Genomic DNA, 48,420 nt, shown 5'->3' on the forward strand with positions numbered 1-48,420 from the left:
AATGACGAGGGGGATCCCTGTGTATTTTGTTTTTTTTGTCAAGTACAATTTATACCAAATTAGATGAGCTTACCCTGGTTTCTACCTCAAAGCGCATCTAAGACAGGCTAAGTTAAGTTTGTACCCGCGCCAACCCTGATTAACCTTTCACTACACTCATATTTTTGAGTAATCTTGCTGAGGGAAGTTGCAGATTATTTGCTATGCTTTGATTAGACATCAATAATTTATGGCGCAAATTAGTGTCAATGAAAAGAGTTATGAGGTTGAAAACTTTCTTCGCTGCAGTGTTGGCGATCGTCCTGTTCACTCTCTACTTAACTCCTCCTGTGATGGCCGCGAATGCGGAGGATGTGAGTCACCTATTAAAGGATAATTGGTGCGTCAGTTTTTTGTGGAAACAGTGCGATTTGAGCGCAGTCGATTTGCGGGGAGCTAATCTCCAAGAAGCCAATTTGAGCGGCGCTAATTTGAGCGGCGCTAATTTGTCCGGTGCTAACTTAAAAAATGCGGATCTTTCTGACGCAGACCTCAGCGGCGCTAATTTAGCAAATGCTGATATTTTAGGCACGGATCTCAGTCGAGCCAATTTGACAGAAGCTAATTTCAACTCCACGAAGTTGTGGGATGCTAATCTGACTTTGGCAAATCTGAGCCGCGCCAATTTACAAGATGCTAATGTCTTAGATTCTCGACTTTGGGGAAGCAATCTCACCGAAGCTAATTTAACGGATGCGACACTGCATGGTGCTGACTTGCAATATGCTAATTTGGCAGACACTAATTTAACAGGTGCTGACTTGCACAGCTTCTTTTTCCGAGGTTCCAAACAAGTCACAAATTTGAGCAATGCTAATTTAGAAGGCGCTACTTTAACGGGAGCAAATTTCAGAGGTGCGGTGCTGGCAGGGGCAATAATGCCGGACGGGTCTATTAATGAAGAAAGTGGCTTTAATTTACCGTAGAGTAAAATTAAAGTCTGCTTGAATAATTTCAACAACAGGCTTTCGGGCTGATTTCGCAGTCAATGAATTATCTGGTGTAGCTGCGCCCGTTGCCAACAGCTTGTTGAGGATGCTGTCAAGATATCAATGTAAACCAGGGTGCGATCGACCTTTTAACTTCCAAGCTGCGCCCATTACCAACAGCTTGTTGAGGATGCTGTCAAGATATCAATTTAAACCAGGGTGCGATCGACTTTTTAACTCCCAACCCGTAAATATCGCTAAAATCTTAAATTTAAAACAGAACCGACGCGCATCTGTTACAATTTTCAACAAAGCCAGAACAGCCCCGAACCTGAAGTCACCTGTCTAGGGATACAAGCCCTCCACAGGAGTCGTGAATAGCAAAAATATTAGATATTTAGTTTAAACTCTCAGATTCATCTGTAGAGCCTCTCTAAAATCTAAAATCGATGGGCTGTGGAGTTAATCTAAAATCTAATAATCTAAAATCTAAAATCTAAAATCGATGGGCTGTGAAGTCAATCTAAAATCTAAAATCTAAAATCTAAAATCTAAAATCGACTGATGGAAACCCTGCAAACTCAACTTTACGAACTCGCGCAATTTGCTAATAATTTAGTAAATACCCAACTGACAAACCTCAGTTTAGTCAGCGTCGGAGTCATCTTTCTGGCAGGGTTGCTAACGAGCTTAACGCCCTGTATGCTTTCAATGTTGCCGATCACGATCGGCTACATCGGTGGATACGAAGCAAAAAGCCGCCTCCAAGCCGCCGCCCAGTCTGCGTGGTTTTCCCTGGGATTAGCCACCACCCTTGCGGGTTTAGGTATTGTAGCATCATTTGCCGGACAAGTTTACGGGAAAATTGGTCTGGGTTTGCCAATTCTTGTCAGCATTATTGCTATTCTAATGGGGCTGAATTTACTCGAAGCTTTACCCTTACAAATGCCGTCTTTCGACGCTGTGGGGTGGGTACCGAAAGATTTGCCGGCGGGCGTGCGATCGTACTTATTGGGCTTAACTTTTGGTTTAGTAGCGTCTCCCTGCAGCACTCCGGTTTTAGCTACACTCTTAGCTTGGGTTTCCAAAACGGGAGATACAGTTTTAGGTGGTGTGTTGCTGCTGTTTTACGCTGCTGGCTACGTCGCTCCGCTGATTATAGCAGGTACTTTCACTGCTAGCATTAAAAAATTGTTAGAATTACGTCGGTGGTCGAGTTGGATTACGCCTGTTAGCGGCGTTTTGCTAGTAGGATTTGGTGTTTTCTCTCTGCTTTCCCGGATACTTCCCGCGTAAGTTTCGTTATCAGGAGTTCAGTCCTTATTTAGAGATATAGCAATCACTATGGAATGCGTGAATTAAGTTTTTTTAAACGAACCGCGAAGACGCGAAGAACACGAAGGAAGAAAGAAATAAAAGAGAAAGACTTCTAAATAGATTTAGACTTGCTCGAAAAAAATAATATTTTCTTCATCTTTTGTTGTTCCCTCCTCTTTCTTCCTTCTCCCTTCTTCCATCCGTTACATCCGTTACAAAATCCGTTGCCGAACTTCCTTCATAATTACCAATGACATCAAAAGAAGTATTTCTATCAAAACTCTCAAGCTGGGCGAATGCCCCTCAAAGGTTTTTCAAGCGAGAAATTTTGCCGGTGCTAGCAGATTTACGGTTGGCAATTATCTTGCTGCTGACGATCGCATTTTTCAGCATTTCCGGCACTGTCATCGAACAAGGCCAATCAGTACCCTTTTACCAATCTAACTATCCAGAACATCCTGCTTTGTTCGGCTTCCTAACTTGGAAAGTTGTGCTAATTGCAGGACTTGACCACGTATACCGCACTTGGTGGTTTTTGTCAATCCTAATTTTGTTCGGCAGCAGCTTAACAGCTTGTACATTTACCCGACAATTTCCTGCATTAAAAGCCGCCCGCCGCTGGAAATTTTATGAAGAACCCAAGCAGTTTGAAAAATTAGCTCTCAGTGCGGAATTAGATACAGTTGCTTTAACTTCGTTAGAACCACTTTTGCAGCAAAAAAACTACCGCATATTTCGAGAAGGCGAAAAAGTTTATGCCCGCAAGGGAATAATTGGCAAAATCGGCCCGATTATTGTTCACGCCAGTATGCTAATTATTTTAGCTGGGTCGATATGGGGCGCAATGACGGGATTTCTCGGTCAAGAAATTGTTCCCAGCGGCGAAACATTTCAGGTGCAGAATATTCTGGATGCGGGGCCTTGGGCGGGGCCGCAAATACCGAAGGATTGGTCGATGCGAGTTAATCGGTTCTGGATTGATTATACTCCCGAAGGCGGCATCGACCAATTTTACTCTGATCTGTCAGTTTTGGACAAAACAGGCCAAGAGGTCGATCGCAAAACCATTCACGTTAACGAACCTCTCAGATACCGGGGAGTCACATTTTATCAAGCAGATTGGGCAATAGCTGCCGTGCGAGTTCGCCTCAACAAAAGCCCGGTTTTACAATTACCAATGGCTCAGCTAGACACTCAAGGTAAAGGTCGAATTTGGGGTGCTTGGATTCCGACAAAACCCGATTTGAGTGCTGGAGTTTCTCTGCTAGCAAAAGATTTGCAAGGAACGATGTTAGTGTACGGTACGGATGGCAAATTGTTAACTACAGTTCGCGCAGGAACGGCGGTAGAAGTTAACGGAGTCATGCTGACTATTGACGAAGTTGTAGGCAGTACGGGATTGCAAATTAAAGCCGATCCGGGTATTCCGATAGTTTATACTGGCTTCGGGTTGCTGATGCTCAGCGTGCTAATGAGCTATATGTCTCACTCGCAGATTTGGGCTTTGGAAAAAAACGGCAAACTCTACGTCGGCGGGCGCACTAATCGCGCTCAGGTGACTTTTGAAAGAGAAGTTGTGGAGATTTTGGACAAGTTGGCCGAATCGAAAACAGCAGAGGAAAAAAGTGCGATCGCCCCGACTTCTGTTGCAAGTCAAAGCTAAAAGTAGGGTGCGCCTAGCGCACCTTACACCAACGATAAATATCAAAAAGATTAGTTGAGTTTGTAGGGTGGGCGTTGCCAGATATGTCTAGGTGGTTAATGTGAACCTGAGAAAAAGCAGAAAACCACTATTTCACGTTCTGATTTTTCAAATTTCAAGTAATGAAAATTACTATACGGAGTTTTGGTTTCACAATCCCAACGTTGAAACGCCCGTGACCTGATACTCTCCCGTGGGCAACCAACTCGACCGATGCGGAGTGTACACCCTACAAACTACGAGATTTTAAGCGTCTGAACGACTTTTTGACTGTCTTGAGAGGGCTGTCCTGACGCACCCTACCATTAGTTACTAATTTTATTAACAATCCTATTTCTTAAAACTATTGTGGGGGGCGCTTCGATGCCACCCCACAATTAAATCTCACTCCCACAACAGCTTAATACTACCCTACTTCTGATGCGACACCTCAATCACGGTGTGGACGTTCCCCCGCGGCGAAAAATCGCCCTTAATCGTCGCTTCCAGTGGCGCGCAAGCTGCCACAAAATCGTCTAAAATTTGATTGATCGATTCTTCGTGAGAAATGTAGCGATCGCGATAACTGTTAACGTACAGTTTCAGCGCTTTTAACTCTACCACCCGCTCGTCTGGCACATAAGTAACGTGAATTGTCGCAAAATCGGGATAGCCAGAAAATGGGCACTTGCAAGTAAACTCCGGCAACGTAATGTTAATCGAGTAGCGCCGCCCGACTCGCGGATTCGGAAAAGTAATTAACTCGCCTTCCAAAATCTGGCGTTCGCCGTATTTCATTTCTTCGGTGCTTGACTTTTGCGACATAGTTTGTTCCGGTGCGTAGGTGTTCATAGCGATCGACTAAAAACTTGTAACACTAAATTAAATTAACGTTCAATATCTGTAACAAATATCTTGACGAATTGTGTTGCGATCGATCTAATTGCAAATACTCTCAGGCTAAACTAAAACAAGTTCACCCTCGCCATCTACAATTATGCAAAATACTACCTTATCTGACAATACTTCCCCTGAAAACTCAAATAGTTACTCTCCATCGGTACCAATTTCCCTCTATCGAGAAGTCACGGCCGAGCTGCAAGCAGCCCAAGCGATGGTAGACTCTCTCAAAACCCACAATCAGCAATTAGTCCAACAAAATCAACAACTGCGGCGAGAAGTAGAAACAGTAGTTCAAGTATCCCAACAGTTACAGCAAGTAGTCAACTCGGCTCAGAGCATCACCCAGACAGGGATGCCTCAAATGCCGTCAGTCAAATTTAATTTCAGCGTTGAACCTCCGCCCCCACCACCTGTAACCTCGCAGACTAATTCTGCCGTACCTCAACCACCTCAGACAGTGGCTTTCCCCTTCCCCCTACCGGAATCGGAGGCAACAGCCGCCTCTATGCCGCAGCCACTTCCCGACAAATTATTTACAGAAGTGCCGGAAACTCCTTACCGTGTCCGATCTCAACTCAAAAAAAACTCAGATTTAAGCGGATTGTGGTTGGCGATCGCGATTTTTCTGATTGTGATTGCAGCTTTCGGTGCAGGTTATTTAGTTGTCCGCCCTTTATTAATGAAAAAGTAAATTCCAACAAGAATCCCACGGTTCGATCCGTGGGATTTTAAACAAAACCTAGCATAAAATGTTCAAAGTTACGCTAATTGGCCATCATCCTCTGGCGGCAATCGTTTCTACTGAACGAGGGGCATACTGCTCTTCACAAGCAGAACCTACGATTCCCACCCCTGGCTCGAAACCGCGCGTGAACTCAGTGAGTTTTACCTGTTTAGCTTCCAAAGCTGTCTGTAGCACCTTCATGGCTCGGTGAGGGTCGCCGGCTCCGCAGAAAAATAAGTCTGCAGCAAAATAACCGTGTTCAGGCCAAGTATGGATTGCTATATGAGACTCTGCCAAAGTAGCAGTAGCTGTCACTCCGTGAGGACTAAACTGGTGTACGCACAAATCGATGAGAGTAGCTCCTCCGGCTTCGATCGCATCGAGAATAGCGCGGCGGATACGTTCAGGATCGTTGAGCAGGTCTCCTGGAGACTGCCAAGCATCAGCGACCAGATGGGTTCCCAATTGTTTCATTCTGCGGGGTTTTACCTCTATTGATTTTTTAAGTCTCAAACCTTTTAACCATAGCACGATGCCAAAAATTTTGCAAGTATCTTTCACAAAGAAAAATGAAGATTACGAGAAATACCCACCACCAAGCGCTGGCTGTATGGTGGGTTCAAACTGTCTCACAGGCAGATCCCACTAATGGAATTCGTATTATTTCAGTGCTGCCTTTTTCTTCTCAAACCACCGTTTTTGATTAAAGCGATCTCTGGTTTCCATGGGCTAAAAAAACCAAAGCTCGATCGTTCCGGCTGTGGCGGAATTGATATGAGATCGAAATGCCACAGATGGATCGCTATGCTTTCATGCGTAAAATTCGATAGATGGATGCTAGACGATCGCCCGGCGGGCAGATTCCAGCGCTCGCTCTGGCAGCCTATGCTGTAAAAGTTGAGCAGCAACAGGCGATCTCCGCTGGGTTTCTGGCGTCATCTAGCTAAACCAGCCCGGTCAGCCGAGATAGTATCGTTGCCCCCTTGGTGCGGGCCCAATAGAGAGACAAGCGCATGATCCAGCAGTATCAACTCGTCGAACAGATTTTTGCAGGCAATAGCGAGATGGCGATGCTGATGCGATCGCACGACTGGTCGCTTTCCGCCCTTGGTGCCGTTGAAACCTGGTCGCAAAGCTTGAAAACCGCGATTCGGATCATCTTAGGCTCTCGCTACCCCATGTTCGTCTGGTGGGGACAGCAGATGACCAAGTTTTATAACGATGCTTACATTCCTATGCTCGGCAAACGACATCCGCAAGCACTAGGTCAGCCTGCCTCACAGGTATGGGCTGAAATCTGGGACACGCTAGGGCCACAAGCAGAAGCGGTTTTGAACCAGGGACAATCGACGTGGAATCAAGAATTGCTTCTGGTGATGGAGCGCAACGGGTATACAGAGGAAACCTACTTTACCTTTTCCTACAGTCCGGTGGCGAATGATGATGGCCCTGTGGGGGGCATTTTCTGCGCCTGTAGCGAGGACACTCAGCGCGTTTTGAGCGATCGCCGCTTGGCAACGTTGCGCGAATTAGCAGCAGAAACAGTCACTGCCAAGACGGTAGAAACAGCTTGCGAGATGTCCGCCACCGTATTGACCAATAACGCCCATGACATCCCGTTTGCGCTGTTTTATCTACTCGATGGCGAAAACGAGATCGCACGACTCGCGGGTACAACAAGGTTAGCAGCCGGAACCCTTGCCTCTTGTGAGGCGATCGAGCTTACATCCGCCCAAAAGTGCCCGTGGCAATTGAACCAAGTCATGGAGACGGGCGAAAGCAGAATCATTGAAGATTTGGAAGCGCAATTTGGACTTTTACCGGGCGGCGCGTGGTCCCAATGTCCCCATCAAGCGGTAGTTCTACCACTAGCTCGATCGGGAGAAACCTTCGGGTTCCTGATTGCTGGAGTGAGTCCGCTGAGAACGTTTGATGATGATTACAAAGGTTTTTTTGACTTGATGGCAGGGCAGGTGACAACAGCGATCGCCAACGCCCAAGCTTACCAACAAGAGCGTAAACGTGCCGAAGCATTAGCTGAGTTAGACCTTGCTAAAACCACGTTTTTTAGCAATGTGTCTCACGAATTCCGCACGCCGCTGACCTTAATGCTGTCGCCGTTAGAAGAAACGATCGCCAACCTGGATGGAACAATTCCACCTCAAGAACGCGAACAATTACAGTTGGTGCAGCGTAACGGAATGCGACTGCTCAAACTCGTCAATAGCTTGCTCGATTTCTCACGCATCGAAGCAGGTCGAGTCCAAGCATCTTATGAACCTGTAGATTTGGCAACCTATACGGCGGAACTTGCCAGCACATTTCGATCGCTGATTGAACGGGTGGGAATGTCACTCATTGTTGACTGTCCACCCTTGCCCGAAGCGATTTATGTCGATCGCGAAATGTGGGAAAAAATTGTTCTCAATTTATTATCAAATGCCTTTAAGTTTACGCTAGCGGGAACAATTACGGTTCGATTACGGTGTGTAGAAAAATGTGTTGAATTAACGGTTTCAGATACAGGGGTCGGGATTCCGTCCGAAGAACTACCGCATTTATTTGAGCGATTTCATCGAATCAAAAACTCGGAAGGACGGAGTTTTGAAGGCTCTGGCATTGGGCTATCGCTAGTGCAAGAACTCGTCAAACTACATAGGGGAGCGATCAATGTCAGCAGCACTTTTGGGCAGGGCAGTTGCTTTACAGTGACGATTCCCACCGGAACAGCTCATCTGCCGCCGGAGCGCATTGGCGCAAGTCGCACGTTAGCATCAACGGCGTTAGGCGCGATGCCCTATGTCGAAGAAGCTCAACGCTGGTTGCCAGAAGGCGATTTTAGATTAGAAGAATGGAGCATGGCTCCATCCACTCATAAACTCGTCAATCAACCCGCTCAATCTAAAATCCAAAATCTAAAATCTAAAATTCTCCTGGCCGATGATAACGCTGATATGCGCGATTATATTCGACGACTCCTGAGCGGTTCTTATATTGTTCAAACCGTCGCCGATGGTGTTGCCGCTTTGACTGCCATTGAGAATAATCCACCCGATTTGGTATTGACAGATGTGATGATGCCGGGAATGGATGGATTTGAGTTGTTGCGATCGCTGCGTTCTAATCCCGCAACCCAAGACATTCCGATCGTTCTATTATCAGCCCGCGCGGGCGAAGAAGCGCGTATTGAAGGACTCGCAGCCGGAGCCGACGACTATCTGATTAAACCGTTCTCGGCGCGCGAACTGCTGGCAAGGGTAGAAGCAAGTTTGAAGCTGGCACGGCTGCGGCAGGAAGCAACAGTGCGAGAGCGAACCATTCTGGGGCGCGTAACCGATGCGTTTATGGCAATGGATCTCGACTTTCGCTTGACCTATGCTAATGAAGCCGCACAACGAGTGTCGCGAACTCCCCTAGAAGCAATGCTGGGCAAAACGATGTGGGAAGCCTTCCCAGGCACGATCGGCAATCAGTTTGAAGTCCAGTATCGCCGATCGCTCAGCGAGCAAATCGCGGTGGACTTTGAGGAATATTATGCTCCGTTTGATTTGTGGGTTGAGGTTCGCGTTTATCCTTCCCCGACTGGGCTGTCTCTTTTCTTCCGGGATATCAACGATCGCAAAAAAATTGAGCAGGAACGGGAACGGTTTCTGGCCGTCGGTTCGGATTTGCAAGTGATTACGGGCATAAACGGGTATTTCCACTGGGTCAGCCCAACCTTTGAACGAACCCTCGGCTGGACACCAGACGAAATGACATCCCGCCCCTGGACTGAGTTTGTCCACCCAGAAGACCTGGGCACCTCCATTGCAGAAGCCGACAGTCTGTTATCGGGTAACAAAACCTTTTCGTTTGAAAACCGTTACCGGCACAAAGATGGATCGTACCGCTGGTTGATCTGGAATGCCCAGGGGTACCCAGAAGAACAAGTGATTTACGGCGCTGCCGTTGACATCACCCCTCGCAAGCAGGCTCAGGCGACACTGCGCGAGAGTGAGGCGCGGCTGCGATTTATGTTAGATGCCTCCCAAATTGGCGATTGGGATCTCGATCTCACGACGCAGCCTTACACTGCTCATCGATCGCTCAGACACGATCAAATCTTTGGCTATGAGTCGCTGCTGCCGGAATGGAACTACGACATTTTCTTGATCCACGTTCATCCCGACGATCGCGCCTCTGTGAATGAGAAGTTTCAACAAACCCTCTTAGCCAATACCAACTGGAACTTTGAATGTCGAATCATCCACCCCGATCGAAGCGTGCATTGGATTTGGGTACGCAGCAGTGTTTATTCTGACTCCAGCGGTAGGCCGACTCGGTTGTTAGGAATAGTGGTGGATATCACCGATCGCAAACGGGCGGAAGCAGCCTTGCGTGAAACCGAGGAGCAAAGCCGGAATATTCTAGAGAGCATTGGTGAAGCATTCTTTGCCCTGGATGAGAACTGGCGGTTCACCTACGTCAATCAATTTGCCGAAACCTTGCTCGATCGCATTCCGGGTGATTTGATTGGCAAGAATTTATGGGAAGAATACCCAGGACTGATTGGCAACGAGTTGGAGCCGATCTATTGGAGCCCCATGCGCGATCGCGTGCCTGCGTCACTGACGGGGTTTTATCCCGACCACGATCGTTGGTACGAAGTCCGCACCTACCCTGCCACACATGGAATCACCGTTTATTTCAAAAATGTCACCGATCGAATTCAAGCCGAAGCAGTCCTGCGCCAAACGTCCGCCGAACTCGAACGGCAACTGCAAAAGTTCAACGCCTTTAAATCTTCGGTGCCGGACTTTATTTATACATTCGATTTGTCCGGGCGGTTCATTGATGTCAACAAGCCGTTGCTCGACCTTTGGCAAAAATCCTTGGCTGAAGCCATTGGCAAAACCTTTTTTGAATTAGATTACCCAGTGGATTTAGCTGTCAAACTGCACAATCAGATTCAGAAAGTGATTCAGACGCGCCAACCGCTTAAGGATGAAACGCCATAGCTGGCAAAAGTATAGTCATTTATTGCACATGACATGGGAGGCGTTAAGTCCCTCCCCCTTCACTTTCACTTTGAGCGGATTAACCCGCCTCGGCTGAACTACGCAGCTCTCTATCCCATTGCTGAACGCATTTGGGATTGCTTTTCTAAGGATGTTATACGCAGCATTAACATCAGAATTAATTAATTGACCGACTGATGTTTTGTACAAACCTCTCTTGATTCGCTTACCCTGGAACACAGGGTCTTTATCGGTTTTTCCGTAAACAGGGAGTGGGTCTAGATTCAGAAAATTTGCGCGCGAAGTGTAAGATTCTTCTTGCACGATCACCTTGATTCCAACCAGTCGAGCTTTGTATTCCAACATCTCAATTAATCGAGCGTGAGGAATACTGACAAAGTTTTGATTGGTTTGCTTTCCTAAATTAATCTCGGTTTTCCACTGTGCATTCTTACCAATTACTAGCGTCCCAATTTGTTTCGCTACCAAATGGTCAACAATTAGGCGACTTGTGTGATGTAAGTAATTATCAACTTTTTGGTGGCGACAGCGAGTTAAACGCTGAAGGCGGGGTGATATCTTGCGGCTTCCTTTCAACTGAGATTGTATAGTCATTTCAAATAAGTATGAGAATTTTAAAAAATGATGTAAAATGAAAAAAATCGTTAACCAGTTAGGAAAATGTCTTACAGCATAGATTTGAGAAAAAGAGTAGTGGACTATGTAGAAAATGGCGGTCGTATCGCCCAAGCTGCTGTCCTATTTAAGGTAGGAAGAGCAACGATATATCGGTGGCTGGGTCGGTCAGACCTTCAAGCTACAAAGGTAAAAAGACGTAAGAGAAAACTAGATTGGCAGGCATTGGAAAAGGATGTTAAAGAGAATCCAGATGCCAGATTAATCGACAGAACCCATAAGTTTGGAACCAGACCCAGTGCCATATCTTATGCTCTTAAAGAAATGAAAATTACCCGAAAAAAAAAACAACTTCGTTACCAGGAGAGAAACCGAGAAGAAAGAATGAAATACTACTCTCATCTCAGAGAATTGATTAAAGTATCGGGAAGTCAAAGTCTGGTTTTTGTTGATGAATCAGGATTTGAGCCGTTTCTAGATTGTGCTTATGGCTGGTCAAAAAAAGGCAAAAAAATCTGGGGTGAAAAGTCCGGCAAACGGGGAACAAGAGAAAATCTAGTAGCTGGAAGGAGGAAAGGAAAAAAGGACTTAATTGCCCCAATGGTTTTTACGGGAAGCCTCAATGCAGAAGGCTTTGAAGGGTGGTTATCTTTATATTTATTACCCTCTCTAACAAAGCCATCTATATTAATCATGGATAATGCACCGATTCATCGAAAAACAGCCATTCGAGAACTGGTAGAGGAAACGGGTCATCAAGTTCTTTTTCTCCCGAAATATTCTCCCGACCTGAACGATATTGAACACGATTTTAGTGCCTTAAAGCGAGCCAGAATGTATGCTCCTCCTGGCACATCTTTAGATGAACTTATCTGTGCCTACTGCGCTCAATAGTGTCTCTTTTTTATTTAAAATGACTATAACTGTGCTTTACGTTTGTTGTAGAACTGGTTGATTGATTTCAATGGTCGCCCGTTAATCAACAGAGGGATAAAACCCGGCTGATTTGAAGTTAACGCCACTAAGTTATCCAATCCTAAATCAATACTAGCTACAGAGTTGCCGTTACTAACGGTGGACTCCGGTTCATCATAAATCACCTCAATTACATAGGAATCGCATTTTGGAACCAGTCTAACTTGACAAATTCGATCGGGATTGACTTGAGTTTTGATTAAAAGCTCCGTACCCGAAAGCTTGATAATTCCTTTTCTCAACTGTGTAGTGCTAATCGCTTGAATCGTGTAGACGAGAATGTTTCGCCCTTTAGCTTTATCTTTGTACTTCGGCAGTTTGGGGCGGCCAGTGAATTTAGAGGAATCGGCTTTGTAAGCTTTGACCGCTTCAAAGAATGATTTCCAATTCTTATCCAATATCATCAAGATTTGTTGGCTAACCTTAGCAGGTAAAGCCTTGTAGGCTTGATGATACTTCATCAAACGGTTCATTTCGTTGTAGTTGATATAGCCCCATCCATAGATAAAACTCTGACGAATGACGTAGTGGGCAGCATTGTAGAGATTTTTGGATTTAAAAGCTAATTCATCAATCAGTGCGAAACGGTGTTCCGTAGATTTAATGATGTGCCTTTCTGTTAGTTGCATCCAGAGTCTCCATTCGGAACGAGCGAAACAATTTCATTTAACTCTCATGACTATATGATACTACTATTGTTTATTGATGCTTACAATCTTAATGAAGTTTTATAATACACCAGCGCGTTCGGTACAAGAGCTTACGAGTATATTTTTGTGCCCGTTTTTGATGCAGAGGGTGCTGTGGAAATGGTAGCGGGTGTAACGCGCGACATCACCGATCGCAAGCAAGCCGAAGCTGAACGCGAGAAGCTTCTGCAACAAGAGCAAACCGCACGAGAATCCGCCGAAACCGCCAACCGCATCAAAGATGAGTTTTTGGCGGTGCTGTCTCACGAGCTGCGATCGCCCCTCAATCCGATTCTCGGCTGGTCGAAGCTGTTGCAGCTAAACAAACTGGGCCCTGCAAAAACGGCTAGCGCCCTTGCCTCGATCGAACGCAACGCCCTACTCCAGTCACAACTGATTGATGACCTGCTCGACACCTCCGGCATTCTGAGCGGCAAACTGAGTTTGAATCGGATGTCCGTTGATTTGAATATGGTGATCTCGGCCGCCTTGGAAACCGTTCGGCTAGCAGCCGAAGCCAAGTCGCTGCAAATGGAAACAACCTTTTCACCCGGCATCGGAATGGTAATGGGCGATTCCGGGCGTTTGCAGCAAGTAATCTGGAATCTTTTATCCAATGCCGTGAAATTCACCCATCAAGGCGGGCAAATTAGCGTTAGGTTAACCCAAACTGGAACTTATGCCCAGATTCTTGTCACCGATACAGGAAAAGGCATCAATCCTGAGTTTCTGCCTTATGTGTTTGAGCATTTTCGGCAAGAGGATGGAGCCATAACTCGTAAATTTGGGGGTTTGGGATTGGGGCTGGCGATTGCACGTCAAATTGTGGAATTGCACGGCGGCAAAATTTGGGTTGAGAGTAGGGGTGAAGGACGGGGAGCCAGCTTCACCGTTGAACTTCCTCTTTTGCATACCGCGAATCTGCTTGAAGAAGTTGCCGATACAACAGAAGCTCGATGGGACGATCTTCACCTGGCCTCTGTGCGCGTGTTGGTTGTGGATGATGAACAGGATTCACGCGAGTTTGTGGCATTTGTAGCGGAACAAGCCGGAGCCAAAGTGACTGCCGTTGGGTCTGCGATCGAGGCACTGCAACTGCTCTCAACCACACCCTTCGATATCCTCCTGTGCGACATCGGAATGCCAGATATGGATGGCTATATGCTAGTGCGGCAAATGAGATCTCTACCACCAGAGCTGGGCGGGCAAATTCCGGCGATCGCCCTGACTGCCTATGCTGGAGACTTTAATCAGAAACAAGCTCTTGCTGCTGGGTTTCAACATCATGTTGCAAAACCTGTCGAAGCGAATGAGTTAGTCAAAGCAATGCTGAAATTGCCTCTGAGACTGCATCGCTGAGTCCGAATTTTAATAGATTGTCGGCGATCGACAATCTATTAAAACCCGTCCCCACAACTGAATTATGACTCTTGAATCCTGAATTTTTTATTGTTAAAAGTTTTGAGTTTTGAATTAAAGATTCTTTAATTTAAAACTCAAAACTATTTTCTTTTAATCAACTCATCAATCCCGGCTGTGAGTAGCTCCATTCGGCAAAATTGCCCCGCCCAAAGCTGCTTCATTCAAATTATCAACATTCAAGCTGGCCCCAATCAAATTAGCCTCCGACAAATTAGTTCCTGTCAAATTCGCCCCTGTCAGAGAGCTCAGCAGTAAACCCGCTCCCGACAAATTGGCGTGACTCAAATTCGCCCCCCGCAAATCCGCTTCCAGCAAGCTAGCACCTGCTAAATTCGCACCGCTCAAATTAGCTCCCCGCAAAGAAGCTTTGTTCAAATTAGCAGCCCTCAAATCAGCATTGTGCAGAATCAAACCATTTAAATTAGCTTTACTCAAATTAGCTCCCTGCAAGTCGGCACCGCTCAAATTAGAACCATTTAGATTGGCAGATTGCAAGTCAGCACCGCTCAAGTCAGCACCGCTCAAATTAGCAGCGCTAATAGAAGCTTCCCGCAGACTTGCTTCGCTCAAAGAAGCCCCAACCAAATTGACGCCGCTGAGATTTCCGCGATTGAGATAAGCCCGGGTTAAAGTTGCTCCGCTCAGGTTTGCCCCGGTCAAATCTACCTCGCTGAGAATCGCTCTCGTCAGATTTGCTCTACTTAAGTCAACCCCGCTCATAATTGCTCGGCTCAGCGTCGCCCCGCTCAAATTAGCCTCCGTTAGTTTTGAGCCGCTTAGCAAACAAGCTCCTACTAAACTCGCTCCCGTCATCACAGCTTTGCTCAAGTCAGCCTGAGACAATATTGCTCCGCTGAGATTTGCCCCGCTAAAATCTGCGGAGATCGCCACAGTTCCAGTTAAACTAGAACTCCCGAGGTTAGCTTCAATTAATTTCGCCTTAGACAAATTAGCCCCGCTCAAGTCGGCGGCGTTTAAATTAGCTCCAATCAGTTTGCTTCTAATTAAGTTGGCACCTTTCAAATTAGCGTTGCTCAAATTTGTTCGACTGAGATTAGCTTCACTCAACTGAGCTGCAATGAGGTTAGCTCCTCGAAAATCTCGTTCCCCGTTTCTATGTCTAATTAAAAGTTCATCGGCACTTAAAAGTTCAGTGAAATTCATAAAAAAATTGAGTGAGTTTCCTTAATTTCTCGATGTTCTATGTTGTGTGAAAGTTTCTACTATCGTGTTTGCCAGTCAGTTTTTAAAACTTAAACTGCCACCTTGACAATTGTCAAAACTGCTTGATTTCTACCATCACCCTGCTCACCTAGTTATAATTTACGAAAATAAACCTGGTTCTGGTATAATCTGATGAGGTTGGCTAGCGCGGAAGTTATTAAAAAAAACCGCGTTTCTAGCCGCCTGTAAGTCCTGTAAGTATTATTTTGCTAGTAATTAGTTGGCGATTGATATTAGTTGTTAATAATTAGTTGTATTTGTACTAACTGTAACCACTAAATATTACCTGCTAACTCTTTACCAAAATACCGAGAAATTGTCGATCGATCTTGTCAAGGTTGATCGAATATTTGGGGTATTGGGGGTGGCATCCGCACCGCCTTCTGACCCGAAAATTTGCCAGTACAGGCGATCGAATTTATGAGTGCAATCAAGAAAGAAGATATCGGAGCTTCAACCCCTAATGCCTTCTAAATAAGTGCTTTCTACCTTCGATGAACCCGGACGGCAGCGCCAGGCCAGCTCAGCTAGTGTCACCTCCCCCCACTGTGCTCCGTGCCAGTGAAAACCAACAGGAAGGCTGTTTCCCTCGGAGTGCTGAGCGAGTCGCCGGCGAAGCAAGCAATACGCTGTGCTGAGCCTGAGATTGCGCGAAAAAATGGTTCGCGAGTCGTTCCCCTATTCCCGCGCTGCTGTGCTTGCTGTTAATGTTTTCTCGATCCATGAGCGCTTGCGGTTCTAATTTACAGAACACTCGACACCAGACGCGCTCCCGGACATAAAAGCTGTTCCTGGGCTTCTCAAATGCTTCTCTGAGGCATTCCCAGAAAAACTGTATTCATGCCGCAGGTCTTGCCAACAGCAATTGGGCTGCTACAGCCAAGCAATGACCAGCCTAAGTCTGGCGGGAAAGCGACGACAATATTATTCTAATAGTTGCCGACCACTGCATGCCGTACTCGGCGCGCGGGACTGGCTACTTCACCTGTATAAGTTGCTGAAATTAGCTACCCATAATTAAAGATAGTCGCTCTTTGACTAACTGGGCAATATCTGTGGTAATTTAGGTCATTCAATTTGATAATACTGCGGGGTTTAAAATCTAGCAGTAGTGAGTGTTACAGACTAAAAAACCGCTGCGGATTTCTGCTGTAAAAATTCAGGGAGCCGATCGATCCACTGGTGGAAAGCCCACCTTGCCAATCAAAATTAAACTTTTGACAGGTGGCTTTTTGAAGTTTCCAGAACAAAACAAAAGCCGGCTTTCAGAGAAAAAGCCGACTTTTGAGATAATTTTACCTACGAAGCGTAAAACCGCTAGCTCGCCGCTGTTGGTTGGATCACTTTCCACAATCCGAGTGCGCGAGTGCGACTACCCTGCAGAAAGTAGAAACAATACCCAAACAAAGTCTGAATTATTAAACCCGACGGTGGCCGGTGACACCCTGATTGGGATCGTAAATATCAGCCGTAGTATCAACGCCGGGAGTGCCAGGAGCGCCGTAATCAGCCCGAGCACTATCGACGCTGGGATTATAGTCGTAGGTGTTCCAATGCTGAATGCCTCCGCGGCTCAGGATGGTTTCAGCTCTAGCGACTTCTGCTTCGCTGCCGTCAACCAGTACCAAGTAATCTCCCCTTGCCACGCGATCGTTGTATGCTCTAGCTTCCTCTTCGGGAATTCCCATACCGACTAAAGCTCCGATCAAGCCGCCTGCTGCCGCACCCAAAGCCGTACCGGCTAGTGTAGTGGCAATCGCCGTAGCTGAGGCTCCTGCCAGCATAATCGGCCCGATGCCCGGAATTGCTACTAGGCCCAGACCTACCAACAAGCCCGTCAAACCTCCCAAAGTACCACCTGTGAGTGCGCCCTTTGTGGCCCCTTCATCGGATTTGTTGTCCGCGCTGTCGTGCACGTCAATGCCTGCGATATCGCCTTTAGACTCAGCATCCTTAGCGATAACCGAAACCCGATTCATGTCGAAACCGGCAGTTCTCAGTTCTCCCAGTGCGTGTTCAGTCTCGCGACGGGTTGAAAATACTCCCACGGCGCGCTTCTGGTGGCCCGAAGCTCTGCGGCCAGTGTCTGCCGGCACATCGTAAATGCCCCAATCCTGAATGCCCCGCACAGTCATAATGCCTTCGGCTGTGGCAAGTTCGGCATCTGTTCCTTCTACGAATACCAAATATTCTCCACGGGAAACGCGATCGTTATAGACTTTAGCTTTTTCTTCGGGAACTCCCAAGCCGACCAAACCGCCGACCAAACCGCCTGCTGCTGCCCCAATCGCGCCTCCGATTACAGTATCTGCCAGCAGAGTTGCGATCGCACCCCCCGCCATCACCGGGCCAACTCCCGGAATCGCTAGCGCTCCAATGCTTCCGAGTAACCCAATCAAACCCCCCGTCACGACTCCCGCTGTCGCGCCTGCTTTTGCGCCACCGCCCACTTTGTCGTCGGTACCCTTACCAGTACCAGTGCTAGCGCCGGCAATTTCGCTGCGATCGAGATTTTCGCCAACTACCGAAACTTTATTCATCGGAAACCCGGTACTTTGCAGCTCCATCAGGGCTAGTTCCGTATCTCGGTAATTAGAAAATGCTCCTACAGCTCGCTTGTGTTGACCTAAAGCCATTTTTTTCTCCTGAAAAATATACTACTTTTACACAACCACAGAATTTATGCTCTGCCATCAATCACATTTAGTCATTTTTTCCCAACAATTTTCATCGGTCGCTGGGAATAACTTCCCACTCTATCTTCAGGTTGGTTTCCAACTAATTCTCCGGGAGGGTAAATCAGGAATTGGGAAGGGGAATTTGCAGGTGTTGCGCGAGTTTTGAGTGCGTGAATTTAAAATTCAATTTAAACTCTTTAACTTAAAACTCTGATCGATCTCCCTAGAGAGTCACCTAAGCGTTGCAATCCGCTCCGCAAGCAATCTTACAATGCCAAACTTTACCCTCTTCCCTCAGACTTCTCTCCTAGATAACTACATCCTTCTTCCTTATTTCCCTCGGAATTCTTCCTTCCAACTTATTGATTGCTGCTAGGCGATGCGGGAGCAGCGGGGGCGACAACAGCCGTAACATTGACATCTTTAACACCCTTAATCTCTTTAGCTAGTGGCTCAATTTTAGCTAAATCAGTTTGATTGGGGACTGTGCCACCTACGGTGACAACCCCGTCTTTTGCGTCAACAGTTAGCTGACCTTTAGTGATGTTTACTTCTAACTTGGAGCGCACTTCACTTTGGAGGTCGCCATCGGCTCTTATTGCATCGCCACCAGTCACATTGTTGCGCTGTTCTCTGGCCCTGATATCAGAATTTGCTTGGTTTTGGCGAATTTGGCTAGTGGCGTCACCCTGAGTTTTTTGAACTGTCTCGGCTGGGGGTGGGCTAGTGGTATTTCCTGTGGCAGAATTAGGAGAATCAGCGCTAGTTTTAGCTCCTTCGCTGCAAGCAGCAGCTCCAAATAACAGGAGACCGCTCAGGATAATTGGTGTTAGTTTGTTCATAATATATTAATACCCTCCGGGTAAGCTTTCGATGAGGCTGACTTGGTTGAGCCAGATGGGAGCCAGATGGAGCAAGACAGCATCTTTGTTTATGCTTTCTGATTTTTGCTTTCGGCGATTTAAAAATCCTTATATCAAATATATAAATTTGAGCAAGTATCTACATCGCTCCACGGGTGTAAAATTAATCTATATCGTTAGATAGAGTACAAAAAATACAATAAGGTATTAAGTCAAATTTAGCTTAATGGAGTTTTGGCCAAATTATTACTCAAAAACCCGGTTGATGGCGACCTTTTTTGTTGCCAAAGCCACTATTTTCCTAAACACCGAGTTGCCAATCGTAAGTTTTATTAATAAATTAGATCGCCATTCCCAACTTATTTATCTCTCTTCCCTGAAACCTGTGATTTATTCGCTCAACATCTCTCCGTTAAATCTGTTAAATCTCATACACTACTCATTGCCAAACTTCCTGCTTCAAAACAAACGAAAAGAGTCGAGAAATTTTTGAGCATTTTCTGGTTCTGGAGTAGTGGCAACCAGCCCATAAACGCGCGTTTCCACCAAATAAACTTGACCTACACCTACAGGTTCAGTGGGAGAAAGTGGCTGAAACTCAAATTCTTTTCCCGGATAGCCTCCGAGGGAAATATCCCGCACTTGCAAGACTTTAGCATTCGCTGCCACGACAAAAAAATCAACGGCATTATTTAAAGTAATTCTGATATTATTAATATTATTGTTCCTCAGCCGAAAATCTAGGTCAAAGTATTGAAGCAAATAAGTTTCTTTGTTTTTTAATTTCGATCGATATGTATGAGCAATAATTTGATTTGAAAAAATTTCGGAATTAATTTTGGGATTTGCCGGCATATCGATCGCAAACTGACCCATCGCTGAGCAAAATGGCTGCCACTCTGGCGTCTGAATGACTGTCCGCAGCGGGGCTGGTTGAGATGCAGCGGGACGGGCAAACTTGACAGGGTATGAAAGTAATGTAGCAGTAACTAGAAGTAAATACAGAAATTTCATTTGGGTAAAAATTATATATGCCCGATCGATCTGCGCTAGCCTAGAAATATATCCGCAAAGGGGGGATTTATGCTGAATATTATATTTACTCAACGGCGAGGCAACTCTCAAGAACGCTCTAAAATCACTAAAACCAATAAAACCAATATACTCGCTGCTGTAAATACTTGGCTGGCTGTGTGTCTCCTGGCTGCGGTCACAGGTTGTGCAAACAGCCCCAACAGCAAGGCACTCGAAGAATCATTAGCCGCCGATCCGAAATTAAAACAAAATCCAGTGGTTTTCTCTTCCCCGCCACCAGCGACAGCTATTGAGACAAACTCTACCGCCAAACTTCCTCCGGATTTTCCTACGGAGATTCCACTCTATCCTAATGCTGAGTTAATCGAAGTTAGTGGGCAAACAGATTCGTTGCCCAAAAATGTGCGACTGCGCTGGGAGAGCACAGATCCGGTTAATTCGGTTCAAAACTTTTACTCCACAGAGTTTGGGCGTCGCAACTGGGAAATAGTCAGCCGCCCCACCGCCGAGGGACAAGGTTCTTTGATAGCAACGCGAGATAATTTGCGGGTAACAGTGTCGCTTTCTCCTACTCAGAAAGTAGGGGGTTCTACAGAATTTGCGATCGACTACAGCAAAGACAGCCCAGAAATTGCCACCAGTCCCCAACCTAACAATTCCGAGTCTAGCGCATCTCCAACCGCTTCACCAAATTCATCTAATTCAGAGGGAACTACTCCAACACCATCCGCGTCGCCAAAATCAGCAAACGTTAGCCAACTAGACACCCAAATTCCTCAACAGTTGCGGCAGTATGTGGCTGATTTAAGTCAGTTGGAAGTGCTAAAAGTGCGAGCGACAGAAAATGGTAATTTAGAAACAGCCAGCACTTTGCCCAAACCCAACAAAATTGTCACTCGCCGCGAATACGCCCGCTGGTTAGTAGCAGCTAACAATCAGATTTATGCTAGCCGTCAAGCCAAACAAATTAGATTAGCAGTAGACTCTAGCGAACCAGCCTTTTCTGACGTACCCAAAACTGACCCGGATTTTTCAGCTATTCAAGGTTTAGCAGAAGCCGGTGTAATTCCGAGTTCACTTTCTGGAGAAACTAAAGATGTGAAATTTCGTCCGGATGCACCTTTAACTCGCGAAACAATGATTCTTTGGAAAGTGCCTTTAGATAGTCGTCAAGTTTTACCGACAGCTAACATTGACGGGGTGAAAGAAAAATGGGGCTTTCAGGATGCTTCTAAGATTGATTCCCAGGCATCGCGGGCAGTTTTAGCTGATTTTAACAATGGAGATTTGGCGAATATTCGCCGCGTTTTTGGTTTTACTACTCTGTTTCAGCCGAAGAAATCAGTCACTCGCGCCGAAGCTGCTGCTAGTTTGTGGTATTTTGGCGTTCAAGATCAGGGATTGTCTGCTAAAGATGCCCTGGAAGCAAAGTCTCCACCTGCTGAGTAGAGTTTTTTTGGGGTGGTTAAAAGTTTTGAACACAGCATCTACTTACCTATACCCATGAAACCGGGTTTTTTCTCTGTAAGCAAACCCGGTTTCTCCGTCCAAGACTGCCGAAATTTTACCAAATTTTGATTAATCGGCGTGCGATCGCCTGCAACGAAAATTGGAGCTTGAGTTTCTAGGATTTCTGTGAATATGGCTGACCCAGAAACCGACTTTTATCTAGGAAAATGCTCAGTAAAATGCGAGGCATATCTGGTGAAAAAGCCCGTTTCTTTTCCTCTGGAGGAGTTATCGTAAAAAACCTTTTCCTAAATTATACATTGGCTTTTCTTCCTTGTGGCCTACCCTAGGGGATAGATTTTTTTTGCTTTAATCTTAATTTCTGTATCCTGCCATACAACCGCTGCATTGGGGGGCAAATTTTATAGATATTTCAACCAACACTGTTTTTAAAACTCTCAGTAGGATTCCGGATGCCGTAGCGGCCTTAACGATAAATGAACAAGAGTGTTTGAGCTCTTGGAGAGCATTTTTTAATGTACGATATTACCTTATTTACCCCGCAAGACATGGCTAAATGCAGCTTAGTCCTGCGCCACTTAGGTAGAAATACTGCTAGTATGGAAGCCAGCAGCCAGAAGATTGTTAACTATATTTACCGACATTTTTGCAATTCGCAAACTGGAGAAAATTCCTGTGCCTTAGTGCGTTTGTTCAAAACTCATCCCTACGGGGAATTAGAAGACTCATTGCAACAATCTGCCCGCCGCTTGATGAAGGGAAATTCCCCCACCACCGACATGAAATGTTGGACTCTGCTAGCAGCCGCAGGCCCTGAACCGCAGTGGAATTCTCGGCACACAGCAGCAGAAAATACAGCTATTCCATTACTTAGCACAAAATTAGTGGCTCAAATGCCAGCGATTGCAGAAATAATCCGGCAGTTTGGTTTAGACATTCCTACCTTCCTCGGAATTGAGCGAGAAAGGTTCCTGCAATTAGAGCCCGCAGTATTAAATATTTTTCACGTCTCAGAGGCAAAAGGTAGCCCCTTTATTCCTGAGCAAAATTCCTTAATTATCCCCTACCACGTCAAGTCTGTCTTAGGATTTGGGGGACTTCTGCCGTCAGGAAGTGTGTTTGCGGTAGTGATGTTCATGAAAGTTAAAATTCCCCACAACACTGCTGAAATGTTTAAAGATTTGGCACTTAGTGTCAAAACAGCATTGTCCATGCCCGACAAAAAAAGTGTTTTTGAGTATTCAGAAAATCCTCCAAGCTTTGTTACAAATAACAATATTTACGAAACCCAATTACTTGAATATCAAGTGGCTAATCTGATGCAATTGCTGGACTTTTCTGAACAAGAAATGCTCAGACAAGCCACTCGCTTGCAACAGACTATTGACAATTTACAGTGCGAACTAGCCGAATACAAAAATAAGGAACAAGCTTTGAAAGTAAGCCAAAATTCATTTACAGGCATCCTCAATATTCCCAAAGATGCTATTGTGCGCGCAGAGGAAAATCCCGGAATTCAGCGTTTTAATCCAGGGGAAGAACAGATTTAAACCAAGCTCTGTGTTTAGCAAACCGGTTTATCCAAGAAACCAAGTTATTGCGGTGTTTGTTGAGTAAATTTTGTTTTTACAGGAAGGAGTGCGAACATCCGGCTTGCTGTATATACATCTAAGTAAGTCGGTAGAAAAAAATCAAGGTAAATAAAGTAATGTTAATATCTGTTACCCAAAATAATACTACAATGATGCTGAGAGCGTGAAAAAGATTTTATGCACGTAAACTACTAAGAAAGAATTGATTTAACCTCAGAGGAGTTAAAAATAATTTTGTCGCAGCGCCGTGAACTATAATTAATCGACCAAAAATTCCGATACCGAGATTGATTAAAGGCTGAAGATAGCTAAAGCCTTACAGATGTAGTGAAGTTAAATAAATTTTTAATAAAATTGAAAAAAGTCAAAAGTAAGAAAGCTTTCAGTAAAAACAAGTTTTTTTACTTTTGGCTTTTGACTTTTGACTTTTAGCACATCCAGTATTCAACTCAAAACTCTTAAGGTGCTGCTGCAGCCCTGCGGTTGGCAACAATCAGGTTAGCCTGATATTCTGCCGCTTTTTGCTGAGCCTTTTGATAGTTAGGGCTGGTTGACGGTACGGCTCTCATGAGCTTAACCGCTTGCTGCCACTGGCTTGCTACTGCTATCCACTCATTTTGAGACTGAGCCGTCTGGGCCGAAATTGCTGCCTTCTGAGCTGTGTTAACGGCTTCTCTCCAAGAGTCAGGCTTGGGCGCGGCGGCTTTTGGTGGAGGAGAAGCTGGAGCTGGGCTTGCTGGCGCAGCAGTCGGAGCGGGTTTTGCGGCAGGGGAGGCTGCCTGTGGGATGCCCGGAGAGGCGGCGGTCGAGGATGCAGCGGCTTTAGACGCGGGAGATGCGGGTTTCGGGGAGGGGGAAGTAGCTACGGGGGCGATGGGTTCTGGGTTAGAGTCGCCGAAGGGGAAAGTTTTAGTAAAGAAAAGCCCTGCGATCGCCGCCAGAGGTACTAAGATACCCACAGGTATTACCCATTTGGGAAATTGTTTTTTCGGAGGCGGGGCTTGATCTTCGTCTTCGTCTTCGTCTTCCTCGTCGTCATCTCGATCGAATTCTCCTTCTTGATAATAGTCTTCGCCTTCGGGCTCGACATCATCTAAACCTACAGAGTCGTCAGGCATTCCACTATCCAAGGGGTAAGGCATTGAATCGGCAGGCATCAGATCAATTTCATCTTCCCACGTAGGCTCACCGTCACCTGTTCGACGCCCGTAAACCTTTACAGTGTGAATTGATTCAAGTCCCAGCTTCGTCATGCCGGTGCGGATGAAATCGACCAATACCATTTGATCCGGTACTTTGTCTGCCTCCAGAATTATGTGGAGGCAGCCGTTGTCCCGCGTCACATCGGCGTTGATGCCTTTGGGTTTGAGTGTACGGTTGATGCTAGATGCGATCGCTTTTGGATCGCCTTGCTTGAGCAGTTCCCGCGGGTTCTGTTGTGTCATGGGTAGCGCTCTTTTTTTGGGGGGGGTGGAGAGCCGGCAAATAATATTAACCGATCGGCATTCGGCGGACAATATTTATTTACCACATTAACTTCTACTTTGGCATTCTAAGAGTATTTCTAGTATCTATTGACCTTTTGCCCCGTGATCTGGCATCAAGCACATAGCCGAAGAAAGAAATTTGTTATAAAAATTTACAGTAAAGCGCCGCTCCTGTGCTCTGTCGCGCATCAGCGAAACAAGCTAGAAAGTTCTATAACTTTGGTTTGCAGGGTTGAGATTTCTTCTCGGCCCCGTTTTAAAGAAGCTTCTAACTCTAGGAGCAAAGGCAAACTTTTTTGCAGTTTTTCTAAGCTGGCATTCTTGACTTCTTGCCGAAAATAGTATACTCGTTTCGGATTGCCGAGATCTAGAGCTTGAGCAATTTTATCATCGCGATCGCCCGCTTGGATCATCGCCTTTACCCACAGCCAAATCCGAAACTTACCAGTCAAGCCAGCCACAATTCTCAAACCAGGCTCGCTGCGGCCAGTTAAGCCTGCCAGTAAATCCAAAGCGGCGGAGGTATTGCCCTCGCGAATCGCATCGGCTAGCTGGAAAGTATTTTGGGCGTGACAGTGTACCAGTGCTGCCACTTCCTCCGGGTTCAGAGGTTGGCTGCGGTTGCCGGCAAACAGTCGCAATTTTTCGAGTTCGCTGTATAGCCCGCGGGTATCGCTGCCAATGGATTCGGCCAAAAGTTCGATCGCTGTGGCGGTCAATTTTACGTTCATTTCGCCCGCGACTTGGCGCACCCGCTGGGCTAATTCTTTGTCATTCCAAGGCGGAATCGGTGAAAATTCCCGCACTTGGGCGGCGGACTGGGAAATTAACTTGGTAGATTTGAGCCGGCTGTCGGGTTTTTTGACGGATGTTAGCAGCAGCACGGTGGTGTCGGGAATCACCGGCAGCGTCCGTTCAAATTGTGCTAACAGTTCTGGAGAACACTGCTGCGTTACAGTAGTATTGGCCAGCCAGACAAAACGGCTGCCGGTACCGAAGGGGGGCGTTAAGGCTCGATCGAGCCCTTCGACCACAGCTCCGGCGGAATCGGCAATAATCTTGTCATAGTTAAAACTAGCCCAGTTGGGGTCGAGGACTGAGGAGCGCAAACTTGTCACAGCCTGCGCCATTGCAAAGTCGTCTTCCCCCCAAAACAGGTAAATTTGCATGATTTAACGCTCAGTAGCCCAAAAAATCAAAGTTGCAGGTTCCGCAAGTCCAACATATCCTGAATAGGGCTGTTGGAAGCCCGCACCATAATATAAAATTTGGTGTGGGAGTTTGTCACCGCGAGGAAATCAAGATTGGATGATACTTATCAAGCTTACGTAAATCGGGTGGCGCGAATGACGCTGCTGGACTCCTACAAGTCCCAGGTGGAACACATTCAGGAATCTCCAAAATTTAAGCCCGACGAAGCAGGCCGGAGATCTCCTGTACCTTTTCCAGGTTATTCAGTGATTACGCCGCCTGCGGGGGAAGATGCAGAAAATGCTGCATTTTATAGTAATTTGCAGTCGAGCCAACAACGGCTATTGCAGGAAATAGGGGAGGGTGCGCTCGTGGCACTGCCTCCTGATAGCTTCCATTTAACCGTAGCCGATTTAATTTGGAACAGCGCTTTTCGAGATGCCTCTGATAAAAATCCAGAATTTGAGGAGCAACTGCGCTCGCGCATGGCCGATGGTTTTGCCGCCTGCAAACCCTTGGCGGGCGGCGCTCCCATTCGCTGGATAGTGCTGGGGTTGATGGTGATGACTAGGGCTGTGGGTGTTTGTTTGGCACCGACGGACGAAAACTCTTACAAGCAAATTCTGGAGTTTCGCCGATCGATCTATCAAAATCCCGATTTAATGGCTTTGGGAATTGAACAGCAATATCATTTTACGGCCCACATTACTCTGGCTTATTTTGGGGACACCGGGCCGAACCTTGACCGCGATCGCTTGTGCGCTTTGCTGTCAGAGTTGAACGAGCAATGGCTGGACACGCCGCAAGAACAGTCCGTACACCGAGTGGAACTGCGGAAGTTTGACGACATGACCACCTATCTCCGACAACCGGAATGGCCTGTTTTTGAGTTTTAACGAAGGAAGAGGGAAGAGGGAAGAAGGAAGAAGGAAGAAGGAAGAGGGAAGAAGGAAGAAGGGAGAAGGAAGAGGGAAGAAGGAAAATTTTTTCCCATCTCCCACTCTCCCCATCTCCCCATCTCCCACTCTCCCCATCTCCCCATCTCCCACTCTCTCGCCCCCTCTCCCCCTCTCCCCTGTGACAACAGTCAGGATATTGCCTATTAAATGCTTTAATTATTTTTGTTTGAAAGTAAACTCAAGGAAAAAATTTATGAAAAACCAGGAAAAATCAGTAATTCTGGTTTTTTACTTTTTGCTTAAAAAGTGATAATACACGTAGTTGGTATCGGTTTAGATGGAGCTTCTGGGCTGAGCGAATCGGCGCGGCAGGTTGTAGAAATGGCCGCTCTGCTAATAGGCAGCGACCGCCTTTTGAGCTATTTTCCCCAGCACGACGGAGAGCGCTGGGCGTTGGAAGATTTGACCGAAGCAATTCTGGAAATTCGGCGCTGGTGGGCGACTGAACCCGAATTAGATCCCTCTGCGGGGACGGTGGAAACCCGCGATCGACCGATCGTAATTTTAGTGGCGGGAGACCCCCTGTTCTACGGCTGGGGAAAGTTGTTAATTGCCCAATTGCCACCCGAAAAATTAACTTTTCACCCCCATGTCAGTTCTGTGCAGTTGGCTTTTAATCGCTTGAGAATCCCTTGGCAAGATGCTCATTGTGTAGGCTCTCAAGGACGCTATTTTGAGGAGCTGACGGCGAAGCTGAAGCTCGGTGTGGAGAAGATTGCGGTGCTGGCGGACGAAGCTCACACTCCGGCTTTACTGGCAAGTTTGGTGAAAGCTCTAGATTTGCCGACACGCTACAAGTTTTGGGTTTGCGAAAATTTGGGGGCTGCCGAGGAACGGGTAAGCCGCAAGTCTCTGGAAGCTTTGCTGAGAGAGTCTTTTGCACCGCTGAGCGTGGTGGTGATGCTGCGGGAACCCCCGCCGAGGGCAGAACCTTTGGATTTGGAAAAGTTGCCTTTGTTGGGAATACCGGATGCAGCTTTTATCGGTTGTGGCGATAAGCCTGGTTTGACGGTTGAACGGGAAGTGCGGGTGTTGGTGTTGGCACAATTGGCTTTGCAATCGGGACAAGTTGTCTGGGATGTGGGTGCTGGTAACGGTTCTGTGTCGATCGAAATTGCTCGTTTATTCCCGCAGTCTGAGGTGTACGCGATCGAACAAACGGTTTCTGGTAATTCTGCGATCGAGTTCAACTATGGCCGTTTTGGGCTGCAAAATGTGTTCTCGATTCACGGAACCGCCCCGGAAATCTTGCACCGCTTGCGTCCTCCGCACCGGATTTTTATTGGCGGTAGTGGCGGAGGGTTGACTAAAATTTTGGGCGTTTGCGCGCTGCGGCTGCTCCCTGGAGGCTCGATCGTGCTGGCTTTGGATGCTTTTGAGGATATTGCTACTGTTTTGAGCTGGATTGGCGATCGGGTGCGCCGGGAACCGCACTGGAGTTACCGAATCGTGCAAGTGCAGTTGTCGCGTTCTGTGGCTGGGGGGAATTCAACTCGTTTTGATGCGTTGCGGCCTGTTTCGATTGTGACGATCGATCGACACTTGAATTAATGTCGGAATTTTTACCGCAGATTTAAGCTGATTAGCGCTGATTAACGCTGATTTGAGTCAGGAAGAGTAAGGTTGCGGTTGCTAGTAGCAATAAAATGCCGGCTGCACCTGCTAGAGGTTTTGCTGCTATTCCTGTAATCCATTCCGGTGCGCGGCCTGTGGGATTAATTGCGCCTTCTGTATCTACGGTAGTTATACCCCAAATCCAAGCTGCGTGAATGCCGATCGCCAATCCTAAACTGCCATTGTCGGCGATTCGGGCTAATGTTAAAACCATCCCCATCAGCCACAATCCGGGCAGTTGCGGTAGAGTTTCTTTGGCGGTCCAAATTAGATGGGCGATCGCGAAAATGAAACTGGCGATCGCTGCTGCGATTAGCATTGAGTAATCTTGCTGGAGGATTGTTTGCAAGCAGCCGCGAAAGATTAACTCTTCTGTGGCGCTAATCCACAGTCCTAATAACAGAGTCAGCAAACTAGCCGGGTTGAAAATTAAAGTCCACAAATTAATTTTTTTTTCGCCTGTTTCCGTGGAAGCCTCGCTTTTTTTTAGCTCGATCCAGCCTGTGGCTAATTGCAGACCGAATAAAATTACTAAGCTAATTATTCCTAATCCTAATCCCCGCATTAATGACATCAAAACTGCGGGTTGCCAATCCCAACCCCAGTTAACAAAAGATGTGTTTTCGATCCAACTTGTCGCCCATAAAATGAAGGGGACAATCACGTAGAGGGAAGCTAGTAAAGGTAGTTTTTTGTTTCCCAGGGGTTGGGGTGGATGCCATTTGAGGGCGATCGCCAGCACAATTGCTATGGGCAGCCACACAACAATCCAAGTTGAGAAAAACAAGATTATTTTGACAATTGCTGGTATGGACGGCGACAGCAGTCGCAGGTTGTTTATGCTATTCCACATTTAATGGGTTGCAACTATAATACTGTTGACTGTTGACTGTTAATTCTTAACTAATGACTAATGACTAATAACTAATGACTACCGATCGAGCTTGCGCTGAATTTGCCTCAAAGACTGGTACATTTCCGGCAAACGGTTGTATACGGCTGCGGCTTTGAGAAATAGTTTGTGGGGAATTGCTGGAACTCCCGTCACGATCGCACCTGCGGGCACGTCGCTGTGAATTCCAGCTTTAGCAGTGGCGATCGCCCCATCTCCGATTTGGGCTTGATTAGCAATTCCTACTTGACCTGCCAAAATTACATTGTTGCCAATTTTTACTCCGCCAGCCATGCCAACGTGAGCGGCAAAAACGCAATTTTTCCCTACTTGACAGCCATGACCTACCTGTACTAAATTGTCAATTTTTGTATTCTGGCCGATGCGGGTTTCTCCGACAGCGGGCCTGTCGATCGTGCTGTTGCAGCCAACCTCAACGCCCTCTTCTAATACCGTGCAGCCAGACTGCTCCATTTTCACCCATCCTGTGCCTGTCGGCACGAACCCAAAACCTTCGGAACCGATCGCCGCACCGCTGTGAATCACGCAATTTGCCCCGATGCGAGTACGTTCGTGGATGACACAGTTAGCGTGTAAAACAGTGCCTGCGCCTATTTCCGCATCTGGGTAAATTACAACATTTGGATGAATGCAAACGTTGCTGCCAATTTTGACTTTTGCTTGAATAACGACGTGGGGGCCGATATAGACATTTTCACCAATTTCTGCTGAGGGGTGAACGACGGCTGAGGGATGAATTTCCGATGCTGGGCGAAACGGTTGATAGAAAATGGCGATCGTTTCAGCAAACACCAATCGCGGATCGGGTGCGGCAATCCAAGCAATGTTGCGATCGTCACATTGAGCTTGGAGACTTTCATCTAAGGGTAAAATTAAAGCCGAAGCATTTGTAGTGGCTGTATGAGTGGCAAATTTAGCGCCTTCTATGTAACTGATAGTACCGGGTGCAGCTTCATCAACAGGGGCCGCACCTGTAATTTCTGGATCGGTAGCAACCGACGCTGTGAGGGTGCGACTGGTGGCTAAGTTAAGTTTTTCTACTATTTCGCTAAACTTCATCTATAAAAATTGGTTGTTAGCACAGATGGATCATAGTTAAAATTACCAGTTTTGGAGCACGATCTGAGCAGTGGCCATTTAAAAAACAAAAACCCCGATTTCTTGAAGAAGTCGGGGTTGTAGCGCTCGATTATTTTTGGCAATTATTTTACAGAAACTGCATCTACGTCAACGGTGCTGCCGTTGGCTTCAGAATAATTCGCACCGGTGGCTTCGGATGCTGAAGCTGTCTCTGTTTGGCGAGATTTAAAGTAGTCGATCGCCATTTGCGAAACTTCGGAAATCAGCAGCACAGCAATTGCCACATCGTCAATTTGACCGATGACTGGCAGGAAATCCGGGGCAATGTCGATCGGGCTTACCAGATAGGCCAGGGTTCCCAGAATAATCCACCAGCGGTATTTGGGGTTGCGGAGGGTGTCGCGGTACCAGTTGTAAACAGATTGTATAGAAAAGTTCATGGGGTTGTCCTCTACTTATATTTTCAATCTTGACAAATTCTCGCTCGAAATGCTTGTGGAGATATCCCCCCTAAGATTGGGAAGAGACTTCTACCGGGGAATATAGGGAATTGGGCCGGAGGGATTTGTCAAGCTGTGTCGGAAGGGCGGGGACTCTTGACAACGCCCCTACAGAAACCTGACAGATGAAAGGCGATGGAATTTATCTGCGTTTATCAGCGTTTATCTGCTTTTATCTGCGGTTTAAAACCATCTTCATCTATTACGTGTATGTAGTGATTAAATCTAGTTACTTAGATTGGGATTTTTTAACCGCAGATGTCAGCAGATAAACACAGATGAACGCTGATGGGATTTATCTGTGTTTATCTGCTGTTTAAACAAATCTTCATCTCTCTCACTCACGAATTTTGAAAGATCCATCTTTGGTCGCCGATCGCAATTTCGCAGCCATTCGGCAACCAAAAAGGCTCGTTAGCAGCCAGCCTCTGCCCCCCTACAAAAGTGCCGTTGGAACTGCCACTATCGACAAGCTGATATCGCTGTTTGCCAATTTCGTCAGTGGCCCGGCGGATTTGAGCGTGGTAGCGCGAACTTTGCGGGTCTTGTAATACTAAAGTGTTGGTTGGTTCGCGTCCAATTGTAAAGGGATTGGCTGTTAGGGCGATCGCTTCTCCAGAAAGTTTGTAGATTAAATATGCGGTTGTTTTGCGATCGCTGCTTGCGAGTACCGTTGGTGCAAGTTGGGGAGGATTTCTCCCAGGAGGGAGACTGTTTTGAGCAAGTTGTTCTGTCAGTTGTTGTAAATCTCGATCGAACCCGGCTGCTGTGTCTGAAGCTGGAAGACTCGCAGGAGAATTACCTGAAATTAAGTTTAACTGCTGTACGGGAGATTGAGGAACAATCGGACGGCCTGCTTCGGCAATTCTCATTTGCAGGGCCGCCGCATTTTCTGCTTCCTGTCGGGCACTCATTCCCTCAACTTGGCGAATAACTCCGTTGGTTTCGGGAAAGCTGACATCGCCAATTCGCACGTCTTCTAAGTTAAAACCTAGAGTATAAAAATCTTGGACGCGATCGAGCAAATTTTGGCGCAGCAACAGCCGTCCTTGACTGATAAGCTGTTGTAGGGGTATTTGCCCGATCGCTAATCCCATACAATCCTTAACTGCACTTGCTAAAACAGCTATAGGATCGGACAACTCCAAAGCTACTCGTTTCGGATCTATAACTTGATAAATAACAGTCAGAGTAGCATCAATTAAAAACCGATCCTTAGACAAAAAATCTCCGTGCGACTGCACGTCCAAATTGCGGAGTTTGGTGTCTACGAGGACAATTTGAGCCTGTTCCAGCAGGGGAAGGGCGAAGCTGAAATGCCGCCCGGATTTTAGGGTACGCACGGCGCGGCCGTTTTTGACCAACAAACCCGTGTAACCCGCCCCTATAAAGTCCATACTAAACCCGGCCCAGCGTTCTGGAGTTATCGTTTGAATCAGGGGAGAAGCGTTGTTCATGGGAGGGAGTTGAGGGAGGGGAGATTCTATTTTTAGGGTAACAAATTGCTGGGGGCGAGCGATCGGGCGGTGTGCCGGTTCCGCAACCTCTATTCTATACTTCTTCTGGACTCTCCGCGATTCAGGCCGGACTGGATCTAGCTTGCATCTAGTTGATGGTGGGGGCGATCGAAATACTGTTCGTAGGGTGCGTCCGATCCTTCAAACCTGTTGAAATCGAAAGAATTAATGTCTAACGCACCCTACAATTTGGTTTAACGGTGACTAAAGGTGAGTAATTTATTGGCTATACTTAAGGCATCATGCTAGGAGCGTAAGTCAGATGAATACGATCGCGATCGCCCTTTCAGATGAGCGCCTCCTGAAGTTACAAAAACTCGCCAACGACTTGGATGTATCGATAGAAGAGTTAGTTTTAATAGGCATCGAAAACTTACTCGCACAGCCAGAAAGTCTTTCACCCAATACTGCTCAATATATCCCAACAAAAATGCTAAAATTCCCCCTGAAATAGTTGACAAGTTTTATGCACTAGCCTCGGATTGGGAGAAAGATGTTGCTGGACTTTCTTCAACTGCCCAAATGTCTCAGCATCCTGCCTATCTGGAAATTATTAGTATGGGAACACAAATCGTGCCGCTGTTGCTATCGGAACTGAAAAGAAATCCCGTTTACTGGTTATCGTCGTTGACTGCAATTACGGGTGAAAATCCCATTAAACCAGAACAAAGGGGAAGGGTAAAACAGATGGCATCAGCTTGGATAGATTGGGGGAGAAATCAAGGCTACGCGATTGAAGAGAATGTATAGAAAACCAGAATTTGAATTTAAGTTGCCCAATTTGTCTCGCACGGATTATCAAGTTACCAGGCCTAAATCTCAAGAATATAACTGCTTTGCATGGGCTGCTGAGGAAGACGATCGTTGGTGGCAACCGATACCTGAAGAGCAATTTTATTGGCCTGACGGTGTGCCGCAAGAGGAGACTAGAGAAGCGTAGATTCAGGCTTATCAAACGCTGGGATATGAAATTTTTAATGGCGATCGCGACAAAATAGTAAAATAAGCTTAACAATTGAAAAGTGAAACTTAGGTTATGTTAAAGTGTAATCAACAAGACCGTTTTTGTACCCTAACGCACGGGAATCAGTGCCATGTCCATTTCCAAACCTGAAAAGCCACAGTATTTAAAACCGATTAATTACCCCGATCTTCAAATGCGATCCATCGCCTACAGTTTAGATACTTTAATTCCAGGGATCTACATTTGGCTGGGTGCGCTCAAAATTCGGATTGGGGGTAGCGAGCCCGAAGAAAACTATCCGGGGACTATTCACAGTCCCATTGGCATTGCTTTAGTATTCCCTGGCTACCGCATTTACAGCACTTATCAAGGTAGCTATGACCCTTGATAAGCATAAGCTTGACGGTATCCCTCAAATTACTGTAAAAACCTTGCCATCTACCGAATTTGAGTTACTTCTATTGACAGCAGGCTACGGTAAAATGGGTACGGCTCCGGCTCAGGGAAATCGTATGAAAGTCTGGTGGACTCATTCTACTTTTAGACGCATTGAAGCTATTTATAGTCCTGATGGAACTGTTGCTATTACTGCTTATCACGTTTAGACTTATAGTTAAACAAACCCAGAAGCTTTTATTGACTTTTTTGATAAGAGAGGGCGATCGCACTTTCGGAAAATAAGGACGATCGCTCTTTGAGTTACTTGGCGAAAGGGGTCATATTTACAATATCTGAAGCCCAAAACAAATACGCTAAAAAAGCATACTGTTTCCCTGTTTCTAGTCGATTAGCCCATTCAACCATTCCTTCTAAATCCATTGACACTTGACCCTGAAAATCGGAAGTTGGTAAAACCTGATTGTGTAAAGCTTGTAAAGCTTGCACTACAGCCACTAAATTTGGACGGTTTTCATAGTCAGAAGGTGAGAATTCCCCGAATAAATTTCCTATTTCTACCTCTGTATCTAGCACTAACTGTAAAGCTTCCTTCATAGGAGCAACTAGACGCTGAATATACTGTTGAAATTCTTTTTTTCCTTGCTCATCTAAATCGGGAAGTCTTGCAAAATCTCGAATATGGGCTGCAAATAACGATAACTTGGACACCGAAGCAATTAGCTTATGGCCCACTTCTAAACGCGGTTCTGCCCAAGTTGTTAATCTCAACTCAGTTAAAGCATCTGGAGGAATAGGATGAGGAGCTAAATTCCACCACTTCAATTCAAGCTGTTCGTCATTGGATAACAGAACAGTTAGGGAAATGCGCCATGCTGTAGCATTCAAAGACTTGCCTTTGACTAAGGGTATAATGACGACAAAAGGCCAATTTAAGTCAATCACATGGTGTCGCAAATCCTTGTTCTTAACTTCCAAAAATGCCTGCCAGATCGCACTCAGTACCCTTTCCAAGGAGTTGTATACTTCTACAGGATTTTCGCCATCAATTTTTATCCACAGTGTCCGTTCCTGTCTCCAAAGAATCTCTTCAGATATAATCTGAAACCGTAGGCTTTCAGACGAAATACTTCGTAACTCTTTTTTGAGATTGTTTCTAATTCTTTTTTTAGTATAATCAAATCGATTGGCAGACTCCTGTACGGCATTCTGTAAGCGTAAACCAGGCTGAGATGTAAACAAATACCAGAGATTCCATACACGCCTATAGACTACCTGTTCTTGACCATCCAAAGACTCCAATTCCTTGTCATTGATAAATTGAGCCAGCAACTGTCTAAAGTTCTTGTGGAGCTTGGGCAAAACTTGGATTGTATTAGCTAGGTTGAAATTGGATATACGAATCACATGAGGTTGAATCCCTTTTTGTTGGGCGATTTCAATTATTTGGTTTTTGGTTGCCTCATTGTTCTGTTCAGGCTTCAATCCTTTTCCCAAGACTGGATTTAATGCCATTCCATGAATTGCTTGGCCAAAAAAGTTATAAAGAGTGGTGGTGTAAGTTCCAAAATTATTTAAAAAAGGCTTGTATAATTTGAGCTTTTCTTTAGCCTCTTGACTTGATGAATCAGAGCTTAATTCATCAATAAAACCCCATTCATCAACAGCACAATGAGGAAGCAAGGGTTGGTTACGTAGGATATGCTGACAATAATCCCATCTTTTTGCGTCAATTAATTTTCCAATTAACTGAACGTTCTTTGAGTGACGGAAGTAGACTTCTAAACCCTGTTCTAGTTGTTTGAGTGCTTGGAGTACAGTCTGTCTGAGATTGAAAATTAACTGTGTATATTCCTGCCAATTTTTAGGTCTAAAAGGTTGTAGCGCCAATCCTCTAAATGTTGGATTAACTGAGAGCAGCCATGAGATAGGAAAATACGACTTGGGAATACCGGTCTTTTGAGTTTCATCGAATGGAAGCTCACCTAACCACACCCTGTGACCATAACCTTGACAAGCATACAATTCTCGATCTGGCAGCAGTCTTCTTAATAGTTCGCATCGCTGCACGGCTTCTTCATGGAAGCGATTTTTAGTAGTTTCGGCTTCTTGTTCGTCTTCAGATTGAGAGCCATTTTGTTGCTGGATATCAACAATAAAATGAGCCGTAAGTTTTTCTCCATCATCTTCCAATGCTACTGTTTGCGTTTCTTGCCTAAAACGATTCATAAGTCGAGAGCGATTCGTCTCCAGCCAAGAACTAAAGCCGTCTTGATATCCGCAAGACATCCCTAGCATTAAATCAGCTAATATCTCGATGGGGAGCGCATCAATTGCTCGGTCAATCTCATAATTAGAAAGCCATTCTGCTAAAAGCCAGGATACTCCAAAATGTCCTATCCAAAATATTGTTTCCGCCATACCAGACCAATCCACATCAGATGAGGGTGCTGTAGGTTTTTGAGTCCGACTTGACAACCATGTTTCAGCACGTACAAACACCTGCTTCTTATCTGTCTGACGAGATTGAAAAGCTTCTATTCGCCGTCGTCCTTCTGGAGGAAGTGTATGTCCCAACTCGCTTAACCACAATCTCCCCCAGCCAGGAGTAGCATCTGCAATATCGCAATCTAATACAGACAGAAAACCATTTCCTACATCTTGATATATTTCTGCAAGAAGTTGTTTATTAGCTTCAGCGTATTCCTTAATGCCTAGCCAAATTAAAGCCCGCGTGACTCCTGCTATTGCAGTCCACTGTTGTGGCTGATATGAGGTAAGAGAGTTTAGCAAAGGTTCAATTTCAAACCGATGACGGGAGAAGGCGTAAAGGAGAAAACTTTCAACATCCCGTTCAAAGATGAATGGCAAACAGATGCTAGCACTTTCCGACCAGGGTGAAAATGTTGAATCGCTTAGAAGGTCAGCAAGTATTGCTGAACGTATAGGATGTAATCCCTGTATTAGGGAACCATCCTCACTAAGCCTAAGTAAATACTCTTTTTCAAATAGTTCAAAAGTTCTTTTTGGCGCAGTTAAAGCTAAATGTTTTACAAGGGGTCTAATCTGCAACCGAGATTCAAAGGCTGACGCTACAGAAGCCAATCTCAAGAGTTCAATGGTTGCGTCACCTAGCTTTCCTGTTGTGGCTTCATCCTCAAGTCGTCTTATCTGTTGTGAGAGTCTTTCTCGAAGAGAATTTCCCTGAGTCACCAGATAGACAAATTCCATGAGGGGGCCTTCACCGCCAAATTTGTTCCAGGCCTCCTCAAAAGTCAAGAACTCTGCTGGAAGTTTCTTGTTTGTAAGAGATTGATAGATTTCCTGCGCCTCAATTCGATTGAAGGTCAGTTCGACTCCAGAAAATTGAATTTCAGCACCAGAAATACTGGCTCGACGAAAATCTTCTTCGCGAACCGTGACCAGAACTCGAATGTTTCTATGAGTAGATAATTCCTTGACTAACTCAGTCCAACCAATATCGTTGGGTGAAACATCCAAGTAAACGGCAATCGGCATACCGATAGCATTAGCTTTATCGCCTATAGCTGTCGCAATACTAAGAGCGTGTTTTCTGCTATCAATTAGTTGAACTTTAAAGCGCGATTTGTCGGAAAAGAATTCGCGAAGATAGCGAAAGGCTAAAGTCGTCTTGCCTTGACCAGAAGCGCCGTGGATAATAATGACTCTGTTTTCTTCAAATTTTTTAGCTATTTCTTGTAAGTTTTTATGACGCAAGACATCAACATCAGCCAAAATATGCTCGTAACGAGCTGAAATTCCGCGATAAAATTCATCGGATAATTCATCTTTTACTTGGGCATCAATCTCTTGCTCTTCTAGAGGCACAATTACCCGTTCCCCTTCGGGCGAGTTCAGTCAAAAGTTCTGGGTAAGATTCTCGATGGAACCTCCCTGAATGTTTCCATAGATTTTCTCTGCTATGTTCGTAATATTCTGATTTGTTTGTGGCTGAGACTTAACAGCATCGGCCAAAGCTTGAACTGCCACCGCGATTTCAGAGTCGGATTTTGCTGCTGACTCAACTTTTTCTACCAAAACGGCTTCTCCATAATCCTCTGGCTGCTGTTCAACTAATTCTGGATGTTGTGCTACTAATTCTATGGCACTTGCCGTATCAGGAGACTTGCGCTTAAGCAGTTGCATCAACTGGCCGCCTTTCTCCACCAATACCTTTTCTCCAAAAATTTCACCTGTTTTTTCAATTGCTTTCGTTAAAAACAAAGTTGCGATCGCGCCAGCCGTGAAGGGTTCCATATGTTACCAATTGTAAATGGAGTGAGTTAGCTATGTAGCTTTTCATTAACTATCCTAGCTTCAAGAGTAGAGAAGCGTCAATGATTTACATCCAGACAAGTCTTTAGTTTGAGCCACATATCCCTCCTAAAAAGAGCGATAGCCCCTACATTAACCAATCTAACTGAAGGCGTGAAGCGCCGCTATCCCGTAGGGAATCGCCTACAATAGAATCAACACTCCTCATCTCAAACACCATGCAAATTGTTTTGCCTCCTGAAGTCGAAGCCCTCGTGCAGCGCCAACTCACCAGCGGCAAATACAACAGCGCGATCGACGTTATCCTTGCAGCGATTAAACTACTCGAACAACAGCAAGACATTTATCAAGGACGACTGCAAGAACTCCAACGAGACGCACTGATTGGTCAGCAAGCATCCCAACGCGGTGAAGTCGTAGACGGTGCAACCGCAATGGCACAAATTCGAGCTAATTTGCGATCGCGCTACAGTTCAAAAGAAACATGAGTCCAAAATTTCGCCTCACCCAACCCGCAATTCAAGACATTGAGCAAATTGCAGACTACATCGCTAGTCGATCGGGACTCGATCGAGCTGATCGCTTTTTAAGCAATCTTGACGCTAAATTCGCCAAAATTGCTCAATTTCCCAATATGGGACGACAAAGAGACGAAATTTTACCCTTGCTTCGCAGTCTCTCCATAGACAACTATCTCATCCTCTATATGCCGATCGGACAGGAGGTAGAGATTTTTCGAGTTGTCAGTGGTTATCGAGATTTGTCAGCCCTCTTCACCGATGCTGATGATTGAATTTAACTAAACAACGATCGCCCTTCCATTCACCTGACCAAAAACGCCGCACACTCAACATGAGAAGTCTGAGGAAAGAAATCCGCCGGCTGCACTCGCGCTAACTTATAATCCCCATTTTCGCACAAAATCTTCAGGTCGCGAGCCAAAGTAGCAGGCTTGCAGCTAACATAAACAATGCGATTTGGTTTGATTTCCTTGATAGCTTCCAACACCGCGCGATCGCACCCTTTCCTCGGCGGATCTAGCAGCACAATATCCGGTGTCAATCCCAAGGAAGGCAGCAAACTCTCTACAGTTCCCGCCTGAAAATCGACATTTCTCACGTCATTTAACTCAGCATTTAATTTGGCTTGTTCGATCGCCGCCGGTTGCACTTCTAAACCTATGGCTATTTTTACTTGTTTTGCCAGAGGTAAAGTAAAAGTACCAATGCCGCAGTAAGCGTCAACCAAAACCTCGTTTCCCTGCAAATTCAATTCCCCTACCATCACCTCTAACAACGCTTCAGCCGCCTCTGTATTTACCTGAAAAAAAGTATCGGATCTTAGCTGAAAATTCAAACCAGCAAATCTTTCTCGCAGATAAGAACGGCCCGCAATGCAGCGAGTTTCGGCACCAAAAATCACATTAGTTTGATCGGGATTTATATTCAAACAAACCCCTGCCAGTTGAGGATATTGTTTCAGCCACTCTGATGCTTGCTCTTCGAGTCCCGGTAACTCTCCAGTGCGAACTATTAAAGTTAGCAGCATCTCGCCGGTGCGCCGTCCGATTCGCAAGGACAAGTGACGCAATTCTCCTGTATGTTTCTTTTCGTCATAGACTTGCCAATCCCGCCAGTGGATGTCTTCTTTGACTTCTTTTAACAAAGGATTGAGGCGCGGGTCTTGCACCGGACACTGATTGAGATTGACTAATTTGTGAGTGCTTTTTTGATAGTAACCTGCTTGGACTTGACCTGTTGCAGATATTGCCACCGGATAAGTCGCTTTGTTGCGGTATCCCAAAGATTGGGGAAATCCCTCGATTTTTCCCGTTAAAATTTCATCAACTTGCAGATTGCTAAATCCGCCAATCCGTTCTAAGGCTTGAATGATTTGATTTTGCTTGGCTGCAAGCTGATATTGATAGTCTACGTGCTGCCACTGACAGCCCCCGCACTTGTCGGCGACAATGCAATTAGCTCGGATGCGGTGTTCGGATGCTTCCAGAAGTGTGTCCAGCTTGCCTGTAGCATAGGTGGATTTGACTTGCACGAGGCGCACAAGGACTCGATCGCCCGTTACGGTATCGGGCACAAACACTACTAACTCACCAAAACGACCAACTCCGTCGCCGGTGTCTGTCAAGTCGGTAATCTCTATCTCAATCAGTTGACCTTGCTGGCAAGGGTTTGCCAATTTTGTCGATTTTGGGGTGGGGAATTTAGATTTGGTCACAAGTAGTCATGGTAGGATTTAATATGGTAATGCAATATCGCTCTCTCTTTCTTGAGATAAGTCGTAGCGAAGCGGGGCGTAAGCCATCGCACTCAAGCTCAATTGCAGGCTGTCTTCCTGCTGCTGAACGTCTTGCTGCTAAAGCTAAGCTTCAACCTGCAAGTCAAGCCTGCCGTGAGTTGCCTCGATCGATCCTGTGCGATATGCTGTTGGGGCGAGGTAGCAAAAACTCGTTAAACAGTCAAAGTGTCTGCCGACATCAAAACTCTCACTCGCAGTTTTTGAGTTTTTCCCGCAGTAGCCTGGAACACAGGGAAACTGGCTTGAACATCAAGCATAACGTTTGCGGAGATTTACCCGCTACTTCTAATGTTGATAAATGTTAGAAGCAAAGTAAATCGCCCAATCAAGAATCTCATCTTTAAGGGATGAGCATGTCAATTAATCTTACTCTCAAATATCCTCAATTTTTTTGAATAACAATGAGCGTAGTTAGCCAACTAATTCTCCAAGCCGACGACGAACTTCGCTATCCCAGTACCGGCGAACTTCAAAGCATCAAAGATTTTTTTAAAACCGGAGAACAGCGGGTGCGTATTGCTACTGCGCTGTCTGACAGTGAGAAAAAAATTGTTGAAGAAGCTAGCAAAAAACTCTGGAAAAAACGCCCTGATTTTATCTCTCCTGGCGGCAATGCTTACGGCCAACGCGAACGGGCTTTGTGTCTGCGCGACTACGGCTGGTACTTGCGCCTGATTACCTACGGTATCTTGGCGGGTGACAAGGAGCCGATCGAAAGCATCGGTTTGATTGGCGTTCGGGAAATGTATAATTCTCTGGGCGTTCCTGTTCCTGGCATGGTCGAAGCTATCCGCTGTTTGAAGGAAGCTTCTTTGGCTTTGCTCAATCAGGATGATGCTAAGGAAGCAGCTCCTTATTTTGATTATATCGCTCAGGCAATGTCTTAATTGCTTTGGTGATTGCTTTCATGAATGTGGCGGAGCATTCGCGGGTGATGTTTGGGGTGATTTTATCTCGCAATTGCTCGCAAATGTTTCGCTTCTGTTTTTTGGCAAGGAAGAGTTGACAGTTGACAGTTGACAGTTGACAGTTGACAGAATCAAAGGCAAGGGTTTGAGCAATTAACAGCGTCCTCACGGTTGGGTGCGGTTGCTAGCGTTAGGAAATCTGCTTGATTTCTGCTAGGAAGCAATGCTGTTTAAGCTTTCCCAGATGTTGAGTTCGTCTTGTCTTTTAATGCACATTTGATTTAAAAAGTCAAGTGTTTTTGGGAGAGATTGTTTTTTGAATTTCCGGCTGTCGTAGTGAATGGATGTTTTGAGCTGCGATAGTTCTCCAAGGGTGGGGCAGGTTTGGATATGATGGGCGATCGCATTTTGCCATTCTTCCAGCCTGCGGTAGCTGACAAACAGGCCGCCTCTATCCCGATGGTGGACGAAAACCACGAAAGCCCATGATTCGACTCGCTTAATCAGGTTTTGGCTGATTTTGAGCAGTTGGGCGATGGCTACGCCCCGGCTTACGCCTACGACCTGACGGTGATGCGGAGCTTTTTCGAGGGTTGGATGCGGCGAAACAGTGCTGTCATAGCTGAGTCACTCCTGAACTTGGGTGAGTTAGTTGGTGTTCGTCTTTGGATCTTACTATATCATATCATTCTACACGAATGCAGAGAACTTGCAGTAATGTTTCTAAATGTGTAATGCTCAAACCCTGTGTGCTGCCTTGAGCAAGGCAAAAGTACAGCTAGCTTAAGAGTTAAATTGGATCTGTAAAATGCCGGGATTTCTTGACTTTAAGGCTGTCGTCGATCAGGAAAAACTGCGCCCTGTGCGATTTACGGATACGGGACGCGGTAGATTGGGCAAACTTCTGAAAGCAGCTAGAGAGATTCGGGGGTGGTCAATTATTGAAACAGAAATGGTCACAAAAGAATACGAGGCCGCTTTGTTTCGGACAGCCGGAGATCCTGTACCAAAAGATGTCGGTATTAGTAATGCTACTGTTAGTCGCTACGAACGCGGGAAGTTAGAAAGTTTGGATTGGCGATCGCTCTCTCTGTTATGCTTTGTCCTCAAGCCGATCGATCCGGTGACAGGGGAAGCCCTCGAACCGACAAATGCTTTATATATCGCGTGCGAACATCCCCCATACAACGATGCGAAGCTCTATGACTAGATTATTTGCAGATAGGTAATGTCAGGACTCTCTAACAAAGCTGTGGTAGACAAAGAGCAGGAATTGCGTCCCGTTCGCTTCACTGAAACGGGGCGGATGCGTTTGGGGAAGATTTTAAAAGCCGCAAGACAGACAACAGGCTGGTCTGTCAGCGAAACAGAGTTCAAAACAAAGGGATATGAAGAGGCGCTGTTCACAGCTACAAATCAACCCGTACCCAAAGATGTGGGTATCAGTGCCGCAACAGTCAACCGTTACGAACGCGGGAAGCTGGATAATTTGGATTGGCGATCGCTCAGTCTGTTATGCTTTGTCCTCAAGCCGATCGATCCGGTGACTGGGGAAGCCCTCGAACCGACAAATGCGCTTTATATCGCTTGCGAACATCCGCCGTACAATGACGCGAAGCTTTACGAATAGTTGATTGCTGACATCGGGACTGATGCAACCAAATTATTGAGATTGGGAGTTTTGAACCGCAGATATTAGCGGATGAACACAGATGAACGCTGATGTCTTTTGATCTGTGTTGATCTGCGGTGATTGATTACCGATCGCCCTTTTGTTTAGCAATTAAAGCTTTAGCTTGCTGCCACAGAGATTCTAACTCTTCTGGGGCATAATCTGACAAAGGTCGATCGCACGCAGCCTCCACCATAGCAAACCGCTGCACGAAGCGATCGTTTGTTCCCTGCAAAGCAGCAGACGGATCTAAATCGTACCAGCGAGCTAATTGAATCAACACAAACATAATATCTCCCAATTCTGACTGCTGCGCTGCCTTATCCTCGTGTTTGAGAGCGTGTTCAAATTCTGCCATTTCTTCGTGAAATTTATCCCAAACGCCCTCTACACTGTCCCAATCAAAACTCACTTCCGCAGCTTTTTGAGAGATTTTCATCCCGGCGGTTATCGGCGGCAAAGTGCTGGCATAACGGCTCATTTTCGAGGCTAAAGTTGGCGGCTTTTCCGCAGTTGTGCCTTTTTCTGCTGCTTTGATTTTTTCCCAGTTTTCGTTAACTTCATCCACACTGTTGAGTTCGACATCGCCGAAGACGTGGGGATGTCGCCGAATTAGTTTTTCTGTGATGCCCGCAGCTATTTCGGCAAAGGTAAATTGATTGGATTCGCTGGCAATTTGAGCTTGCAGAATTACCTGTAACAGTAAGTCGCCCAATTCTTCGATAATCGCATCTTTATCTCCTTTGCGAATCGCGTCGGCGGTTTCATAAGATTCTTCGATGATGTGAGGAATTAGAGTTTGGGGAGTTTGGGCTAAGTCCCAAGGACATCCGCCGTCTGGCGATCGCAATTTAGCCACAACTTCTATAAGTTCTGCGAGTGCTGTGAGCGATCGACTTTCAGAATTAGACATAATAATTTACCTTTTATATCAACCGCCAAGACGGTTATAACGTTGTTAAGAGATCCAACCATTGATTGTATTACTTCTTCTTCCTTCTTCCTTCTTCCTTCTTCCTAACATCCGTTACATCCGTTACATCCGTTACAGAATCCGTTGCCGAACTTCCTTCTTCCTTCTGCTGATTGTATTACTTCTTCCTTCTTCCTTCTTCCTTCTTCCTTCTTCCTTCCGCTATGGATTTGCTAGATGTGCGAGTGGGAGCTTTGATTTTGGGCCTCTTAATTGTCTTAGGAGGCCGCAACCCGCTCAATCCTTTCTTTTTGAATCTTTTGTAAGCCGAGCCGCCCCAATCGCTTAGATAGTGGCTCATAGCGCCTAATTCTAGACCGATGTAAACGGCTAAAATTTCGATGCGGTGTTCCCAGATCGATCGCCCGTAACTCAAAACCACATCCTGCCAATTCCCGCCTAAGTTCCCGGCTTTTTCGGCAATTGCCAATCCCAACATTCCGAAAACCGCGATCCAGATAGCGAGGTACAAGATTCGCAAAGCAGTGCCGATCAGAGGGCCGTGGGACAAAAAAGAGCGGTGGCGCAGGCTTTTTTGGTACGGGAGCCAAATGGGTTTGAACCATCCCCAGCGCTGATACTGGCACGAGTAGATATCCAAGTCGGGGCCAAACATCAGCCCGCCGAATAAGAAACTGCCGGAAACGAGCAAAGTCAGGTTGCTGCTCTGAGTCTGGCCAAAGGTGAGGGCTGCCACGAAGGGCAAACTCCACATGGTTATTTGATCGTGGGTGCGGCCAGAGGGCATTTAAAGTTTAGGATTTTTTTTACTTGATCTTTCTGAGTTACTGTGATATGATAAATCCCGGTGAGTGCAATTGGGTGATTAGCTCAGTGGTAGAGCGCCTGCTTTACACGCAGGATGCCGTAGGTTCAAATCCTACATTACCCATCCGATAACTCAATATCAACAGTTTCAGCCGTTTTTAGCCGTCAAGCCGAGAACGGCTGTTGCTGTTTAGGGTTGACTGTTGAATTTGGTGACGACTCAATTTAACATTCTGTGGCGGATGTCTCAAAAGTTGGCACCCAATGCTAGAAAATTAATTTATTGATTTTCTTTTTTAGAACCCTGTATATGAAGCCTAAAATAACTAGCCCGATCGCTTGGCAGCAAGCTGAACTGCTCATGCAGCCAGCGATGATCCGAGTGCTCGACAACATCCGCAAACAATTAGAGGAGTCAGTTTGGACGGGTACTTATCAAGAAGTGCAGATTCCCATTCCTGGCTATCAACTAATTTTAGAGCTTCAAGGCGAGCAAAGATGTATCGATATTTGGGAACTTTGCTATCGAGTCTGCTTTGTCAACTACCAGCCCGCCCACAGTCAAATCCAAAGCCAAGAAGTTGTAATTGATACTAGCTTGATTGATGATGAGACTGGCGATGTAGATTGGAATCGGCTTGATGCTAAAGCCAGCCAATTAATCCAAGAAATATTCACCAATTTGGGCAAATAGTCAGTTGTCAGTTGTCAGTTGATAGGAAAGCAGTAGTTAATAGTCAACAGTCATCAGTTATCAGTCATCAGTCAACAGTTAACAGTCAACAAAATCTTATGATTCAGGAATTGCACGACATTCAAGCAGCAGCCGGTGCTACTTTTGCAGAGTTAATAACCAAAGAAATTGTGCCAGTCAGTTTTGGTAACGACGCAGAAGCGATCGCAGCAACTAAACAAGGTGCGGCTTTGTACGATCGCACTCACTGGGGACGCATTCAAATCTCAGACAGCGATCGCCTGCGGTTCTTGCACAATCAAAGTACCAATAACTTTAATATACTCAAACCCGGTCAAGGTTGCGACACCGTTTTTGTGACTTCCACCGCCCGGACGATCGATCTCGCCACCGCATATGCTACAGAAGATGCCGTACTGCTGTTAGTTTCGCCCAACCGCCGCCGCCAACTGCTGGAATTGCTCGATCGCTATATTTTCCCAATGGATCGCGTCGAGTTAACAGATTTAACCGATACAACTGTTGCTTTCAGTTTCCTCGGCCCTGAAAGCACTCAACTATTAGAAAAAATAGGAGTTACCGAACTCGAAAATCAACCTTACGCTACTCACAAATTGATAAAAACCCCCCCTCTTTCCCCCCCTTACCAAGGGGGGGATGAAGGGGGGGTTCGAGTTGCGGTTGGTAGCGGTTTAGTAACTCCCGGATACACGTTAATTGCGCCAGCAAGCGATGCAGCCAACTTGTGGAAGGAATTAGTCAAAGCTGGGGCTGTACCGATGGGCGATCGAGTTTGGGAACAACTGCGAATCGAACAAGGACGCCCCGCACCCGATTTTGAACTCACAGAGGATTACAACCCCCTAGAAGCCCGCCTTTTACACACGATTACCTATGACAAAGGCTGCTACATCGGTCAAGAAACAATTGCCCGGTTGAACACCTACAAAGGAGTAAAACAGGAACTTTGGGGCGTGCAGTTGAGCGATGCGGTTGAACCCGGAACAGGAGTCACAATCGGAGAGGAAAAAGTTGGCAAACTCACCAGTTTTACGGAAACTGAATCCGGCTTTTTTGGTCTTGCTTACATCCGCACAAAAGCGGGCGGCGAAGGACTGAAAGTGCAAGTCGGATCGGTGTCAGGGGAAGTAGTAAATGTACCTTTTTTGAGTTCGTAGTTGCGCTCGGTAGCCTGTTGACGCCGCAGCGCCCAAAACTTTTTTGTTGAGGTTGATTTGGGAAGAATGCTAATACCATAAATTTGCCCCAAGTCCTATCTTTAGATAGATTTGCAAACCAAAAACCGAAATTATTCTGTATTACAGTCGTCACAGAAAAAACAGAGTTTTTCAATGAAAAAGTTTACATCGCGCTTAGTTACAACTTGCCTGCGAGTTGGAATAATCTTTGCTTTAGGAATAGCGCTGATTTTTAGCTCCGAATTGGAATTGTCGGGCAACAAAATGCAAGCGATCGCTACATCTTTAACCCCTGAAGCTAAGTCTTACGAAGTTGCCCGTCCCGATCGCCCGCCAACAACCGATATCGAGAAGGGAGGAAATGATGCCGTTGACAATATCCGAGAAAAGCTGAATCTCGACCAACCGATCGCCCCCAGTACCAAAAAATTTATAGAATCGGTAAAAGATAACGTGGGCGAAGCAGTTACGCCGGGACAGAAAGCAGTAGAAAAAGCGGCAGAGCGAGGTAGGAGCGAGCGAGCCAAGTAATTCAATCGCATCCAGTTTTAAAATATCATATTCTTAGTCCGCCTGCGCGGACTTTGTTTGTTCAGTAGCGATTTCCAAATCCGAATAATGGAAGGGATAATGAACCCGGATTCGATTGTTCATATTGGCACTTCAGGTTGGAGTTACGACCATTGGGAAGGTGTGCTTTATCCCCACCAGCTACCGCCTCGCTCTAGGCTAGATCGCTATATCCAGCACTATCAAACCGTCGAAGTTAATAGCACCTACTACCGCTGGCCACCAAACACTACCTTTGCTAACTGGCGAGAGCGCCTCCCCCAAGGATTTTTGATGACCGTAAAAGCGCCCCGTGGTCTAACGCACTCCAAGCGTCTTTATTCGCCAGAAAAGTGGTTGGAACGCATGAGTGAGGGACTTCAATCCCTGGGCGATCGATTGGGTATTCTGCTCGTCCAACTCTCTCCCCAGTTCGGCTGCGATTTGGCCCGCCTAGCTTACTTTCTAGAACAGGTTCCCCCTTGGATCAAAGTAGCTGTGGAATTCCGACACCCAAGCTGGCACACGGAAGAGGTATTTTCGCTGCTGGAACGCGAAGGAGCGGCTTACTGCGTCATGAGTGGCGCCCACCTTCCGTGTATCCTGCGTGTAACGGGTTCATTCGTCTATGTGCGACTCCACGGCCCCGACGCCAACAATCTCTACGGCGGCTCCTACTCGGATGATGATTTGCACTGGTGGGCCGATCGCATCCACGAGTGGGAAAGTCAAGGGCAACCTGTGTTCGTCTACTTCAACAACGACGGAGAGGGAAATGCAGTGAGGAACGCTTCAAAGCTAAAAGCTTTTGTGGAGAATGGTACTTCATGACAGACTCTGATTGAGAGTGTCCCCATTCTTTTGGGCGCATTCAAAAACGCTCCGCAGTTCCTTGAAGCTGAATTAGAAATCGGAGGTGGCGTTCGTCTAGGTTATTGTTTGACGATCGCACTCACCCCGAACCCGCACATCCAACTCAACATCACCCAGCACAAGCCGATCGCATTCAACTCAACATCACGATCGCACTTTTGCTTCCATTTCAAACAAATCCCGCAGGGTGCGCTTGACCGAAAGGAAACACGAAATACTCCGTCAGTTTCTCGATGCAATCATTAAACTGAAGTTCCCCCATTGACAAAAGGCGTCGGAGTATGTAGGGTAAACCTTTGGACTGTACTTTAGACTAAATAAAGATGAGAACGGTGGCTTTGAGAAGAACTAAAGCCACCGCGCCGGGAGAGAATAAG

45 protein-coding genes, 1 tRNA gene and 2 pseudogenes are annotated in these 48,420 nt (G+C 46.1%); 28 read left to right on the plus strand and 20 right to left on the minus strand.

Features of this window, described 5'->3' with window-relative positions:
- Window positions 1–248 precede the first annotated feature (248 nt).
- From Q5691_RS18155 to Q5691_RS18165, 3 genes are all read left to right on the plus strand, one after another.
- Window positions 249–965 carry a pentapeptide repeat-containing protein gene (locus Q5691_RS18155; RefSeq protein ID WP_333216853.1) on the plus strand — a complete coding sequence of 239 codons (717 nt, stop codon included), beginning with the start codon at window positions 249–251 and terminating at the stop codon, window positions 963–965.
- Between the two features lie 567 nt (window positions 966–1,532).
- Window positions 1,533–2,264, plus strand: a complete 732-nt coding sequence (locus tag Q5691_RS18160) for a cytochrome c biogenesis protein CcdA (protein WP_333233091.1) — start codon at window positions 1,533–1,535, stop codon at window positions 2,262–2,264.
- 271 nt (window positions 2,265–2,535) lie between these two features.
- The gene (locus Q5691_RS18165; protein WP_333216851.1) at window positions 2,536–3,948 is read left to right on the plus strand and encodes a cytochrome c biogenesis protein; all 1,413 of its coding nucleotides are present in this window, start codon (window positions 2,536–2,538) and stop codon (window positions 3,946–3,948) included.
- 450 nt (window positions 3,949–4,398) lie between these two features.
- On the opposite strand, the gene queF is transcribed toward Q5691_RS18165, so the two are convergent.
- Window positions 4,399–4,818: a preQ(1) synthase gene (gene queF / locus Q5691_RS18170; RefSeq protein ID WP_333217000.1), complete on the minus strand. Its 420-nt coding sequence runs from the start codon at window positions 4,816–4,818 to the stop codon at window positions 4,399–4,401.
- A gap of 145 nt (window positions 4,819–4,963) precedes the next feature.
- On the opposite strand from queF, the gene Q5691_RS18175 reads away from it, so the two are divergent.
- Window positions 4,964–5,560 carry a hypothetical protein gene (locus Q5691_RS18175; protein ID WP_333346090.1) on the plus strand — a complete coding sequence of 199 codons (597 nt, stop codon included), beginning with the start codon at window positions 4,964–4,966 and terminating at the stop codon, window positions 5,558–5,560.
- An 84-nt stretch (window positions 5,561–5,644) separates the two neighbouring features.
- Here the strand turns inward: Q5691_RS18175 and speD are convergent, their stop codons facing one another.
- Window positions 5,645–6,067: an adenosylmethionine decarboxylase gene (speD, locus tag Q5691_RS18180; RefSeq protein WP_190743421.1), complete on the minus strand. Its 423-nt coding sequence runs from the start codon at window positions 6,065–6,067 to the stop codon at window positions 5,645–5,647.
- Window positions 6,068–6,606: 539 nt separating this feature from the next.
- On the opposite strand from speD, the gene Q5691_RS18185 reads away from it, so the two are divergent.
- Window positions 6,607–10,590 (plus strand): PAS domain-containing protein, encoded by a 3,984-nt coding sequence (locus tag Q5691_RS18185; protein WP_333346094.1) that lies wholly within the window; start codon window positions 6,607–6,609, stop codon window positions 10,588–10,590.
- Window positions 10,591–10,605: 15 nt separating this feature from the next.
- Here the strand turns inward: Q5691_RS18185 and Q5691_RS18190 are convergent.
- Window positions 10,606–11,199 (minus strand): annotated as a pseudogene (locus tag Q5691_RS18190) (IS200/IS605 family accessory protein TnpB-related protein); the annotation flags it as partial.
- 72 nt (window positions 11,200–11,271) lie between these two features.
- Here Q5691_RS18190 and Q5691_RS18195 point away from each other — a divergent pair.
- Window positions 11,272–12,120 (plus strand): IS630 family transposase, encoded by an 849-nt coding sequence (locus Q5691_RS18195; protein ID WP_333346097.1) that lies wholly within the window; start codon window positions 11,272–11,274, stop codon window positions 12,118–12,120.
- Window positions 12,121–12,146: 26 nt separating this feature from the next.
- On the opposite strand, the pseudogene Q5691_RS18200 reads toward Q5691_RS18195, so the two are convergent.
- A pseudogene (locus Q5691_RS18200) lies at window positions 12,147–12,830 on the minus strand (RNA-guided endonuclease InsQ/TnpB family protein); the annotation flags it as partial.
- Window positions 12,831–12,977: 147 nt separating this feature from the next.
- On the opposite strand from Q5691_RS18200, the gene Q5691_RS18205 reads away from it, so the two are divergent.
- On the plus strand, window positions 12,978–14,249 hold the full coding sequence (locus Q5691_RS18205; protein WP_445305836.1) for an ATP-binding protein: 1,272 nt from the start codon (window positions 12,978–12,980) through the stop codon (window positions 14,247–14,249).
- A gap of 165 nt (window positions 14,250–14,414) precedes the next feature.
- On the opposite strand, the gene Q5691_RS18210 is transcribed toward Q5691_RS18205, so the two are convergent.
- From Q5691_RS18210 to Q5691_RS18225, 4 genes are all read right to left on the minus strand, one after another.
- Window positions 14,415–15,476: a pentapeptide repeat-containing protein gene (locus Q5691_RS18210; RefSeq protein ID WP_333215749.1), complete on the minus strand. Its 1,062-nt coding sequence runs from the start codon at window positions 15,474–15,476 to the stop codon at window positions 14,415–14,417.
- A 1,478-nt stretch (window positions 15,477–16,954) separates the two neighbouring features.
- Entirely contained in the window at window positions 16,955–18,172 is a 1,218-nt protein-coding gene (locus Q5691_RS18215) for a histidine kinase (RefSeq protein WP_333215751.1), read from the minus strand.
- Between the two features lie 401 nt (window positions 18,173–18,573).
- Window positions 18,574–19,056 carry a BON domain-containing protein gene (locus Q5691_RS18220; RefSeq protein ID WP_333215753.1) on the minus strand — a complete coding sequence of 161 codons (483 nt, stop codon included), beginning with the start codon at window positions 19,054–19,056 and terminating at the stop codon, window positions 18,574–18,576.
- 480 nt (window positions 19,057–19,536) lie between these two features.
- Window positions 19,537–20,091: a hypothetical protein gene (locus Q5691_RS18225; protein ID WP_333346100.1), complete on the minus strand. Its 555-nt coding sequence runs from the start codon at window positions 20,089–20,091 to the stop codon at window positions 19,537–19,539.
- 69 nt (window positions 20,092–20,160) lie between these two features.
- Here Q5691_RS18225 and Q5691_RS18230 point away from each other — a divergent pair, with 69 nt between their 5' ends.
- Together Q5691_RS18230 and Q5691_RS18235 are read left to right on the plus strand one after the other, a co-directional pair.
- Entirely contained in the window at window positions 20,161–21,561 is a 1,401-nt protein-coding gene (locus Q5691_RS18230) for an S-layer homology domain-containing protein (protein WP_333215757.1), read from the plus strand.
- 536 nt (window positions 21,562–22,097) lie between these two features.
- Complete coding sequence (locus Q5691_RS18235; protein ID WP_333346103.1) at window positions 22,098–23,132, plus strand: histidine kinase; 1,035 nt, start codon at window positions 22,098–22,100, stop codon at window positions 23,130–23,132.
- A 500-nt stretch (window positions 23,133–23,632) separates the two neighbouring features.
- Here Q5691_RS18235 and Q5691_RS18240 read toward each other — a convergent pair whose 3' ends face one another.
- Both Q5691_RS18240 and holA read right to left on the minus strand, forming a co-directional pair.
- On the minus strand, window positions 23,633–24,619 hold the full coding sequence (locus Q5691_RS18240) for a hypothetical protein (protein ID WP_333215761.1): 987 nt from the start codon (window positions 24,617–24,619) through the stop codon (window positions 23,633–23,635).
- 230 nt (window positions 24,620–24,849) lie between these two features.
- Window positions 24,850–25,830, minus strand: a complete 981-nt coding sequence (holA, locus tag Q5691_RS18245; RefSeq protein WP_333215763.1) for a DNA polymerase III subunit delta — start codon at window positions 25,828–25,830, stop codon at window positions 24,850–24,852.
- Between the two features lie 177 nt (window positions 25,831–26,007).
- Here holA and Q5691_RS18250 point away from each other — a divergent pair, with 177 nt between their 5' ends.
- Genes Q5691_RS18250 through cbiE form a run of 3 tightly spaced genes read left to right on the plus strand, consistent with a single transcriptional unit; the run spans window position 26,008 to window position 28,362 of the window.
- On the plus strand, window positions 26,008–26,748 hold the full coding sequence (locus tag Q5691_RS18250) for a DUF1868 domain-containing protein (RefSeq protein WP_333080749.1): 741 nt from the start codon (window positions 26,008–26,010) through the stop codon (window positions 26,746–26,748).
- On the plus strand, window positions 26,738–27,061 hold the full coding sequence (locus Q5691_RS18255) for a hypothetical protein (protein ID WP_333346106.1): 324 nt from the start codon (window positions 26,738–26,740) through the stop codon (window positions 27,059–27,061). Before Q5691_RS18250 ends, Q5691_RS18255 begins: the two co-directional genes overlap by 11 nt.
- Window positions 27,058–28,362: a precorrin-6y C5,15-methyltransferase (decarboxylating) subunit CbiE gene (gene cbiE / locus Q5691_RS18260; protein ID WP_333346109.1), complete on the plus strand. Its 1,305-nt coding sequence runs from the start codon at window positions 27,058–27,060 to the stop codon at window positions 28,360–28,362. Before Q5691_RS18255 ends, cbiE begins: the two co-directional genes overlap by 4 nt.
- Before the next feature lie 31 nt (window positions 28,363–28,393).
- Here the strand turns inward: cbiE and Q5691_RS18265 are convergent, their stop codons facing one another.
- From Q5691_RS18265 to Q5691_RS18280, 4 genes are all read right to left on the minus strand, one after another.
- Window positions 28,394–29,278: a CPBP family glutamic-type intramembrane protease gene (locus tag Q5691_RS18265; protein ID WP_333346112.1), complete on the minus strand. Its 885-nt coding sequence runs from the start codon at window positions 29,276–29,278 to the stop codon at window positions 28,394–28,396.
- A gap of 78 nt (window positions 29,279–29,356) precedes the next feature.
- Window positions 29,357–30,397: a UDP-3-O-(3-hydroxymyristoyl)glucosamine N-acyltransferase gene (lpxD, locus tag Q5691_RS18270; protein WP_333346115.1), complete on the minus strand. Its 1,041-nt coding sequence runs from the start codon at window positions 30,395–30,397 to the stop codon at window positions 29,357–29,359.
- 143 nt (window positions 30,398–30,540) lie between these two features.
- The gene (locus Q5691_RS18275; protein WP_333036095.1) at window positions 30,541–30,858 is read right to left on the minus strand and encodes a YkvA family protein; all 318 of its coding nucleotides are present in this window, start codon (window positions 30,856–30,858) and stop codon (window positions 30,541–30,543) included.
- Window positions 30,859–31,259: 401 nt separating this feature from the next.
- On the minus strand, window positions 31,260–32,375 hold the full coding sequence (locus Q5691_RS18280; protein WP_333346118.1) for an SPFH domain-containing protein: 1,116 nt from the start codon (window positions 32,373–32,375) through the stop codon (window positions 31,260–31,262).
- Between the two features lie 322 nt (window positions 32,376–32,697).
- Here Q5691_RS18280 and Q5691_RS18285 point away from each other — a divergent pair, with 322 nt between their 5' ends.
- From Q5691_RS18285 to Q5691_RS18305, 5 genes are all read left to right on the plus strand, one after another.
- The gene (locus Q5691_RS18285) at window positions 32,698–32,889 is read left to right on the plus strand and encodes a hypothetical protein (protein WP_333346121.1); all 192 of its coding nucleotides are present in this window, start codon (window positions 32,698–32,700) and stop codon (window positions 32,887–32,889) included.
- A 68-nt stretch (window positions 32,890–32,957) separates the two neighbouring features.
- The gene (locus Q5691_RS18290; RefSeq protein ID WP_333346124.1) at window positions 32,958–33,185 is read left to right on the plus strand and encodes a hypothetical protein; all 228 of its coding nucleotides are present in this window, start codon (window positions 32,958–32,960) and stop codon (window positions 33,183–33,185) included.
- Window positions 33,178–33,375, plus strand: coding sequence for a DUF7689 domain-containing protein (locus tag Q5691_RS18295; protein WP_333346127.1), 198 nt, complete (start codon window positions 33,178–33,180; stop codon window positions 33,373–33,375). Before Q5691_RS18290 ends, Q5691_RS18295 begins: the two co-directional genes overlap by 8 nt.
- Window positions 33,376–33,529: 154 nt before the next feature.
- Complete coding sequence (locus tag Q5691_RS18300) at window positions 33,530–33,787, plus strand: hypothetical protein (RefSeq protein ID WP_333346130.1); 258 nt, start codon at window positions 33,530–33,532, stop codon at window positions 33,785–33,787.
- Complete coding sequence (locus Q5691_RS18305) at window positions 33,777–34,004, plus strand: hypothetical protein (protein WP_333346133.1); 228 nt, start codon at window positions 33,777–33,779, stop codon at window positions 34,002–34,004. The genes Q5691_RS18300 and Q5691_RS18305 overlap by 11 nt, the downstream gene beginning before the upstream one ends.
- 94 nt (window positions 34,005–34,098) lie before the next feature.
- On the opposite strand, the gene Q5691_RS18310 is transcribed toward Q5691_RS18305, so the two are convergent.
- Together Q5691_RS18310 and Q5691_RS18315 are read right to left on the minus strand one after the other, a co-directional pair.
- Entirely contained in the window at window positions 34,099–37,644 is a 3,546-nt protein-coding gene (locus Q5691_RS18310; protein ID WP_333346136.1) for a hypothetical protein, read from the minus strand.
- Window positions 37,645–37,674: 30 nt separating this feature from the next.
- On the minus strand, window positions 37,675–38,073 hold the full coding sequence (locus Q5691_RS18315) for a hypothetical protein (protein ID WP_333346139.1): 399 nt from the start codon (window positions 38,071–38,073) through the stop codon (window positions 37,675–37,677).
- 236 nt (window positions 38,074–38,309) lie between these two features.
- Between Q5691_RS18315 and Q5691_RS18320 the strand changes: the two genes are divergently transcribed.
- Both Q5691_RS18320 and Q5691_RS18325 read left to right on the plus strand, forming a co-directional pair.
- Window positions 38,310–38,579, plus strand: a complete 270-nt coding sequence (locus Q5691_RS18320; RefSeq protein ID WP_333346142.1) for a type II toxin-antitoxin system ParD family antitoxin — start codon at window positions 38,310–38,312, stop codon at window positions 38,577–38,579.
- Window positions 38,576–38,884 (plus strand): type II toxin-antitoxin system RelE/ParE family toxin, encoded by a 309-nt coding sequence (locus tag Q5691_RS18325; protein ID WP_333346145.1) that lies wholly within the window; start codon window positions 38,576–38,578, stop codon window positions 38,882–38,884. Before Q5691_RS18320 ends, Q5691_RS18325 begins: the two co-directional genes overlap by 4 nt.
- Window positions 38,885–38,913: 29 nt before the next feature.
- On the opposite strand, the gene rlmD is transcribed toward Q5691_RS18325, so the two are convergent.
- The gene (gene rlmD, locus Q5691_RS18330) at window positions 38,914–40,326 is read right to left on the minus strand and encodes a 23S rRNA (uracil(1939)-C(5))-methyltransferase RlmD (RefSeq protein ID WP_333346149.1); all 1,413 of its coding nucleotides are present in this window, start codon (window positions 40,324–40,326) and stop codon (window positions 38,914–38,916) included.
- 8 nt (window positions 40,327–40,334) lie between these two features.
- Here rlmD and Q5691_RS18335 point away from each other — a divergent pair, with 8 nt between their 5' ends.
- Together Q5691_RS18335 and Q5691_RS18340 are read left to right on the plus strand one after the other, a co-directional pair.
- Window positions 40,335–40,712, plus strand: coding sequence for a hypothetical protein (locus Q5691_RS18335; protein WP_333312262.1), 378 nt, complete (start codon window positions 40,335–40,337; stop codon window positions 40,710–40,712).
- Window positions 40,713–40,808: 96 nt separating this feature from the next.
- On the plus strand, window positions 40,809–41,294 hold the full coding sequence (locus Q5691_RS18340) for an allophycocyanin subunit alpha-B (protein ID WP_190746013.1): 486 nt from the start codon (window positions 40,809–40,811) through the stop codon (window positions 41,292–41,294).
- Window positions 41,295–41,528: 234 nt separating this feature from the next.
- On the opposite strand, the gene Q5691_RS18345 is transcribed toward Q5691_RS18340, so the two are convergent.
- Window positions 41,529–41,792: a hypothetical protein gene (locus Q5691_RS18345; protein WP_333346152.1), complete on the minus strand. Its 264-nt coding sequence runs from the start codon at window positions 41,790–41,792 to the stop codon at window positions 41,529–41,531.
- A 331-nt stretch (window positions 41,793–42,123) separates the two neighbouring features.
- Between Q5691_RS18345 and Q5691_RS18350 the strand changes: the two genes are divergently transcribed.
- Both Q5691_RS18350 and Q5691_RS18355 read left to right on the plus strand, forming a co-directional pair.
- The gene (locus tag Q5691_RS18350) at window positions 42,124–42,525 is read left to right on the plus strand and encodes a helix-turn-helix transcriptional regulator (RefSeq protein WP_190733505.1); all 402 of its coding nucleotides are present in this window, start codon (window positions 42,124–42,126) and stop codon (window positions 42,523–42,525) included.
- A gap of 18 nt (window positions 42,526–42,543) precedes the next feature.
- Window positions 42,544–42,945: a helix-turn-helix domain-containing protein gene (locus Q5691_RS18355; protein WP_172192721.1), complete on the plus strand. Its 402-nt coding sequence runs from the start codon at window positions 42,544–42,546 to the stop codon at window positions 42,943–42,945.
- 127 nt (window positions 42,946–43,072) lie between these two features.
- On the opposite strand, the gene mazG is transcribed toward Q5691_RS18355, so the two are convergent.
- Together mazG and Q5691_RS18365 are read right to left on the minus strand one after the other, a co-directional pair.
- The gene (gene mazG, locus Q5691_RS18360) at window positions 43,073–43,900 is read right to left on the minus strand and encodes a nucleoside triphosphate pyrophosphohydrolase (RefSeq protein ID WP_333346155.1); all 828 of its coding nucleotides are present in this window, start codon (window positions 43,898–43,900) and stop codon (window positions 43,073–43,075) included.
- Between the two features lie 178 nt (window positions 43,901–44,078).
- Complete coding sequence (locus tag Q5691_RS18365) at window positions 44,079–44,708, minus strand: metal-binding protein (RefSeq protein ID WP_333211633.1); 630 nt, start codon at window positions 44,706–44,708, stop codon at window positions 44,079–44,081.
- 72 nt (window positions 44,709–44,780) lie between these two features.
- Here Q5691_RS18365 and Q5691_RS18370 point away from each other — a divergent pair.
- The 5 genes from Q5691_RS18370 to Q5691_RS18390 all read left to right on the plus strand — a co-directional run bounded on the left by Q5691_RS18370 (window position 44,781) and on the right by Q5691_RS18390 (window position 48,001).
- Window positions 44,781–44,852 (plus strand) — tRNA-Val (locus tag Q5691_RS18370).
- Between the two features lie 186 nt (window positions 44,853–45,038).
- Window positions 45,039–45,422, plus strand: a complete 384-nt coding sequence (locus Q5691_RS18375; RefSeq protein ID WP_333211636.1) for a hypothetical protein — start codon at window positions 45,039–45,041, stop codon at window positions 45,420–45,422.
- A gap of 98 nt (window positions 45,423–45,520) precedes the next feature.
- A complete protein-coding gene (gene ygfZ / locus Q5691_RS18380; RefSeq protein WP_333346159.1) occupies window positions 45,521–46,600 on the plus strand; it encodes a CAF17-like 4Fe-4S cluster assembly/insertion protein YgfZ in 1,080 nt (359 codons plus the stop codon).
- Between the two features lie 174 nt (window positions 46,601–46,774).
- Window positions 46,775–47,152 (plus strand): hypothetical protein, encoded by a 378-nt coding sequence (locus Q5691_RS18385; RefSeq protein ID WP_333346161.1) that lies wholly within the window; start codon window positions 46,775–46,777, stop codon window positions 47,150–47,152.
- Between the two features lie 99 nt (window positions 47,153–47,251).
- A complete protein-coding gene (locus Q5691_RS18390) occupies window positions 47,252–48,001 on the plus strand; it encodes a DUF72 domain-containing protein (protein ID WP_333211640.1) in 750 nt (249 codons plus the stop codon).
- Window positions 48,002–48,420: the final 419 nt, after the last annotated feature.

It is taken from the genome of Microcoleus sp. w1-18aA5, assembly GCF_036701705.1.
Classification (GTDB): Bacteria; Cyanobacteriota; Cyanobacteriia; order Cyanobacteriales; family Microcoleaceae; genus Microcoleus.

What these genes read in the sequence shown, in the direction of transcription:
- Q5691_RS18155 (WP_333216853.1), top strand. Translation starts at nt 249, where the DNA reads ATGAAAAGAGTTATGAGGTTGAAAACTTTCTTCGCTGCAGTGTTGGCG.
- Q5691_RS18160 (WP_333233091.1), top strand. Translation starts at nt 1,533, where the DNA reads ATGGAAACCCTGCAAACTCAACTTTACGAACTCGCGCAATTTGCTAAT.
- Q5691_RS18165 (WP_333216851.1), top strand. Translation starts at nt 2,536, where the DNA reads ATGACATCAAAAGAAGTATTTCTATCAAAACTCTCAAGCTGGGCGAAT.
- queF (WP_333217000.1), bottom strand. Translation starts at nt 4,818, where the DNA reads ATGAACACCTACGCACCGGAACAAACTATGTCGCAAAAGTCAAGCACC.
- Q5691_RS18175 (WP_333346090.1), top strand. Translation starts at nt 4,964, where the DNA reads ATGCAAAATACTACCTTATCTGACAATACTTCCCCTGAAAACTCAAAT.
- speD (WP_190743421.1), bottom strand. Translation starts at nt 6,067, where the DNA reads ATGAAACAATTGGGAACCCATCTGGTCGCTGATGCTTGGCAGTCTCCA.
- Q5691_RS18185 (WP_333346094.1), top strand. Translation starts at nt 6,607, where the DNA reads ATGATCCAGCAGTATCAACTCGTCGAACAGATTTTTGCAGGCAATAGC.
- Q5691_RS18195 (WP_333346097.1), top strand. Translation starts at nt 11,272, where the DNA reads ATGTCTTACAGCATAGATTTGAGAAAAAGAGTAGTGGACTATGTAGAA.
- Q5691_RS18210 (WP_333215749.1), bottom strand. Translation starts at nt 15,476, where the DNA reads ATGAATTTCACTGAACTTTTAAGTGCCGATGAACTTTTAATTAGACAT.
- Q5691_RS18215 (WP_333215751.1), bottom strand. Translation starts at nt 18,172, where the DNA reads ATGGCTTTAGGTCAACACAAGCGAGCTGTAGGAGCATTTTCTAATTAC.
- Q5691_RS18220 (WP_333215753.1), bottom strand. Translation starts at nt 19,056, where the DNA reads ATGAACAAACTAACACCAATTATCCTGAGCGGTCTCCTGTTATTTGGA.
- Q5691_RS18225 (WP_333346100.1), bottom strand. Translation starts at nt 20,091, where the DNA reads ATGAAATTTCTGTATTTACTTCTAGTTACTGCTACATTACTTTCATAC.
- Q5691_RS18230 (WP_333215757.1), top strand. Translation starts at nt 20,161, where the DNA reads ATGCTGAATATTATATTTACTCAACGGCGAGGCAACTCTCAAGAACGC.
- Q5691_RS18235 (WP_333346103.1), top strand. Translation starts at nt 22,098, where the DNA reads ATGTACGATATTACCTTATTTACCCCGCAAGACATGGCTAAATGCAGC.
- Q5691_RS18240 (WP_333215761.1), bottom strand. Translation starts at nt 24,619, where the DNA reads ATGACACAACAGAACCCGCGGGAACTGCTCAAGCAAGGCGATCCAAAA.
- holA (WP_333215763.1), bottom strand. Translation starts at nt 25,830, where the DNA reads ATGCAAATTTACCTGTTTTGGGGGGAAGACGACTTTGCAATGGCGCAG.
- Q5691_RS18250 (WP_333080749.1), top strand. Translation starts at nt 26,008, where the DNA reads ATGACGCTGCTGGACTCCTACAAGTCCCAGGTGGAACACATTCAGGAA.
- Q5691_RS18265 (WP_333346112.1), bottom strand. Translation starts at nt 29,278, where the DNA reads ATGTGGAATAGCATAAACAACCTGCGACTGCTGTCGCCGTCCATACCA.
- lpxD (WP_333346115.1), bottom strand. Translation starts at nt 30,397, where the DNA reads ATGAAGTTTAGCGAAATAGTAGAAAAACTTAACTTAGCCACCAGTCGC.
- Q5691_RS18275 (WP_333036095.1), bottom strand. Translation starts at nt 30,858, where the DNA reads ATGAACTTTTCTATACAATCTGTTTACAACTGGTACCGCGACACCCTC.
- Q5691_RS18280 (WP_333346118.1), bottom strand. Translation starts at nt 32,375, where the DNA reads ATGAACAACGCTTCTCCCCTGATTCAAACGATAACTCCAGAACGCTGG.
- Q5691_RS18285 (WP_333346121.1), top strand. Translation starts at nt 32,698, where the DNA reads ATGAATACGATCGCGATCGCCCTTTCAGATGAGCGCCTCCTGAAGTTA.
- Q5691_RS18290 (WP_333346124.1), top strand. Translation starts at nt 32,958, where the DNA reads ATGTCTCAGCATCCTGCCTATCTGGAAATTATTAGTATGGGAACACAA.
- Q5691_RS18295 (WP_333346127.1), top strand. Translation starts at nt 33,178, where the DNA reads ATGTATAGAAAACCAGAATTTGAATTTAAGTTGCCCAATTTGTCTCGC.
- Q5691_RS18300 (WP_333346130.1), top strand. Translation starts at nt 33,530, where the DNA reads ATGTCCATTTCCAAACCTGAAAAGCCACAGTATTTAAAACCGATTAAT.
- Q5691_RS18305 (WP_333346133.1), top strand. Translation starts at nt 33,777, where the DNA reads ATGACCCTTGATAAGCATAAGCTTGACGGTATCCCTCAAATTACTGTA.
- Q5691_RS18315 (WP_333346139.1), bottom strand. Translation starts at nt 38,073, where the DNA reads ATGGAACCCTTCACGGCTGGCGCGATCGCAACTTTGTTTTTAACGAAA.
- Q5691_RS18320 (WP_333346142.1), top strand. Translation starts at nt 38,310, where the DNA reads ATGCAAATTGTTTTGCCTCCTGAAGTCGAAGCCCTCGTGCAGCGCCAA.
- Q5691_RS18325 (WP_333346145.1), top strand. Translation starts at nt 38,576, where the DNA reads ATGAGTCCAAAATTTCGCCTCACCCAACCCGCAATTCAAGACATTGAG.
- Q5691_RS18335 (WP_333312262.1), top strand. Translation starts at nt 40,335, where the DNA reads ATGGTAGGATTTAATATGGTAATGCAATATCGCTCTCTCTTTCTTGAG.
- Q5691_RS18340 (WP_190746013.1), top strand. Translation starts at nt 40,809, where the DNA reads ATGAGCGTAGTTAGCCAACTAATTCTCCAAGCCGACGACGAACTTCGC.
- Q5691_RS18350 (WP_190733505.1), top strand. Translation starts at nt 42,124, where the DNA reads ATGCCGGGATTTCTTGACTTTAAGGCTGTCGTCGATCAGGAAAAACTG.
- Q5691_RS18355 (WP_172192721.1), top strand. Translation starts at nt 42,544, where the DNA reads ATGTCAGGACTCTCTAACAAAGCTGTGGTAGACAAAGAGCAGGAATTG.
- mazG (WP_333346155.1), bottom strand. Translation starts at nt 43,900, where the DNA reads ATGTCTAATTCTGAAAGTCGATCGCTCACAGCACTCGCAGAACTTATA.
- Q5691_RS18365 (WP_333211633.1), bottom strand. Translation starts at nt 44,708, where the DNA reads ATGCCCTCTGGCCGCACCCACGATCAAATAACCATGTGGAGTTTGCCC.
- Q5691_RS18375 (WP_333211636.1), top strand. Translation starts at nt 45,039, where the DNA reads ATGAAGCCTAAAATAACTAGCCCGATCGCTTGGCAGCAAGCTGAACTG.
- ygfZ (WP_333346159.1), top strand. Translation starts at nt 45,521, where the DNA reads ATGATTCAGGAATTGCACGACATTCAAGCAGCAGCCGGTGCTACTTTT.
- Q5691_RS18385 (WP_333346161.1), top strand. Translation starts at nt 46,775, where the DNA reads ATGAAAAAGTTTACATCGCGCTTAGTTACAACTTGCCTGCGAGTTGGA.
- Q5691_RS18390 (WP_333211640.1), top strand. Translation starts at nt 47,252, where the DNA reads ATGAACCCGGATTCGATTGTTCATATTGGCACTTCAGGTTGGAGTTAC.